Source organism: Streptomyces sp. ALB3 (assembly GCF_044385685.1).
Taxonomy (GTDB): Bacteria; Actinomycetota; Actinomycetes; order Streptomycetales; family Streptomycetaceae; genus Streptomyces.
Genome location: NZ_JBISCE010000026.1, coordinates 225350 through 281728 on the forward strand (window position 1 = coordinate 225350; position 56379 = coordinate 281728).

The 56379-nt window shown below is 70.1% G+C and carries 51 protein-coding genes and 5 pseudogenes; 30 read left to right on the plus strand and 26 right to left on the minus strand.

Going from position 1 to position 56379, the window contains the following annotated elements; translation table 11 throughout:
* Window positions 1–402: 402 nt before the first annotated feature.
* Window positions 403–1146, minus strand: a complete 744-nt coding sequence (gene aztA / locus ACHFIV_RS12930; protein ID WP_398967144.1) for a zinc ABC transporter ATP-binding protein AztA — start codon at window positions 1144–1146, stop codon at window positions 403–405.
* Window positions 1147–1161: 15 nt separating this feature from the next.
* On the opposite strand from aztA, the gene aztB reads away from it, so the two are divergent.
* From aztB to aztD, 4 genes are all read left to right on the plus strand, one after another.
* A complete protein-coding gene (gene aztB, locus ACHFIV_RS12935) occupies window positions 1162–2058 on the plus strand; it encodes a zinc ABC transporter permease AztB (RefSeq protein WP_398967146.1) in 897 nt (298 codons plus the stop codon).
* A gap of 10 nt (window positions 2059–2068) precedes the next feature.
* Window positions 2069–3298: a hypothetical protein gene (locus ACHFIV_RS12940; protein ID WP_398967149.1), complete on the plus strand. Its 1230-nt coding sequence runs from the start codon at window positions 2069–2071 to the stop codon at window positions 3296–3298.
* A complete protein-coding gene (gene aztC, locus ACHFIV_RS12945) occupies window positions 3295–4251 on the plus strand; it encodes a zinc ABC transporter substrate-binding protein AztC (protein ID WP_398967152.1) in 957 nt (318 codons plus the stop codon). The genes ACHFIV_RS12940 and aztC overlap by 4 nt, the downstream gene beginning before the upstream one ends.
* An 88-nt stretch (window positions 4252–4339) precedes the next feature.
* Entirely contained in the window at window positions 4340–5539 is a 1200-nt protein-coding gene (aztD, locus tag ACHFIV_RS12950; protein WP_398967154.1) for a zinc metallochaperone AztD, read from the plus strand.
* A 181-nt stretch (window positions 5540–5720) separates the two neighbouring features.
* On the opposite strand, the gene ACHFIV_RS12955 is transcribed toward aztD, so the two are convergent.
* A complete protein-coding gene (locus ACHFIV_RS12955; RefSeq protein ID WP_398967156.1) occupies window positions 5721–6371 on the minus strand; it encodes an NADPH-dependent F420 reductase in 651 nt (216 codons plus the stop codon).
* A gap of 685 nt (window positions 6372–7056) precedes the next feature.
* Window positions 7057–8388 carry a YncE family protein gene (locus ACHFIV_RS12960; protein WP_398967159.1) on the minus strand — a complete coding sequence of 444 codons (1332 nt, stop codon included), beginning with the start codon at window positions 8386–8388 and terminating at the stop codon, window positions 7057–7059.
* Between the two features lie 513 nt (window positions 8389–8901).
* Here ACHFIV_RS12960 and ACHFIV_RS12965 point away from each other — a divergent pair.
* Window positions 8902–9462 carry a hemerythrin domain-containing protein gene (locus tag ACHFIV_RS12965; RefSeq protein ID WP_398967161.1) on the plus strand — a complete coding sequence of 187 codons (561 nt, stop codon included), beginning with the start codon at window positions 8902–8904 and terminating at the stop codon, window positions 9460–9462.
* Between the two features lie 235 nt (window positions 9463–9697).
* On the opposite strand, the pseudogene ACHFIV_RS12970 reads toward ACHFIV_RS12965, so the two are convergent.
* Window positions 9698–9959, minus strand: a pseudogene (locus ACHFIV_RS12970) (serine hydrolase); the annotation flags it as partial.
* Window positions 9960–10390: 431 nt separating this feature from the next.
* On the opposite strand from ACHFIV_RS12970, the gene ACHFIV_RS12975 reads away from it, so the two are divergent.
* A complete protein-coding gene (locus ACHFIV_RS12975; RefSeq protein WP_398967164.1) occupies window positions 10391–10873 on the plus strand; it encodes a DedA family protein in 483 nt (160 codons plus the stop codon).
* A gap of 441 nt (window positions 10874–11314) precedes the next feature.
* Window positions 11315–11731 (plus strand): hypothetical protein, encoded by a 417-nt coding sequence (locus ACHFIV_RS12980; RefSeq protein ID WP_398967167.1) that lies wholly within the window; start codon window positions 11315–11317, stop codon window positions 11729–11731.
* A gap of 746 nt (window positions 11732–12477) precedes the next feature.
* On the opposite strand, the gene ACHFIV_RS12985 is transcribed toward ACHFIV_RS12980, so the two are convergent.
* Entirely contained in the window at window positions 12478–12858 is a 381-nt protein-coding gene (locus tag ACHFIV_RS12985) for a hypothetical protein (RefSeq protein WP_398967169.1), read from the minus strand.
* 303 nt (window positions 12859–13161) lie between these two features.
* Here ACHFIV_RS12985 and ACHFIV_RS12990 point away from each other — a divergent pair.
* Window positions 13162–13496 (plus strand): annotated as a pseudogene (locus ACHFIV_RS12990) (aminoglycoside phosphotransferase family protein); the annotation flags it as partial.
* Between the two features lie 77 nt (window positions 13497–13573).
* On the opposite strand, the gene ACHFIV_RS12995 reads toward ACHFIV_RS12990, so the two are convergent.
* Entirely contained in the window at window positions 13574–14239 is a 666-nt protein-coding gene (locus ACHFIV_RS12995; protein ID WP_398967172.1) for a hypothetical protein, read from the minus strand.
* A 799-nt stretch (window positions 14240–15038) separates the two neighbouring features.
* On the opposite strand from ACHFIV_RS12995, the gene ACHFIV_RS13000 reads away from it, so the two are divergent.
* From ACHFIV_RS13000 to ACHFIV_RS13010, 3 genes are all read left to right on the plus strand, one after another.
* Window positions 15039–15635 carry a TetR/AcrR family transcriptional regulator gene (locus ACHFIV_RS13000; protein ID WP_398967174.1) on the plus strand — a complete coding sequence of 199 codons (597 nt, stop codon included), beginning with the start codon at window positions 15039–15041 and terminating at the stop codon, window positions 15633–15635.
* Between the two features lie 44 nt (window positions 15636–15679).
* Window positions 15680–16612 (plus strand): DMT family transporter, encoded by a 933-nt coding sequence (locus tag ACHFIV_RS13005; protein ID WP_398967177.1) that lies wholly within the window; start codon window positions 15680–15682, stop codon window positions 16610–16612.
* A gap of 682 nt (window positions 16613–17294) precedes the next feature.
* A complete protein-coding gene (locus tag ACHFIV_RS13010; RefSeq protein ID WP_398968261.1) occupies window positions 17295–17540 on the plus strand; it encodes a hypothetical protein in 246 nt (81 codons plus the stop codon).
* On the opposite strand, the gene ACHFIV_RS13015 is transcribed toward ACHFIV_RS13010, so the two are convergent.
* On the minus strand, window positions 17526–18137 hold the full coding sequence (locus ACHFIV_RS13015) for a hypothetical protein (protein WP_398967179.1): 612 nt from the start codon (window positions 18135–18137) through the stop codon (window positions 17526–17528). The two genes, ACHFIV_RS13010 and ACHFIV_RS13015, sit on opposite strands and share 15 nt — an antisense overlap.
* Before the next feature lie 619 nt (window positions 18138–18756).
* On the opposite strand from ACHFIV_RS13015, the gene ACHFIV_RS13020 reads away from it, so the two are divergent.
* A complete protein-coding gene (locus tag ACHFIV_RS13020) occupies window positions 18757–19152 on the plus strand; it encodes a GNAT family N-acetyltransferase (RefSeq protein WP_398967182.1) in 396 nt (131 codons plus the stop codon).
* 166 nt (window positions 19153–19318) lie between these two features.
* On the opposite strand, the pseudogene ACHFIV_RS13025 reads toward ACHFIV_RS13020, so the two are convergent.
* Together ACHFIV_RS13025 and ACHFIV_RS13030 are read right to left on the minus strand one after the other, a co-directional pair.
* Window positions 19319–19544: pseudogene (locus tag ACHFIV_RS13025) on the minus strand (cold-shock protein).
* Between the two features lie 125 nt (window positions 19545–19669).
* Window positions 19670–20656, minus strand: coding sequence for an alpha/beta fold hydrolase (locus ACHFIV_RS13030; RefSeq protein ID WP_398967184.1), 987 nt, complete (start codon window positions 20654–20656; stop codon window positions 19670–19672).
* Window positions 20657–20833: 177 nt separating this feature from the next.
* On the opposite strand from ACHFIV_RS13030, the gene ACHFIV_RS13035 reads away from it, so the two are divergent.
* Window positions 20834–21481, plus strand: a complete 648-nt coding sequence (locus ACHFIV_RS13035) for a helix-turn-helix domain-containing protein (RefSeq protein WP_398968191.1) — start codon at window positions 20834–20836, stop codon at window positions 21479–21481.
* A 58-nt stretch (window positions 21482–21539) separates the two neighbouring features.
* Here the strand turns inward: ACHFIV_RS13035 and ACHFIV_RS13040 are convergent, their stop codons facing one another.
* From ACHFIV_RS13040 to ACHFIV_RS13055, 4 genes are all read right to left on the minus strand, one after another.
* Complete coding sequence (locus ACHFIV_RS13040; protein ID WP_398967187.1) at window positions 21540–23882, minus strand: Orn/Lys/Arg family decarboxylase; 2343 nt, start codon at window positions 23880–23882, stop codon at window positions 21540–21542.
* Window positions 23883–24229: 347 nt separating this feature from the next.
* Window positions 24230–25492, minus strand: a complete 1263-nt coding sequence (locus ACHFIV_RS13045; RefSeq protein WP_398967189.1) for an MFS transporter — start codon at window positions 25490–25492, stop codon at window positions 24230–24232.
* A 145-nt stretch (window positions 25493–25637) separates the two neighbouring features.
* Window positions 25638–26726 carry an LLM class flavin-dependent oxidoreductase gene (locus ACHFIV_RS13050; RefSeq protein ID WP_398967191.1) on the minus strand — a complete coding sequence of 363 codons (1089 nt, stop codon included), beginning with the start codon at window positions 26724–26726 and terminating at the stop codon, window positions 25638–25640.
* Window positions 26727–26852: 126 nt separating this feature from the next.
* A complete protein-coding gene (locus ACHFIV_RS13055) occupies window positions 26853–27647 on the minus strand; it encodes an MBL fold metallo-hydrolase (RefSeq protein ID WP_398967194.1) in 795 nt (264 codons plus the stop codon).
* An 83-nt stretch (window positions 27648–27730) separates the two neighbouring features.
* Between ACHFIV_RS13055 and ACHFIV_RS13060 the strand changes: the two genes are divergently transcribed.
* The gene (locus ACHFIV_RS13060; protein ID WP_398967196.1) at window positions 27731–28342 is read left to right on the plus strand and encodes a CGNR zinc finger domain-containing protein; all 612 of its coding nucleotides are present in this window, start codon (window positions 27731–27733) and stop codon (window positions 28340–28342) included.
* Between the two features lie 327 nt (window positions 28343–28669).
* Here ACHFIV_RS13060 and ACHFIV_RS13065 read toward each other — a convergent pair whose 3' ends face one another.
* Window positions 28670–29593, minus strand: a complete 924-nt coding sequence (locus tag ACHFIV_RS13065) for an ArsR/SmtB family transcription factor (protein WP_398968192.1) — start codon at window positions 29591–29593, stop codon at window positions 28670–28672.
* Window positions 29594–29729: 136 nt separating this feature from the next.
* On the opposite strand from ACHFIV_RS13065, the pseudogene ACHFIV_RS13070 reads away from it, so the two are divergent.
* Window positions 29730–30637: pseudogene (locus tag ACHFIV_RS13070) on the plus strand (aldo/keto reductase).
* Between the two features lie 294 nt (window positions 30638–30931).
* Here ACHFIV_RS13070 and ACHFIV_RS13075 read toward each other — a convergent pair.
* The 3 genes from ACHFIV_RS13075 to ACHFIV_RS13085 form a co-directional block, all read right to left on the minus strand.
* A complete protein-coding gene (locus ACHFIV_RS13075; RefSeq protein ID WP_398967197.1) occupies window positions 30932–31174 on the minus strand; it encodes a hypothetical protein in 243 nt (80 codons plus the stop codon).
* 328 nt (window positions 31175–31502) lie between these two features.
* Window positions 31503–32477 (minus strand): EamA family transporter, encoded by a 975-nt coding sequence (locus ACHFIV_RS13080; protein WP_398967200.1) that lies wholly within the window; start codon window positions 32475–32477, stop codon window positions 31503–31505.
* The gene (locus ACHFIV_RS13085) at window positions 32474–33292 is read right to left on the minus strand and encodes an SDR family NAD(P)-dependent oxidoreductase (RefSeq protein WP_398967203.1); all 819 of its coding nucleotides are present in this window, start codon (window positions 33290–33292) and stop codon (window positions 32474–32476) included. The genes ACHFIV_RS13080 and ACHFIV_RS13085 overlap by 4 nt, the downstream gene beginning before the upstream one ends.
* 140 nt (window positions 33293–33432) lie before the next feature.
* Between ACHFIV_RS13085 and ACHFIV_RS13090 the strand changes: the two genes are divergently transcribed.
* Complete coding sequence (locus tag ACHFIV_RS13090) at window positions 33433–34014, plus strand: TetR/AcrR family transcriptional regulator (protein WP_398967205.1); 582 nt, start codon at window positions 33433–33435, stop codon at window positions 34012–34014.
* 493 nt (window positions 34015–34507) lie between these two features.
* Complete coding sequence (locus ACHFIV_RS13095) at window positions 34508–34981, plus strand: GNAT family N-acetyltransferase (RefSeq protein ID WP_398967208.1); 474 nt, start codon at window positions 34508–34510, stop codon at window positions 34979–34981.
* A gap of 3 nt (window positions 34982–34984) precedes the next feature.
* Here ACHFIV_RS13095 and ACHFIV_RS13100 read toward each other — a convergent pair whose 3' ends face one another.
* Window positions 34985–35323, minus strand: a complete 339-nt coding sequence (locus ACHFIV_RS13100) for an STAS domain-containing protein (RefSeq protein ID WP_398967211.1) — start codon at window positions 35321–35323, stop codon at window positions 34985–34987.
* A gap of 171 nt (window positions 35324–35494) precedes the next feature.
* Here ACHFIV_RS13100 and ACHFIV_RS13105 point away from each other — a divergent pair, with 171 nt between their 5' ends.
* Window positions 35495–35824 (plus strand): helix-turn-helix transcriptional regulator, encoded by a 330-nt coding sequence (locus ACHFIV_RS13105; protein ID WP_398967214.1) that lies wholly within the window; start codon window positions 35495–35497, stop codon window positions 35822–35824.
* A gap of 481 nt (window positions 35825–36305) precedes the next feature.
* Here the strand turns inward: ACHFIV_RS13105 and ACHFIV_RS13110 are convergent, their stop codons facing one another.
* The gene (locus tag ACHFIV_RS13110; RefSeq protein WP_398967217.1) at window positions 36306–36980 is read right to left on the minus strand and encodes a DNA alkylation repair protein; all 675 of its coding nucleotides are present in this window, start codon (window positions 36978–36980) and stop codon (window positions 36306–36308) included.
* 491 nt (window positions 36981–37471) lie between these two features.
* Here ACHFIV_RS13110 and ACHFIV_RS13115 point away from each other — a divergent pair, with 491 nt between their 5' ends.
* Window positions 37472–38119 (plus strand): LysE family translocator, encoded by a 648-nt coding sequence (locus tag ACHFIV_RS13115; RefSeq protein ID WP_398967219.1) that lies wholly within the window; start codon window positions 37472–37474, stop codon window positions 38117–38119.
* Between the two features lie 177 nt (window positions 38120–38296).
* On the opposite strand, the gene ACHFIV_RS13120 is transcribed toward ACHFIV_RS13115, so the two are convergent.
* On the minus strand, window positions 38297–38896 hold the full coding sequence (locus tag ACHFIV_RS13120) for a TetR/AcrR family transcriptional regulator (RefSeq protein WP_398967222.1): 600 nt from the start codon (window positions 38894–38896) through the stop codon (window positions 38297–38299).
* 114 nt (window positions 38897–39010) lie between these two features.
* Here ACHFIV_RS13120 and ACHFIV_RS13125 point away from each other — a divergent pair, with 114 nt between their 5' ends.
* Together ACHFIV_RS13125 and ACHFIV_RS13130 are read left to right on the plus strand one after the other, a co-directional pair.
* The gene (locus tag ACHFIV_RS13125) at window positions 39011–39832 is read left to right on the plus strand and encodes an SDR family NAD(P)-dependent oxidoreductase (protein WP_398967226.1); all 822 of its coding nucleotides are present in this window, start codon (window positions 39011–39013) and stop codon (window positions 39830–39832) included.
* 474 nt (window positions 39833–40306) lie between these two features.
* Window positions 40307–41590 (plus strand): serine hydrolase domain-containing protein, encoded by a 1284-nt coding sequence (locus ACHFIV_RS13130; protein ID WP_398968195.1) that lies wholly within the window; start codon window positions 40307–40309, stop codon window positions 41588–41590.
* 273 nt (window positions 41591–41863) lie between these two features.
* On the opposite strand, the gene ACHFIV_RS13135 is transcribed toward ACHFIV_RS13130, so the two are convergent.
* On the minus strand, window positions 41864–42520 hold the full coding sequence (locus ACHFIV_RS13135) for a DUF5701 family protein (protein WP_398967228.1): 657 nt from the start codon (window positions 42518–42520) through the stop codon (window positions 41864–41866).
* Between the two features lie 357 nt (window positions 42521–42877).
* Complete coding sequence (locus tag ACHFIV_RS13140; RefSeq protein ID WP_398967231.1) at window positions 42878–43531, minus strand: CatB-related O-acetyltransferase; 654 nt, start codon at window positions 43529–43531, stop codon at window positions 42878–42880.
* Window positions 43532–43631: 100 nt separating this feature from the next.
* On the opposite strand from ACHFIV_RS13140, the gene ACHFIV_RS13145 reads away from it, so the two are divergent.
* Both ACHFIV_RS13145 and ACHFIV_RS13150 read left to right on the plus strand, forming a co-directional pair.
* Entirely contained in the window at window positions 43632–44258 is a 627-nt protein-coding gene (locus tag ACHFIV_RS13145) for a TetR/AcrR family transcriptional regulator (RefSeq protein ID WP_398967233.1), read from the plus strand.
* 128 nt (window positions 44259–44386) lie between these two features.
* Entirely contained in the window at window positions 44387–44911 is a 525-nt protein-coding gene (locus ACHFIV_RS13150; protein ID WP_398967236.1) for an O-acetyl-ADP-ribose deacetylase, read from the plus strand.
* Window positions 44912–45007: 96 nt separating this feature from the next.
* On the opposite strand, the gene ACHFIV_RS13155 is transcribed toward ACHFIV_RS13150, so the two are convergent.
* A complete protein-coding gene (locus ACHFIV_RS13155; RefSeq protein ID WP_398967239.1) occupies window positions 45008–45997 on the minus strand; it encodes an ArsR/SmtB family transcription factor in 990 nt (329 codons plus the stop codon).
* 174 nt (window positions 45998–46171) lie between these two features.
* Window positions 46172–46969, minus strand: coding sequence for a peptidoglycan DD-metalloendopeptidase family protein (locus tag ACHFIV_RS13160; protein ID WP_398967242.1), 798 nt, complete (start codon window positions 46967–46969; stop codon window positions 46172–46174).
* A 354-nt stretch (window positions 46970–47323) separates the two neighbouring features.
* Here ACHFIV_RS13160 and ACHFIV_RS13165 point away from each other — a divergent pair, with 354 nt between their 5' ends.
* The 7 genes and pseudogenes from ACHFIV_RS13165 (at window position 47324) to ACHFIV_RS13195 (ending at window position 54465) form a co-directional block, all read left to right on the plus strand.
* Window positions 47324–48577, plus strand: a complete 1254-nt coding sequence (locus ACHFIV_RS13165) for a hypothetical protein (RefSeq protein WP_398967244.1) — start codon at window positions 47324–47326, stop codon at window positions 48575–48577.
* A gap of 36 nt (window positions 48578–48613) precedes the next feature.
* On the plus strand, window positions 48614–49897 hold the full coding sequence (locus tag ACHFIV_RS13170) for a hypothetical protein (RefSeq protein ID WP_398967247.1): 1284 nt from the start codon (window positions 48614–48616) through the stop codon (window positions 49895–49897).
* Window positions 49898–50328: 431 nt separating this feature from the next.
* Entirely contained in the window at window positions 50329–51042 is a 714-nt protein-coding gene (locus ACHFIV_RS13175) for a S1 family peptidase (protein WP_398967249.1), read from the plus strand.
* A 338-nt stretch (window positions 51043–51380) separates the two neighbouring features.
* Entirely contained in the window at window positions 51381–51707 is a 327-nt protein-coding gene (locus tag ACHFIV_RS13180; RefSeq protein WP_398967252.1) for a hypothetical protein, read from the plus strand.
* Window positions 51708–52470: 763 nt separating this feature from the next.
* On the plus strand, window positions 52471–53091 hold the full coding sequence (locus ACHFIV_RS13185; RefSeq protein ID WP_398967253.1) for a dihydrofolate reductase family protein: 621 nt from the start codon (window positions 52471–52473) through the stop codon (window positions 53089–53091).
* Window positions 53092–53117: 26 nt separating this feature from the next.
* Window positions 53118–53314, plus strand: a pseudogene (locus ACHFIV_RS13190) (hypothetical protein); the annotation flags it as partial.
* A gap of 290 nt (window positions 53315–53604) precedes the next feature.
* Window positions 53605–54465, plus strand: coding sequence for an oxygenase MpaB family protein (locus ACHFIV_RS13195; RefSeq protein WP_398967256.1), 861 nt, complete (start codon window positions 53605–53607; stop codon window positions 54463–54465).
* 93 nt (window positions 54466–54558) lie between these two features.
* On the opposite strand, the gene ACHFIV_RS13200 is transcribed toward ACHFIV_RS13195, so the two are convergent.
* Entirely contained in the window at window positions 54559–55377 is an 819-nt protein-coding gene (locus ACHFIV_RS13200) for an SGNH/GDSL hydrolase family protein (RefSeq protein WP_398967259.1), read from the minus strand.
* Window positions 55364–55933 (minus strand): PadR family transcriptional regulator, encoded by a 570-nt coding sequence (locus tag ACHFIV_RS13205; protein WP_398967262.1) that lies wholly within the window; start codon window positions 55931–55933, stop codon window positions 55364–55366. Before ACHFIV_RS13205 ends, ACHFIV_RS13200 begins: the two co-directional genes overlap by 14 nt.
* Window positions 55934–56379 lie beyond the last annotated feature (446 nt).

Sequence of the window (56379 nt, forward strand, 5' to 3'; positions counted from 1 at the left end):
CGTAGGGGCAGGATCGCGGGAGCGGGCGGCTTCGGGCCAATGGCGGACGAGCACCGAACGCTGTGCCCGGACGCGGCCGGCACGAGCGTCGACGGCCTGTGCGCACCGGTTCTGCCGCGCCGTGCTGTCCGCCCCGGCCTCTCCGGCCGCGCGGCGCCCGTGTACAGAATGACGGCTGGACAGGAACAGGAGCCGCCCCACCGGACGGGCCGTTGTGAGCGGGGACGCGCGTGCCCTGGCGAACGCCGCCGACACGCTGGACTGCGACGAGTTCGTGTTCGGGTCGTCGGGCAACGGTGCCGGCATGTCACCGGCGGTACGCCGAATCCTGTGGTTTCCGCCGAGCTCCACCAGCCCATACGGCGCAAGCGCGCCGGGCGCCACCGGTTCCGTCCGGCTGCTTCACCCCGGCTGCCGGATCCCGGACAGAGCCGCCGGGGTGAGTACCTTCTCGGGCGAGCCCTGCCCTGCCAGTCGTCCGTCGCTGAGGAGCAGGCAGGCGTCGGCCGAGCGGGCGGCCTCCAGGTCGTGCGTGGCCTGGACGACGGTCGTCCCGTCGGCGACCAGGTCAGTCAGCAGCGCCGTGATCCGCTCACGGGCTTCGGGGTCGAGCCCGGTGGTCGGCTCGTCCAGGAGCAGGAGGTCGGACTGCTGGGCGAGGCCCTGGGCGATCAGGACGCGCTGGCGTTGCCCGCCGGACAACTCGCCGAGCTGGCGGGCGCCGAGGTCGGCGATGCCAAGTCGTTCCATGGCTGAGTCGACCACCGTCCGGTCCTGTCGGGTCAGCCGCCGCCACAGCCCCCGCTCGCCCCAGCGGCCCATCTCCACGGTCTGCCGCGCCGTGAGGGGGAGGGTGTCTCCGACGGCGCCGCGCTGCGGGACGAAGGCCGGCGGACGGCCTTCTGCGTAGTGGAGTTGTCCGGATGTGGCGTCGATCACGCCGGCGAGGACGCCGAGCAGGGTGGACTTTCCGCTGCCGTTCGGTCCGACGAGCGCCGTCATGGCCAAGCCCGTTATGGAAGCGGTGAGTTGGTGGAGCACCGGACGGCCGGGGTAGCCCGCGTCCAGGTGACTGAACCAGACGCGCTCATGGCTCGGCCGGTCGGCGGGCAGCAGCAGCGGGTGTTTGTTGAACATGATTGTCATTGTAGGGTCCTCGGCATGGAGTGGTTGACGGCCCCCTTCGAGGTGGCCTTTGTGCAGCGGGCCCTGTGGGCCGGAATTCTGGTGTCGGCGATATGTGCCCTCGCGGGTACGTGGGTGGTGCTGAGAGGGATGGCCTTCCTCGGTGACGCCATGTCCCACGGCCTCCTGCCGGGCGTCGCGGCCGCCGCGCTGCTCGGGGGCAACCTGCTGGTGGGGGCGGTGGTGAGTGCGGCCGTCATGACGGCCGGTGTCACCGCCCTCGGCCGCACACCGAGGCTGACCCAGGACACCGGCATCGGCCTGCTCTTCGTCGGCATGCTCTCGCTCGGCGTCATCATCGTGTCGCGCTCGCAGTCGTTCGCCGTGGACCTCACCGGGTTCCTCTTTGGTGACGTCCTCGCCGTACGCGAGAGCGACCTGGTCCTTCTCGGGGCGGCGCTGCTGCTCGCACTGCTCCTCTCCATGCTCAGTCACCGTGCTTTCCTGGCCCTCGCGTTCGACGAGCGGAAGGCGCGGACGCTCGGCCTGCGTCCCGGACTGGCGCACGCCGTGCTGCTCGGCCTGCTGGCCCTCGCCATCGTCGCCTCCTTCCACATCGTGGGTACGCTGCTCGTCCTCGGCCTGCTCATCGCCCCGCCGGCGGCAGCTCTGCCCTGGGCGCGAAATGTCCCCGGCGTCATGGTCCTTGCTGCGGCCTTCGGCGCGGCCGCCACCTTCGGCGGCCTGCTGCTGTCATGGCATCTGAGCACCGCGGCCGGCGCGACCGTCTCGGCCCTCGCCGTCAGCCTCTTCTTCCTGTCCCGCCTGGCATCCGGGTTCCGGCACCGACGTCACGCACGACGCGCCGGTCTCCACGCTCATGCCGCCGGCTTCCACTCGCATGCCCCCACGACCCGCCCGAACGAGATGTGAGGCGATCTCCTTGTTCGTCCGAAGAAACGTCACACCCCTGGCGTCGGCATTCCTGTCCGTGGTCCTGCTGACCGCTGGCTGCGCGGGCCAGGACCACGCCAAGTCGAGTCCCGGGAAACCCTCTTCCTCCGACACCCCCCACGGCTACGTCGAGGGGGCCACGGAGGCCGCCGAGCAGCAGTCCCGGCTCCTTCTCAACGACCCTGGCACCGGCGACACCCGCGTACTCGACCTGACCACCGGCAGGACGCACGACAGCACACGCAAAACAGGTGTCACCGAACTCACCACGGATGGCCGGTTCGGCTACTTCCACGGCGCGGAGGGCACCCGCATCCTCGACGGCGGTGCGTGGATGGTCGACCACGGAGACCATGTGCACTACTACAGCGCGAGGACCAAGGAGGTGGGTGCACTCCCGGGGGGCACCGGCACGAGCATCCGCAGCGACACGGGCGTGACAGTGGTCACGGGAGCGGACGGCACGGCGCGTCTGCACACCCGTGCGGATCTGGAAAAGGGCACCCTGGGTGCCCCCGACCAGCTTCCGGGCGTGCACGCCGGGGCCGTCGTACCGTACGCGGAGCACCTGATCACCCTCACACGGGAGGACGGCGCTCCCTCGAAGGTCGTCGTGCTCGACCGGTCGGGCAAGCGCGTCGCCACCCCGGAGCTCGAGTGCGAGGACCCTGAGGGTGACGCGGTCACCCGCCGGGGGATCGTCCTCGGCTGCGCCGACGGTGCCCTGCTCGTCCACGAGGACGACGGCTCCTTCACCGCTGAGAGGATCGCGTACGGCGACGATGTACCGAAGGCCGAACGGGCCACGGAGTTCCGGCACCGGCCGGGCAGTACGACGCTCACAGCACCTGCGGGCAAGGACGCCGTCTGGGTCCTGGACGTCACCCGGCGTGCCTGGAACCGGGTGGAGACCGGGTCCGTGGTCGCCGCCAACACCGCCGGTGAGGGCTCGCCGCTCGTGGTCCTGGAGACCGACGGGGCCCTGCACGGCTATGACATAGCCACCGGCGAGGAGACCGCGGTCACCGAACGTCTGCTGACGGACGTCCCCGACACCGCCGCCGCGACACCGGTGATCGAGGTCGACCGGAGCCGGGCCTACCTCAACGATCCCGCAGGCAAGCGCGTGTACGAGATCGACTACAACGACAACCTCCGTGTCGCCCGCACGTTCGACCTGGACGTCCGGCCGTCCCTGATGGTGGAGACGGGCCTGTGAGCGCGGGTGTACGAGCGGCGCGCGGGCGCGCCCTGCTGCTGTCCCTGGTCACCTGTTTCACCGCCGCCGCCGGGGCCGGTTGCGCGGGGGACGACGAACGGCCCCAGGTCGTGGTGACGACCAACATCCTCGGTGACATCACCCGGGAACTTGTCGGGGACCAGGCGGACGTCAGCGTCCTGATGAAGCCCGACGCCGACCCCCACTCATTCGGCCTCTCGGCCGTACAGGCCGCCGAGCTGGAGAATGCGGACCTGGTCGTCTACAACGGCCTGGGGCTGGAGGAGAACGTACTGCGGCACGTGGCGGCGGCCCGCGAATCGGGCGTGGCCACCTTCGCAGCCGGCGAGGCGGCCGATCCCCTCACCTTCCATCCCGGCGACGAGGGCGGACCCGACGACGGGGCCGGCGAGCCGGACCCGCACTTCTGGACCGACCCCGATCGGGTGCGCAAGGCGGCCGGCTTGATCGCCGCCCGGGTCGTGGAACACGTCGACGGCGTGAACGAGAAGGTGATCCGGGACAACGCCGCACGGTACGACGATCAACTCGCCGACCTCGCCACCTGGATGGAACAGTCCTTCGCGGACATCCCCAAGGCCCGCCGCGCCCTGGTGACCAATCACCATGTATTCGGGTACCTGGCCGACCGCTTCGACTTCCGCGTGATCGGCGCGGTCATACCCAGCGGCACCACACTCGCCTCCCCCAGCTCCTCCGACCTGCGCTCCCTCACCCAGGCCATGGAGAAGGCCGACGTGCGCACCGTCTTCGCCGACACATCTCAGCCCACCCGGCTGGCCGAGGTCCTGCGCCAGGAGATGGGCGGCGACGTGGACGTCGTCCCGCTGTACTCCGAGTCGCTGACCGAGAAGGGCCAGGGGGCCGGCACCTACCTGGAAATGATGCGTGCCAACACCTCGGCGACGACCGAGGCCCTGACGGGTGACTGACCAGCTTCCCTCGATGGCCGGCGCGCCGATCGCCGGCCGCTCCATCACACAACCCCGTGCCCCCAGGGCCGGAGAGGACGAACACACGATGAACAGGTCGACACGCGCCAGAACGCTCACAGGCACTGCCCTCGCCCTGACGGCGTCGATGGCACTGACCGCCTGCGGCAACAGCGACGACGGCGCTTCCGCTGCCGGGCCGAGGCAAGCGAAGAGCAGTGAGGCCACCGCGGTGAAGAACCCGCTGGTCGCCTCCTACGACGGGGGTCTGTACGTCCTCGACGGCGAGACACTGAAGCTGGCGAAAACCGTCGAGCTGCCCGGGTTCAACCGGGTCAACCCGGCGGGCGACGAGGATCACGTCATCATCTCGACCGACCAGGGATTCCGCGTGTTCGACGCGGCCCGGCAGACTTTCACGAACGTCGAGTTCAAGGGTTCGAAGCCCGGTCACGTCGTGCGGCACGGCGACCGGACGGTCCTGTTCACCGACGGTACGGGCGAGGTGAACGCCTTCGACCCCGAAGACCTGGCCGGCGGGAAGCAGCCGCAAGGCCGGAGCTACACCTCCGCCGAGCCCCACCACGGCGTCGCCATCGAACTGGCCGGCCGTGAACTCGTCAGCACCCTGGGCACGGAGGAGAAGCGCACCGGCGCCCTCGTCCTGGACAAGAACAACAAGGAGATCGCACGCGCCGAGAACTGCCCAGGTGTCCACGGCGAGGCCGCTGCCAAGGGCGAGGTGGTCGGTTTCGGCTGTGAAGACGGTGTACTGCTCTACAAGGACGGCGCGTTCGTCAAGGTCGACGCCCCCGACGACTACGCCCGGACCGGCAATCAGGCCGGCAGCGACGCCTCCCCGATCCTCCTGGGTGACTACAAGACCGACCCGGACGCGGAACTGGAGCGGCCGACCCGCATATCGCTGATCGACACCCGCACGGCGAAGATGAAACTGGTCGACCTCGGCACCAGTTACTCCTTCCGCTCACTCGCCCGTGGCCCGCACGGCGAAGCCCTCGTGCTCGGCACCAACGGTGTTCTCCATGTCATCGACCCGGAGACCGGAAAAGTGCAGCGGAAGATCGAAGCGGTGGGCGACTGGACGGAACCCCTGGACTGGCAGCAGCCCAGGCCCACCCTGTTCGTCCGTGACCACACGGCGTACGTCTCCGAACCGGGCAAGCGCCAACTGCACGCCTTCGACCTTGACTCGGGTGAGAAGCTGACCTCCGCGACGCTGCCGAAGAGCACCAACGAACTGTCCGGGACTGTTGACGGTCACTGACCGGTCCCCTGCCTGCACTCACCGCGGGGCGCCCGCCGGTCCAGGACCGGCGGGCGCCCCGTGCTGCCGTCACCCGGCGCTACCTGGGGGCCGCTTCCTCGATGGGATCCAGGTGCGGGAGTACCACTCCCCCCGCCGCGTCCGCCAGCCCATCAGGACCCATCACGCGATGGTCCATCAGTCAAGGTCGTGCGGACGGCACGCTCCGGTCCGAAGGACGGGTGACCACCTTGATGTTGAACATGTGACCTCCCACGCCGCCCGCGATGCCCATGAAGAGCAGGGCGAAGTGCTCCTGTCCACGAGCGGTCGTGATGCCACCGATGTCGAGCTGGGATGACGGAGGCCAGCCGAGGTCGGTGAGCAGTCGACCGGTGGTCCGTTTGGCATCGGCGTCGTCGCCGGAGAGGAAGACGGTACTCGGACCGTCGAGACCGTCCGGGGCGGTCATCACGGTGGAGTCCATGGTGCAGAGCGTCTTGACGACCGGGGTCAGGGGGAAGGCCTCCTGGATCTGTTCACTCAGACTGCTGTTGGGATGCGAGAGCTCGGTGAAGTCGTCGGACAGGCCGACCCCGATGTCGATCAACAGGGTGCCGGCCAGCGCCGGCGCCCCGATGGAACGCAGCAGTTCCACGGAGACGGCCCCCGGGGTGGCGTTGACCAGTACCTCGGCGTGGGCGGCTGTCTCGCTCAGCCCTGCCACGGGGAGTCCGAGATCCGTTCGATCCTCAGGTCGGCGTGAGCCGAGGAGCACGTCGTGTCCTGCCGTACTCCAGCCCCGGGCCAGTGCTCGGGCGACGTTTCCGGTACCAAGAAGTCCTATGCGCATGGTGTGACGCTAGCCGTGGTCAGGACTCGGCGAATCGGACCGTAGACCCGGGTGCACCGGTACCAACGACGTAAGCCTGTGGCCGCCCACCGGCTACGACCGGCCGAGTTCTCCCTGTGCGGCCGTCACGCTCGCCCCGTCGGATCGGTTTCGCGGTATGCCGCCCGGGACGGTGAGGCCGGCGGCACCCCTGGCCCGGTCCAGTTGACCGAGACGACAGCGACGGCCGACCAGGGCGCCGAAGGGAGGAAGCCGGCTCTTGCCCCGCTCCGGGGGGCTGTGGGGACGCGCCGCAGCGGGACCTCGAGGTCCTGTTCTTCGCCGGGCCGGGCAGGAGTTCCCCGCGGGGAGCACGGTTCTGCTCGACCCGCACGGGCACAACCACGATGCGCAGTTGTGGCTCAAGCTCTTCCTTGCTCCGGAAGCCACTCGGCTCGGTCACGTCACCCGGCAGACCGGCCGACGGCGGCAGGAAGGCGCCGCCGGGCCGAGGGACCGTGCAGGGGCACAGACGTCAGGGGGCGCAATTGCCTTCCCCCGAGGCAGGCGCGTGATCGCTCGCCGACGGGGCGTGTGCGGCGCTCGGATCGGTGCGCAGGTGTGGAGCGGCTGCCGACGAGGAACCCTGCCGCCGGTACCGCGCGGGAGATGGTCTCTGTCCTCATCCCCCGCGCGGTACCGCCCGTCAACCGACCTGGACTTCCGTGCTGCTGCCGGACGGCAGGTGCAGTGCGTCACCGTCGAAGGTGGCGGTGTACGTGGCATGGCCCTGCCCCACCGGTCTGTCGGTGAAGGTGAAGACGCCCTCCCCGTCGATGGTGACGGAAGGCAGGGCGGTCGCCTTGGCCGCTCCCGGATCGAGACGACTGATCCTGATGACCGTGCCTGCCTTGAGCGGCAGGTCGGAGCGGAGCCGCCCGCTGAAGGACAGTACCCCCGGCCCCGACCAGGAGGGGATGTACAGGGCCAGCTCGCTGGCCGCCTTGCCCGGCGTCGTCAGCACGCGCAGGCTGATGGGCGCGCCCTCGTGACCTTCCTGGGTGACCGCAAAGACACGGCTGGCGTCCGGAGCCCAGCCGAGGCCTCCGGGCAGGAGCAGCGGGGACGAAGCACCCGACGCGAACTCGAAGACTCCGTGCGAGACGCGGGTGCCGGGCTTGTACATGAACACGTCTGAGCCGTAGACACTGTCCACCCCTGCGGCGACCGCCCCGTCGGACGCGATGGCGACCGAGGTGGGGTAGGGGGCCGACGGGTACTGTCCGGCGTCGGCGAGGTCCGCGGTGCGGAGCACCTGGTGATAGTACGGAGATCCGCTGGCCAGGACGATGTTCTTCCCGTCCGGCGTGAAGGCCAGGTCCGACAGCGTGTCCGTGTAACCACTGGGGTTCCAGCGGTGGGCCTTCTGCCGTGCTGTTCCTGTGCGGACGTCGTACACCACGATCGGGGTGGGGCTACCGATCTCCTGTCCCGCCACCACCGTGCCGTCGTCAGCGGGGGACACATGGAGCGAGGGCGCGGAGTACCAGAGGTTGAGGGCGGCATGGCCGAGCTTGACGGTCGGCTTCGCCGTCGCCAGATCGATGGAGCCGATGTTGCCGGCGCCCAGGCCGCCGTAACCGAACCAGAGCCGTTTTCCGCTGACGACGACGGAGCTCGGACCCGTCCCTGCACCTGTCGCGTACCGCGTGGTGACCCTGTGGGTCGTGGTGCTGATGGCGGCGACGGCGTCCGCACCGGGGAGCGCCGCGTACAGGGTGGTGGCGTCGGGTGTCAGGGCGAGCTTCGCCGCCCCCGGCAGGCCGGTGATCTGCTGAAGCACCTTGCCCTGGAAGTCGGTGACGACGACCGCGCCGCGTCCGGGATCGCTGAGGAAGAGCTTTCCGTGTGTCCCGTCCACCACGAGGTCGTCGTAGTCCTTCAGCGGCAGCGTCACCGCCTTGGGTTGCGCGGTGGCGGTGAGGACGCTCGCCCCGGGTGAGTCCACCGGCTCGGCTGCGACGGCCGACGGCGCCATGAGAGTCACCGCGAGAGCCGGCAGGACAAGAGGCGTTATGCGCCTGCACGTCCGGCGCGCACGTCTGACCACCGAACGTAACGGCATCGATCGATGCGTGAGCATGAATCCCCCAAGCGTGTGAGTACGTGCCCCTCCGAAGTTTTCAGGTCGCGGAGGTGGCAGCGGCGGGGTGCCGAGGGGCAACCCTGGCGCCTTCTACCCCCCTCGATCTCACTGATTCCTCGCGAAGCCTGTCGGCCCGGCCCGGGCAGCCGGCCCGCGGAGGCATCCGCGGGTTCAGTCAGTTCTGCCAGGTGCGCAGTTGTTGAGTGACGCTCGTGTCAGCGCGCGCCCATCACCCTCGGACTCTGATCGACCCCTGTCCGGCTGCGGCCGGACTGACCTGCCCGGGAACACCGAGCCACGCTCACGGCCCAGCCCGCGCGCGTGTTGCCGGGGTATCGAGGTCGGCCTGTGGAACGGTGAGCTGGCTTCAGCCCACACACCCACACAGGCGGAGGTGCTCCCTTCATGGGACACGGCGGAAACGTGATCGCGGAACTCACTACCGACCACCGCGAGGTCGACGAGCTGTTCGGAAGGATCGAGGCCCAGCCGGTGGGTGATCAGGAACGGCGGAAACTGGCCGACGAACTGACCATCGAGTTGGTGCGCCACTCCGTCGCCGAGGAGATGCACCTGTACCCGGCGGTGCGCGAGTACGTCGAAGGCGGGGACGGAATCGCCGACAAGGAGCTCTCCGACCACGCGGCGGTGGAGCGGCACCTCAAGGACCTGGAGGGCGTGGCGGCGGACGACCCGCAGTTCAACGACCTGGTGGCGAAGCTGAAGTTCGAGGTGAGCGAGCACGTCCGCGACGAGGAGGGACGCCTTTTCCCCCTGCTCGCGGCGGCCTGCACCCCGGAGGCACTGGACGAGTTGGGGGACAAGGTCCGCGCGGCGAAGAAGTCGGCTCCCACCAGGCCACACCCCTCCTCACCCGACACCCCGCCCGGCAACAAGCTGCTGGGCCCGGGCGCCGGACTCGTGGACAGAGCCCGCGACCTGCTGACCGGTCGTGGGAAGAGCTGAGTGACAGTCGAAGACCCCGTCGAACGACTACCGTCGCCAACCCCCACACCGGCTGTGAGGTGGGCTGCCCCACTCCTTCGCCCGCTTCACCGGGCGACAGCTCATTCGGTCCGCCGGGAGTGGGGCGAGGCCGTGCGCAGTACGCGCAAGATCAGAACGGCCCCCGGCTCGACGCACCCGCTCAGTCACTTCGATAGGTGTGTACCGCCATCGCGAAGCCCCAGCCGCCGCGCTACCCCTGGCCGTGTGAGAGGTGGACGACGTTGCGAACCCAGGCTTCCCGGGTGGCCAGCTGCTCGGTTGTGAGGCGGTCGGTTGGTCATGAGCTCGACGGCGGGCCGGGACAGGATCCGCTCCGTGCCGTGCATTCCGTGGTTGAGCAGCATCCGGAAGTAGGCGCGGTAGTCGTCGGCAGTCGAGTCGAACCCGCCGCCGCCCGACTGGAACACCGGAGGTCGGCTTTGATGTCCCTGTGCGGCAGGGCCCTCCACCGTGAACCCTGGGTACGCGCCGATCATCGGGGAGTCCAACGCAGTCGTGTACAGCCCGAGCCCGCTGATGGAGGGGAGAAGCAGCGAGACGGGGTGATCGGCCAGGGCGAGGACGCTGCCGCACCGGCAGGTGACCACCCCCTGCTGGTGCACCGTCCGGATCCCTGACCGCGCCGACTGTTCCTCGGGTGACCAGGTGCCCTGTATCCGCCCTGTGCTCATACGGTTAGGCTGGCCTTGCCTGGCGCGTGGACCCGGGCGTGTGGGTTCGCATTCCGATGCCACAGGCAGGGACCCGGCGGACGGAACAGACAAGGGCAGGGTGCAGGTGAAAGACGGTGACCGTGCTCGTGCGCGTCGTGCGCCCTGTGGGGCGGGAGCGCTCACGAGGGTGACGGGAAGCGCGGGTCATGGGCCGACACGCAGGGCGGGGCGACGTGGATAGGGTCGCGGTCGCGGCCGGAGCGCTGTACGCCATCGTCCTGCTCCGAGCCGGAGGGACGTTCGCCGTCGGGTGGCTTGCCGGAGCGGGTGCCCGGCGCAGCAGGTTCGCCGGGCGGATCTCCTCGGCGAAGTTCCGGCGTGCCGAGCGGGCGATCCAGCGGTGGGGCGCGCCTGTCGTGGCCGTCTCGTTCTTGACCGTCGGTTTCCAGACCGCCGCCAACTTCCTCGCGGGCAGCATGCGCATGCCGCTGCCGCGTTACCTTCCCGCCCTGTTCGTGGGCGGAGCGGCCTGGGCGCTGATCTACGCGACTGTGGGGCTCGGCGTACTCGAGGTTCTGGGAAAGCTCTTCGCCGAGTGGACGGCCTTCGGGGTCTCCGCCGTGGTCGTCCTCGTCCTCGGCGTGTGCGGGGTGGTGGTGTACCGCAGAGCGAAGGCGGCCCCGTCCTCCGGGGACACTGCCACCGACAGGTCGTGAGCTTGCCCGTGCTCACGGACAACGGGCCGAGGCCGAAGCGGGCCGTGACCGTGTAGGACCGGTGGTATATCCACATGGGAGAATTGGTGCCTGACGCGGGACCACGCGGCGTCGGAGCGGCGTTGGACGGCTCACCAGGTGCGTGAGCTGGAGCGTTGAAGCGTCCATGAGTGCTTCGTCCTCACCTGTTCCGCCGCCGCCTCTCCTCCTGCTCCTGCCTACACCTCGTGCAGGAAGCGCGCGTGGTCTCGGCGGCTACGGGTTCCCCTTCCTCCTCTCGTCCCCGCACCGGGTACACGCGGACGCGCCCTCGCTCGCGCGCCAGCACGGCGAGCCGATCGCTCCCACACGTCCGGATCACGTCACGACTACAGCACCACCGCGGGCCCGGCGCCGCACATGCCGCACCATGTTCCTACTCGTGTCCAGCCAGGGGGGACCATGCGCATCCGCACCATGACCGCGGCCACCGCGGCGATACTTACCGTCACCATCGTCGGCTGCGGCAGCGGTAAGAGCGGCGAGAGCAAAGCCGACACCGCCAACAGCACCGTAGCCGCGGGGCCGAACGCCTCGGACGGCACCGGCGCCGAGAAGGCCGGCATCCCGCCGGAGCCCACCGGCGCCGAGCGCGACGCCGTCCTCGCGGCCATCCGTGACGTCAACGCGCATCTCACCCGTGACGAGGACAAGGCCCTCGACGCGGCCCGCAACCAGTGCTCGTCCCTTGACGGCGGCGCGACGAATCCAGACCGGACTGCCGCACAACGGTTCTCCTACGACGGCGTCACGCTGACCGATGACGACGGAAGCCACCTCAACACCGGGCTGCGCAGGACGCTCTGCCCCGAGTCCTGATCGGACAGCTACTCCGGCCCGGCCGCGACCGAACGCGGCCGGGCCGCACCATGCCGGGGGCGGGGACGACACCGCCGTGCGGCCAAGTCACCGGCCCTGAATCCCGGTGTTCACCAGTCGGCCCCGGCCGCTACCGGGAGATGATCGCTGCCGGTCTCCGGCGGGAGCCACGAGCTCTTCGGCTCCACCTGCCCGAGTAGGGCACCGTGTGGGTCCTCTCCAGCGTTCGCCCCGAGAGTGTGCTGATCACGGTCGAAAATACCGGCGAGCAGCTCACCTCGCAGTTGGTCTCGACGCTCGCCGAGCCCTTCCAGCGCGGCACCGAGCGCCTTCACACCGTGCGTCGAACACGCGCGGCGACATCATCAGCCCGATGCTCCGTCGCCAGGACGCAACCCCGGCCGCCCGGAGTGCGCGGCGACCTCATCAGCCGCCGCACCCGGTCCGCCGGCGCGGACCGGCTCCCTGGCATCAAGGGGGCCGCTGCTCCCGCTCGCGCAGACCTCCACGTGGGAGCCTTCGAAGTCCAGCACCACCGGGCTTTCGGCGCACCAGTCTCCGCCCGCGGCGAAGCGCACCAGCGCGCACTCCGTCGCCCGCCTACCGGCTGGCGTCACCAGACGCGTCTCGTGAGCCCGCCGCACCACCTCGATCCCGACCAGAACCACTCCGTCCCGGCCGTCAGGTCCGGACTTGCACGAACCTGTACCGGCCGGGGAGGCCACCCGTACCGGACGTGGCGGTGGTCACCAGCAAGGGGTGCCGTCGTCCTCGCGCCAGGACACGTCCGTGACGGACATGGGCACGGTGAAGTAACTGCCCTGACCCCGGCTGACGCACGTCGTGTGGACGGTCCCGTGCCCCGCGTCCTGGGCGACGAAGTACGTCATCGTGACGTCCCGGGAGGTGTTGTTGTAGAAGATGTGGCCGCGAGCGCTGCCGGACCATTCGCCCTCGGTCGCCAGCGACGGAGGCGTATCGGTGTCTCCGTACCAGAATTCGGGCCAGACACAGAACGTGTTCTGGGGGCAGTTGCCGGGAGCCCATGCCGAAGCGCTGGGCGCCGCGACCATGACTCCGAGGAAGGCCGCGGGTACTGCGGCAAGGGCTATGGTCCTCAGGCGCATAGAGAGTCCATTCGTGAGACGTCACGGTCACGCTAACCGGGACGATGTTGAAAGATCAAGTGTCAGGTCTCCGACATGTTGCTGCCCCCGCAGGGGAAGGGAGGGCGGGTGCGTCGCGCACTGTGCGACCTGACCGGAGGTCAGGTGGAGGCGGCCCGGTTACCACGGGCCCTGACGGTGGTGCCGCTGCGGATGCCGGCCGGCCGACTACGCAAGCTCGCCGGGTGGCGGTGCCCGGCAGCTGGAGCGCGGCACGCGACAACCCGGTGACGTCGGCTATCACCCCCGGAATACTGGATGCCCATGGATGAGGTCGCAGTCGTCGTCGCCCAGCCGAGCGTGCGACTCTCCGCGTCGGAGACGTGTTCTTGGAGGTGGACGCCGATCAGGCGCGCATGGACGTCGAGATCGAGGCGATGTCCCTCGCACCGATCCCGACCCCGGAGGTCCTGTGGCGCAAGCCGCCGGTACTGGCGATCGCCGCGCTTCCGGGGACGTCGCTCGGGCGCCTCGGCGGGCCGCCGACCGGGTCACCTGGGGCGTGGGCAGCGGCGGGTGCTGCCATCCGGAAGCTGCACGAAGCTCCCCTGCCACCCCTGCCCGGCCGGGCAGGCCGGAGCGTCGTCGCGCTGACGGCCCCCGGCGCTTCGTAGCGCGGCGTGCGCACCGCGGGGGCAGCGTCGCGTCAGAGCCTGTCTCACGGTGGGGGTGCGGGTCAGACGATGGCGAGCGTGCTCACGCCATCCAACTGCGTCAGGCCTGCTGAAGTGAGGCAGGGGGTGAGGTTGGTCAGGTCCGGGATGATGGCGACGGTTACGTTGACCAGATGACCGGCGTAGCGACCGCTTTGCACCGTGCCTACGGACGTGTATATCTGGGTCAGCCCTGCGGCGCTGATGTCGATGCCCGTGACCCTGACGGTGGACTGCTGCGTACTGCCGTCGACGAGGCGCCAGACCAGCGTGGCGGTTGCGGTGCTCGGGAACGCAATGCACGTTGCGTTGGGAACGGTGCTGCCCTCGCTGTAGGTTACCGAGGTGACACCGTCGTTCACCGGGCAGGAGCCGTAGGAGCCGGTCGCCGTGTACGTAACGGTCTGCGGAACGAGCTGCTTCAACCCGGGGCTGTACGTGGTGAGTTGCTGACCCACGCAGGTGATCGGAGGAGCGGCTGATGCCGTCCCGGCCCACAGAGGTATGGAGAGCAGGGCCGCGAGGGCGGCAACGGCTAATCTGCTGAACCGGTTTTTCATAGGGTCTTCCTTCCGCCGTTCTGGTGGGCGCAGGAGCGCCCACACCGTGTCGGCCGGCAGTACCGGCTTCACCAGCCAGCCGGACGGCACTGAGTGCAATGCATGGCAGTCGCAGAACGCGCCGGCCACACCCGGGATGTGAGCGCGTGTCACCGTCTGCCCGGGGCAGGTTCCGCTGCCGCTGTGGCGCCCGCCTTGCAGCTGCAGTCCTCGCTATCGACGAGCGGACCACCGAGACAAGATCTCCTGTAGCTGGTGGAATGGCTCGATGGTGGCCCTTGCAGGTACGTTTGACCACCCCCCGTTCAGGCCAGCGCACTAATGCCCCCTGTGAGTACGCCGGGTCGCGTACTTCAGGCGCCCCGGCGCGCTCAGAACGCGGCGACACCATCGCCACTGATTTACCAACAGTGCATGACGCCCTGATCACCGCACATCGGAGCCGTGGGCTGTACGCCTGTAGGCGCCCTACAAGCGGCCGGACCTCGGCGAAGGCACGGGGCGGACTCACGGGCTCACGTTCCGTGGACCGGAGGCCGAGCCGGGTCCCGGGACGCACGTCCTGCGGGACGCGACGCGGACGGGCGAACACCCACGACAGCCAAGTGCTGGGGCCGTGAGCACACCCTGGTCGAAGCTGCTGCTGCAAGCCCCGGCGCCTGCATGCGAACAAGGCTTACGGCGTCGTCCTGCCTATGCGGAAACGGCTCTGCGGTAGGCACATCGGTGTGCGCGTTTCCCGCAAGAGGGTCGAGACCCGAGAACGGCTGGGACGCCGAAGTGGAGTAGTCACGTCCTGACTGAACGGCTGCCGGCGGCTCACCATCGCTCGTTCGGTGCCCCGGTCCGAGTGCGGAGTCACACGGCTCGTCGGGCACTAGGACCTCTGTCTACACTAGGTAGACCTACCTACCCAGTTTGGATTGTGATGAGCGAGACCACTGTGAGTGAGGGGCGTCGGCGGCCGGCCCGCGAGCGGCTTCTGAGAGCGGCTGCCCGGCGCTTCTATGCCGACGGCGTGGCTGCCACGGGCATCGACACGATCACGGCTGAGGCCGGCGTGGCCAAGATGAGCCTGTACAACAACTTCTCCTCCAAGGCCGACCTGGTCCGGGCCTACCTGGAGGCGCGGCATGACGAGTGGCTCGGCTTGTACCGGGCCCGCTTCGACCAGGCCGACGGCCCCCGTGAGGGTGTGCTGGCCGTCTTCGATGCCTACGCCGATCACGCGGCGTTCGCTTACGAGCACGGCTTTCGCGGGTGCGGGCTGCTGAACGCCGCTGCTGAACTCCCGGCCGGCGACGAGGGCCGGGCTGTGGTGCGCGCTCACAAGGAGGAGGTCGAGCGGCTGCTCGGCGGCCACTTGGAGCAGCTGCTGCCCGGCCGGCTCGACGAGGCCCACGCGGCAGCCGAGCACCTGTCGTTCCTACTGGAGGGCGCGATGGCCCGGGCCGGCCTGGAGGGCGACGGCGAGCGTGTCCGGCACGCCCGCTCGATGGCCGCCGCGCTGCTGGACCGGCTGTGACCGGCCTCGGCCCTGCCCGGCCCGCGGGGATCGGGGCCCTGTGCGTGCTCGCAGCCTCCGTGCTGTGGGGAACCACCGGCACGGCCGCCACCTTCGCTCCGGACGTGGGGCCGCTCGCTGTCGGCGCTGCGGCCATGGGATTGGGCGGGCTCCTCCAGGCACTGATCGCCGCCCCGCAGATCGCTCGACACAGCGCCGGTCTGCGTGAGCAGCGCGGCACGGTCCTGCTCGGCGCCGCCTCGGTGGCCATCTACCCCCTGGCGTTCTACAGCTCCATGCATCTGGCCGGGGTCGCCGTCGGCACGGTTGTCTCGATCGGCACGGCGCCGCTCGCCTCCGCGCTGATCGAGCGCGTCGTGGACGGCCGCCGACTCACCCGTCGCTGGATGCTCGCCGCCACCCTGGGCCTGGTGGGCACCGTCCTGCTCTGCCTCGCCGAAGCCACCGGCGCCTCCATGGCCCGTACCCTGCTCGGCATGGCACTCGGGGGCATCGCCGCAGCCACCTACGCCCTGTACTCCTGGGCAGCCCACCGGCTCATCAGCCGCGGAATCCCCTCCCGCGCGACGATGGGAGCCGTCTTCGGAACCGGCGGGCTCGTCCTCCTGCCGGTCCTGGCCATCACGGGCACCCCGCTGGTCGCATCCTGGTCCAACGCCGCCGTCGGCGCGTACATGGCGCTCATCCCGATGTTCGCCGGCTATGTCCTCTTCGGCTGGGGCCTCGCCCACGTGCCGGCCAGCACCGCCACCACCCTGTCCCTGCTCGAACCCGTCGTCGCCGCTGTCCTCGCCGTCCTGGTCGTCGGCGAACGCCTCCCCGTGACTGGCTGGGCAGGCATCGCCCTCGTCATCACCTGCCTAGCCGTCCTCACTACGCCCGCCCCCAGCCGCCCCTCACTCAACCGCCTACGGAACCCGGCAGACCACGACAACGACTGGCCCACCGAGGCCGCTTGCGCCGCCCAGGAGCAGTGAGAATCCGACACGGCACGGCTGCAACGCCTCCCGAAGTCGGGTTCTGGCTCCCTTTCCGTGGAGCATGCACGCTGAGTGACGGGGCTCGGGCGGGTCGGTCTTGGGGAAGTTGCCCGGAATTGGCCCGTATCGGGTGCGGTGTGGCCGACAGTGCGGCCCGTGGAAGAAGTGGAGCTCCGGCTGGCGGAGTTGCTGTTCCCCTCGACTGTCGACGTGGCGGTGCTGTCGGTCGCCGTGAACGACGAGGTGGTACGCATAGAGGCTCGAAAAGCACGGTGGCTGAGGCCATCTGTTCCGGATGCGGGAGCTTCTCGGACCTTCGCGGAGCAGCTGCCAGGGCTGACCCGTCCGGTACGGTCGGCGGACCGAGCGCCTGCGGTCGACGCTGGCCGCGGTCGGGCTCGCGCTCGCCGGCCGGGCCGGTGCCCGCATGGCGAGCGTGATCGGCGTGTCGGTGAGCCGCGGCACGGTGCTGCGGCTGGTCGAAGCGTTGCCTTTCCGGGAGAAGCCACTCTCGCCTGGCCCCGTCACGGCTCGGCCACCGTGACACCGAGTCGCCGCCGGCTGGATCCTGCGCCGGCCGGAGACCCTCACCGAGACCGAGCAGCTTCGGCTCAAAGCCGTTCTGGTTCACTGCCCCGAACTCGACGTCCTCACCGGCCACGTCCGCTCCTTCGGCCAGATGCTCAGTGAGCGCCAGGGCGAACGGCTGCCGCAGTGGTTCGATGCCGTCCGGCGAGACGATCTCCCCGGCCTCCATACCCTCGCCGCAGGCATCGACCGCGACGCCGTGATCGCCGGCCTCACCCTGCCCTGGAACTCAGGCGTGGTCGAAGATCACGTCGACCGGATCAAGATGCTCAAGCGCCAGATGTTCGGCCGTGCCGGCTTCGACCTGCTGCGAAAACGAGTCCTACTCGCCGAGTGACTCCTCAGCCTCCGCGCGAAGATCGTGAATCGGAAACCTCGCGGGTGAGGGATGTTCCTTGCACGCTTCTCCGTGCAGTTCTTCGGGTCGCAGCGCCCAGCCGATGGCCTCGCCCGGACCGCAGAACGACGGATCGAGGTGGAACGTGGTCCGTGTCCCGAAGGGTTTCGGCGCCATGCACTCTTCCCTGGGACCGGTCGGGTCCATCCCGACGAGCTCCTGGCGATAGCCGTGGCCATCCAGCCACACCTCGATGACCGTGCGGACACTGAGTGCGGCAGCTGCGGAGGGAGCCCATCGCTGCACGTCGAACATGTCGAGCAGCGAACCGAACAATTCCGGAAGGAGCCTCTCCCGTTCATCGGCACTGGGGCGCTGATCACTCTCCACCGTGAAGCTGAGATCAGATCCGATCTCGACACTGATCTGTCCATGCCTGCCGTCGCGACGGTGCAGCGCGTCCCAGGCCACCGCTCGCAGGACCTCGGTGGGAAGTTCGGGGCTGTCCTGATCGACCAGGAAATACCCCGATGGGCGGCACCGCACGTACTCCACGAAGTCGACCATCCGAAGCGGCTCGACGGTGACCTTCTCCACTCACCCTCCCCGTCCCTGCGTTTCTCAGTCAGCCACAGCCGATCATGACACCCGGCACCGGCAAGCACCACGCTCCCCGCTCATCGATAGCCGTGACGGATTGTCACCAACCAGAGAAGGTGAGCCAGAACGCCAGGTAAGTTGCCTCATAATGAGCAGTGGCATGCATGGCCGGCTCAATAGTTCGTGGCTGTGCATGACATCTTGTTCCGGCTGGAGGAGCTGTTGTTCCCGTCGATCGCGGACGTCGCGGTGCTGTCGGTAGACGTGAGCACCGCGATAGTGCGTGTTGATGTGCGGTGCACCGCAGCTGGTGCCTCGCGACCATGCTCACCGAGCGCCAGGGCGAGCTCCTGCCGGACTCGCTGACCGCCGTGAGACAAGACGATCTCCCCAGCCCCCACGCCCTCGCCGCGGGCATCGACCGCGACCGTGACGCCGTGTCGCCGGACTGGCCCTCCCCTATAGCTCGGGTGTCGTCGAAGGCCATGTCAACCGGATCAAGATGCTCAAGCGCCAGATGTTCGGCCGTGCCGGCTTCCACCTCCTCCGGAGGCGGGGATCTCCTCGCTCAGTAGTCGATGCGGACCAAGTACCCACTGGGCACTAGCATCTGGACGTGGCGATCACATATGAGTGGCAAGGCGACTTCGACAACGCGTCCCTCAACAGATTGCACGCCGACGGTTTCGGCTCCCCGGTCGCTCAGACCGACTGGCAAGCACGGCTTGAGCGCCACAGCCTTGGCTGGGTCTGCGCGAAGGAAAACGGCGACCTGATCGGGTTCGTCAACGTTGTCTGGGACGGTGGAGCACACGCCTTCATTCTGGACACGGTGGTCGCCCGGCATTTTCGGTCGAGAGGGGTTGGCGCCGCGCTTGTCGCAGTCGCGGCCGAAGAAGCCCGTGCCGCGAAGTGCGAGTGGCTCCACGTCGACTTCGAGGAACATCTGCGCTCGTTCTATTTCGACGCCTGCGGCTTCCGGGAGACAACAGCAGGGCTGATCGCCCTGTGACACCACGGCCCCACCACCTCGGCCCCGGTGCACACCGCCCCACTCACTTCCAGCTGTCACTCACCGTATCGGCATCACAAAATGTGAGCCAGAACCCGACCTCGTGAATCCAGCCATCCCCCGACGCGAGTCAGCCGATCGTTCTGGAGGTGGCGGCGTCGGGTACTCACGCAGGCAGAGGCACGATGCTCACCGCCCGGTAGTCGTAGCCGTCTTGTTTGAAGCCGGGGGCTTCCCACGTGAGGTTCACCTGCTGGCCGAGCGACAAGGCACGGAAGCCTGCCATCTGGATATCGGAGTAGTGGCCGAAACAACCGCCGGGAGTCTCGGGCGAGTCGAGCACCCCCCCACCCCTCCTCATCGCTCCACCACCGGACAGTCGCAATCACCATGACCGGCACCTTACGAGCTCGGAGGGCACAGCGCAGGGGAGAAGGGAACTCCTCAGGATCCCGACTGCGTCAGCTCGTTTCCGCACCGCGTCCGGGTCGGCCGGTTAGGGCCTCGGCGCTGCCTGTCAGTCCTGGACAGTCGCGAGCCAGTCCGTCAGCAGGCTGTTCACCTCGTCGGGGCGCTCCTGCTGGATCCAGTGGCCGCAGCCGTCCAGGAGGTGGGAGGCAGACAGGGCCGGGAGGGTCGTGGGAAAGGCTTCGATGGCGTCGGCCATCCAGGTGGTGGAGGCATCCAGCGCACCGCCGATGAACAGCGAGGGCTGGGTGACCGGGGCTCCGCGGTGGCAGGCGAGGTCTTCCCAGTCGCGGTCCATGTTGCGGTAGCGGTTGAGTGCGCCGGTCAGGCCGGTGCGCTCGAACTCCCCGGCGTAGACGTCGAGGTCGTCCTCGCTCAGCCAGGCGGGGAGGGAGCCGGTGGGAAAGCGGTCGCGCAGTCGGCCGCCGCGGGCGACGAAATGCGGGTCGGGCTCGTCCTGGGCGGGCATGGTGTCGGCGGACAGGGCCGTGTAGAAGCCGGCGAGCCAGCCCCGGACGTCGGGTTCCATCTCCGACTCAGCGCGGCCGGGCACCTGGAAGTAGGAGACGTAGAACTCCTGCTCAGGGCCGCCGAGCCGACCGAAGATGTCGGTGGGGCGGGGACCACCGGGTGGTGCGTACGGGACGCTCAGCAAGCCGACGGCACGAAAGACCTCGGGGCGGAGCAGGGCGGAGGTGGCGGCGATGTCGGAGCCCCAGTCGTGACCGATGATCGCCGCGCGCGCCTCGCCGAGTGCGCGTACGACGGCGACGTTGTCCTCCACCAGGTCGAGCATCCGGTAGGCATCGGTCGCGGTGGGCCTGGAGGAGCGGCCGTAGCCGCGTACGTCGATTGCCACCGCCCGGTACCCGGCCGCGGCGAGGACCGGGAGTTGGTGGCGCCAGGAGTACCAGGACTCGGGGAAGCCGTGCACGAGCAGGACCAGCGGGCCGGTGCCCTGCTCGACCAGGTGCAGGCGCCCGGCGGGAGCCTCGATGATGCGGTGACGAAGTGCTGCGGACGGCTTGCCGCTCATGGACGTGTCTCCTCAGTTCGCGTACCGACGCAGGTACTCGTCGATCATGCGGCGCGGCGGCCACCCGGCGCGATCGGCGTTGCCGTTCTGGCAAGCTTGCAGGACAGGACGCTGGAGTGGGACGGCGGAAGGACAGGTACGGTGGGAAGCGGGGACGTGACCCGGGCGCTGACTGCGATGGGGCCCCGGCTGCGGGCCGTGCGGGAACGGCGAGGCGTCACACTCACCGATGTCAGTCGCGCGACGGACATCTCGCCCAGCACGCTGTCGAGAATCGAGACCGGCCGCCGCAAGCCCACCCTGGAGGTGGTCATGCGGCTGGCGAAGGACTACGGAATCTCCCTGGACGAGTTGGCCGGCACCACACCCGCCCCCGCGTCCGAGCCCCGCAGGACGGCGCCGCTCAGCTTCGGGGACGACAAGGCAGTGCTGCCGCTGACCCGCTATGTCGGTGGCCTGCACGCCCACAAACACGTCCTGCCCGCCGTCGAGGAGCCTCCCGCGCGGCCGGGACAGGTGTCACACGACGGGTACGAATGGCTGTGCGTCCTGTACGGGCGGCTGTGGCTCGCACTCGGCGACCAGGACCTCTTCCTGACCGCCGGAGACGTCGCCGAGTTCGACACCCGCACGCTTCACGGAATGGCGAACCCCGGATCCGGCGGACCGGTCGAGTACTTGATCATGTTCGGGCCGCAAGGAGAGCGTCTGCGGACGCGCACGTCACCAGCCGCCTCCCGCGGGGGCCGCCTGCCGGGCACAGCAACAGCAACCAACCCTTGTTCGCACGATGCGGCGAAAGCACGCCCTGCACACGGAGGTTGAGGACGAGACGCTGTCCGGATGCGCTTCCGGCATGGCTGCAGGCGGCCCGACGTGAGCCTTACACGCCTGCGTCCGGCGTATCGTCCCAGCGCACGCACTCGATGAGGTAGTCACCCGTGTCCGGGTCGATGGTGACGCCGTGGGCCTCGCTGTGGAAGCCGGGGAAGGCCCGGTCGAAGGCTTCCAGAGCGCTGAGGTAGCGCAGGACCGGCCCCTCAGGGGCGCCCAGCGCCTCTCCGGGCATGAGGACGGGGATGCCCGGTGGGGTGACGGTGACCATCGCTGCGGCGATCCTCCCCGAGGCCTGGGCGAGCGGCAGGCGTTCGGTGCCGCCCCTGATCAGTCGCTGATAGCAGTGCTGTGGCGGATGGACCGGCTCGGGAAGCTGTTGGAAGGCGGTGTCCAGCGCGGTGACGAGTTCGGCCCGGGTGAGGTGTTCGTGCATGTCCTGGCACAGGCCGCGCAAGGTGACGTGACCGTACCGCTGCGGGTACTGCTCGGTCAGCTGGGGCAGGACCTGCCGCAGTGGGGCATCGGCGTCGTGCAGCGATTTGAAGTCCATCAGGGCGTCCATCAACGTCCCCCATTTCCCCTTGGTGATGCCCATGGAGAACAGGACGAGCGTGCTGTAGGTGTCGGTCTTCTCCACCACGATGCCGCGGCGGGCGAGGTAGGACGTGAGGACTCGGGCGGGGATGCCCCACGACTCGGTCTCACCCGTTGCGGTGACCCCGGGGCAGGTCAGAGTCACTTTGATGGGGTCCAGCATGCACTGGCCCTCGCTCAGTCCGGGGAATCCGTGCCACTGGGCGTCGGGTTCGAGCAGCCAGCAGTCCGGGTCCGAGGCCAGCACCGCCGGTGAGACGTCCGCGAAGCCCGTGCGGGTGCCGGAAACCGGATCGGTGACCGTGTCGGGCTGCCAGACACCGAAGAACCACGGCAGCCGGTCGCCGGCGTCCGCGATCCTGCGCCCGGTCCGCACGACCGCCTGCCGGAACCTGATCGCCTCGGTAATCGCCTCGTTGACCAGCCATTCGCCCTGTGGCCCGTCCATCATCGCGCCGGCCACGTCGAGGGAGGCGATGGCCGGGTACAGGGCGGAGGTGGTGCCGTGCATCATGAACGCCTCGTTGAACCGCTCGTGCTCGACCGGCGCCCTCGGGGAGGACTTCACGTGCACCATGGCGGTCTGGGAGAGCGCGGCCAGCAGCTTGTGCGTGGACTGGGTGGCGAAGACGGTAGGCCGGTCGTCCTCACCGAACGTGTCAGGCCCCACAGCCATGCCGTACCGGCCGGCATAGAGCGGATGGAAGCGCGCGTAGGCGAACCACGCCTCGTCGAAGTGCAGTCGTGGAGTGCTGGGTGAGAGGGCACGGGTGGTCTGGACGGTGTCGTAACACAGACCGTCGTAGGTCGAGTTGGTGATCACGGCGTACTGTGGTCGGGGCGACACGGCACCCGGGGCCAGCGGATGCGAGGCGATCCGGGCGGCCACCGCCTGCGCTGTGATCTCACTCGCCGGCAACGGGCCCGCCAGCCCGTATCCGTTGCGCGTGGGAACCAGGTAGACCGGGCGGGCGCCGGAGATCACCAGCCCGTGGAGGACCGACTTGTGACAGTTGCGGTCCACCAGGGCGATCTCGTCGGTGGTCACGCAGTAGTGGCCCACCATGCGGTCCGCGGTGGAGTCTCCGTGCAGGACGAAGTACGTGCGGTCGGCGCCGAAGATCCGGGCGGCGTTGCGCTCGGCCTCTCCGATCGGGCCGCTGTGCTCGAAGAGGGAGCCGAGCTCCCCCACCGAGATCGACAGATCGGTCCGGAAGAGCCGCTCACCGTAGTAGTCGAAGAAGGCCCGGCCCACGGGCGACTTGAGGAAGGCGACCCCTCCCGAGTGTGCCGGGGTGTGCCAGGAGTACTCGTGAGCGTCGTCGAATCGTCGCAACGCCTTGAAGAACGGCGGCAGGACGGCGTCGCCGTAGGCCCGCGCCGCGCCGGCCACACGCCCCGCGATGAAGGACGGGGTGTCCTCCAGGGGCCAGATGTACCCGACGGCGATCTCGGCCACCCACAGCGGGAGCCGGTCCAGGCCGTGGTCGGACTCCTCGGTCATCACGATGAAGGTGGGCAGGTCCTTGAAACGCCGGGAGATCTGCCGCAGTACAGCGGCACCGCCGCCCTCGCTGCTCCCGGCGGCTTCGGACGGAAGATCCCAGCCCACCACGGCCGCGGTCAGCCCGGCCTCCGTGCGCAACACCGCGCAGGAGCCCTCGGACGTCCCGGCCCACCGGACCTCCAGGCCTCGGTTCTCCAGCTCCTTGCCGATACGGCGAAGTTGCTCACCACCCACCCCGCCGCCCAGCGGGTTCTCGCGCAAGGCCAGCAGGACAGTTCCGTTCGGCATGCCACTCTCCATCGGTCGCGCGGGGGTTCGCTTCGCCACCCAGTGTTCCGGCCGGCATCCGGATGTTCGGCGAGTACCGCGCGGATCACTCGAAAGAGAAGCGGAGGCACGGGGCAGAGGCGCTATGGCCGGTGAGGCCTCATTCGGGACCCGCAGGGGACGCGCCAGCCACTCGAGCTCCTCCGTCGCGTCCGGTGACGTGTGTTGTCCGCTTGTCCGCGCACGCGCGCGACGAGCCCGCGGAAGCGCTCCCCCAGCCTCGATTTCTGCCTCCAGGCTGCGCGGCACGGCGGCACCGGTCGGCGCCGCTCGGGGGATGCCGGCGACTTCTGATGTTCGAGACGGGCTTACCAGGAGCGCGCGGAACCTTTGCGGGCTGCGCCGATGGCCGCGGGCGCAGCCACGATGGCGAGGACGCCGCACAGGACGGCGAGGATCGGGTAGCTGGTGATGGCTACGACGATGCCGGAGGCCAGGCCGCCGACGGCTCCCGCGACGGCGATGGCGACGTCGACCAGTCCCTGGACCTTGGCGCGGGTGGCGAGGCGCGTGCTGTTGGTGACGATCGCGGTGCCGGTGACCAATCCGAAGCTCCAGCCGACGCCGAGCAGGACGAGGGCGAGGGCGATCGAAGTGACCGAGTGGCTGGGCGCGAGGGCGGCGGCCACTCCCGCGGAGAACAGCGTGCCGGCCGTCACCACGCTCATCGTCGTGGCGCCGAATCGGTCGACGAGGCGGCCGGCGAGTGGCGACGGCAGGTACATGGAACCCGTGTGCAAGGCGATGACCAGACCGGACGCGGCTGTGCCGAAGCCGTGGGCGTGCATGTGGATGGGCGTCATCGTCATCACGGCGACCATGACGAGCTGGCTGACGACGAGGACGACGACGCCGACGAGCAGGCCGGGGCCGGGCCGGGAGGAGGCGGGCGCGGGTGTGTCCTCGTCCGAGGTCGCGGGCAGGTCGCGGGCCAGCACCAGGGGGTCCGGGCGCAGACGAAGAAGAAGAGTGAGCGCCGCCAGCGTGAACGCGACCGTGGAGAGGAGGAACAGGCCGGTCAGCTCGGGCAGGTGGAACGCGGTCGCGAGGTGCCCGGCGGGGGTGGCGAGCAGAGGTCCGGCGATGCCGCCGGCGGTGGTGGCGACGATGACCGTGGAGGTGGCGCGGGCGCGCTGGTGGGGTGCGGCGAGGTCGGCTCCCGCGTACCGGGCCTGGAGGTTGGAGGCGGTGCCGGCCCCGTAGAGGAAAAGGGAGACGAACAGCAGGACGGGACTGCCGAGGGCGGCCGCGGCGACGACACCGGCGCCGCCGAGGGCGCCGGTGAGATATCCGGCGGCCAGTCCGGGGCGGCGGCCGAGGCGCTGGGAGACGCGCCCGATGACGACGGCGGCGCCGGCGGAGCCCGCGGTGAGCAGGGCGATGGGCAGTCCGGACAGTGAGGTGTCATGGAGCATCTGCCCGGCCAGCAGCCCGGCGACGGTGACACCGGCGGCGAGGCCGAGGCCGCTGAGGACCTGGGAGACGAGCAGCACGGTGAGGGTGCGCTTCTGCACCGCGGATATCGAGGGCCCGTCGGTGGGCGGGGAGGGGGTGAGGGCCGGATGGGTCATGTGGTGCGTGCTTTCGGGTGCGGGAGGCCGGGGTTGCGGGATACCGGCCGGGGTTCGATGGCCCTGGGAACGCCTCGGCGACGTCTGAGAGTCGAGACGGACCCGTCGGCGAAGGCATGGTGGGCGGCTGTCTGTGCGTCCCGCGTCAGCTGGGGTTGTCGGGCATGCCGTAGGCGTCGGCGATCAGCTCGGTGGAGCGCAACCGGGCCTGGACGGAGTGGCCGACGCTGCCGATCATGAGCTCGTCGGCGCCGGAGTCCCGCTGGACCTGGTTCAGGTGGGCGATGACCTGCTCGGGTGTGCCGTGCGGGACATGGTTGAGCCAGCTGTCGACGGTCCGGCGTTCCTGGGCGTCGTAGGTGTAGGCGTCCACCTCTTCGGGGGACGGCAACAGGTACGACTTGTGCTGGAACATGCGGAGCATGGCGTGGGCGAGGGTGCCCGCCTGGCGGCGCGCGTCACGTTCGTCGTCGGACGCCACGACGGTGAAGCTGACGAGGGCGTACGGCTCGGTCAGTGTGCCGGAGGGAGTGAACCGTTCGCGGTACAGGCGCAGGGCGGCCGCGGCATCGCGCGGATTGAAGTGTGCGGCGAAGGCGAACGGGAGGCCGAGCCGGGCGGCGAGCTGCGCCGAGTAACCCGACGAGCCGAGCAGCCACACCGGCAGACGGCCTCTGGGACCGGTGACGCGGTTGAGCCGGTCCTGGGCGGGGCCCGGCACTGCGTAGACGCGGTCGGCGTACGGGTGCCCGGCAGGGAAGTCGTCACCGAGGAAGTGCAGCAGTTCGAGCACCTGTCGGGGGAAGTCCTCAGCACCGCTCGCGGCGTTTCGTCGCAGGGCGGCGGCGGTGGCGTGATCGGTGCCCGGGGCGCGGCCCAGGCCCAGGTCGACGCGGCCGGGGGCGAGTGCGTCCAGCATGCCGAACTGCTCGGCGACGACCAGCGGCGGATGGTTGGGCAGCATGATCCCGCCCGCGCCGAGCCGCAGTCTGCTCGTCTCCGCGGTGAGCCGGGACAGCAGGACGGCGGGACTCGATGTGGAGACGCCGGGCATGGCGTGGTGCTCGTTCGTCCAGTAGCGGGTGAAGCCGCGCCGGTCGGCGAGCCGGGCGAGTCCGATACTGCCGGCCAGCGCTTCTGCGGCGGTCCGGCCGGTGCCGGTCATGGCGGAGTCCAGTACGGACAGGGCGGCGGGGGCGGAGCCGTGGCGGGTGCCGCGGATCGGGTCGGACATGCTGGTTCAGTCCTTCGGTTCAGGTGTGCGGCCCGCAGAGGGCCGGGCACCGGCCGACAGTCGCGGGCGGGTATCTGTCGGCCGGCGCCCGGCCGTGTCCGGGGAGCGGGGCGGACGTCGCAGGAATCAGCGGCGGACGCCGAAGTCCACGCGGTCGGCGAGACCGGCGGCGGCGAACGCGGCGACGAGTTCGTCGTGGCCCTCGGTGAAGTGGGCCCAGCTGTCGTAGTGGACGGGAACCACCCGGTCGGCGTCGAGGATCTTCGCGGCCTGGGCGGCCTGGGCGCTGTCCAGGACGATCACCTCGCCGTCGAAGACGTCCGTGAAGCGGGGCGCTCCGGCGAAGAGGAGGGCCGTGTCGACCGGGGCGAAGCGCTCGGCGATCGACTTGACCGCGTCGAGAGAGGCGTTGTCTCCGCTGACGTAGACGGTGGGCAGGCCCTCGCCGGTCAGGACGAACCCGACCACCTCGCCGCATATCGGCTCAACTTCCTCGCGTGGGCCGGGGCCGTGGATGGCGGGTACGCCGGTCACGGTGACGGCGCCGGGCCCACCGTCCCGGCGTGCGAGCTCGACCGACTGCCAGTCGGCGAGGCCGGTGGCCGCCTCCCCGAGACGCTTCCCTCCGCCGGGGGTGGTGAGCGTCAGCGGGACGTCGGCGAGCAGGGCCCGGCCGGAGATGTCGAGGTTGTCGGCGTGCTCATCGTGCGAGAGCAGGACCACGTCGACCCGGCCGAGATCGGCCGGACTGCCGTCAGCCGCCGCCGTCTTGGTCAGCATGACGGCAGGTGCCTGGTGGTCGCCGGGACCGTCGAAGGTCGGGTCGGTGACGAAGCGCAGGCCGCCGTACTCGAAGAGGGCGGTCGGGCCGCCGAAGACCCGGACGGGGAACGACGCGGACTGCGGGGTCGGGGAAGACATGAAGGGAAGTTCCTCACGGATAGACATCACATTAACCGTGAGCCGACTGTACGCACGCCTCACGGATGAATGCAACCCGTACCATGAGAGGTATGGACGAGTTCGTGAGGCAGGAGGCCGCCCCGCCGTCGGCGCCGGGCGAGGCGGAGCACCCTTCCCTGGCGCTGGCCAACAGCGCCGTCACGGTGCCCGGCGGACATACGACCGATCTCCTGGGGACCCCGGCGCAGGCCGAGCAGTGGCTGGCTCGGCGCGACCTCGCCCCTGACGGCGCCGGCCTGGCGGAGGTGTGCGCGACGCAACTGCGCTCTTTGCGTGAACAGGTCAGGTCGCTGCTGGCCTCCCGTGTCGCCGGGCAGCCGGCCCTGCCCGCCGCCGTCGCTGCGGTCAACGACGCGATGACCCGCGTCCCCACGGCGTCCCTTCTCCGGTGGGACGAGAAGACCGGGCCCCATCGCGTCACACCCCACCCCACCACCGCGATCGTCGAGCACGCCCTCGCGGCCATCGCCGCCGACGCCGCAGACCTGCTCACCTCCCCCGACGCCGCCCGCCTCACCGCCTGCGCCTCCCCACCCTGCAACCGCTTCCTGCTCAAGCACGGCCGCCGCCAGTGGTGCTCCACCCGCTGCGGCGACCGCGCCCGCGCCGCCCGCGCCTACGCCCGCCGGACCACGATGGACGACGCCACGTGAGCGGCCCGGCAGGTCACTGCGGACCGAACGGCACCGAACACGTGACACCGGACATGGCACCGCGCCGTCGACACGAGGACCGATGCGCGGGCCGTACGGGCCATGTGCGGATCGGTCGGAGCTCTGCGTGACGCGGTGTCCTTCGCTCAATTCACGCCGCTGAATACGCGGAGGGTGCGCTCCCCCGGCGTCGCACAGGCGTGACCGCGCTGCCTCCGGGTTCCTGATCTCCTGGGCGGAGGACGTCCGCGCCCCCGCCCCTGAACCCCCCGCTCACCTCGACGACCACGGGCGAGGTCGGTCATTGAGTGGTCGGTTCCCGAAGCCCTACGTGGCGGCGATGAGGAGGGTTTCGGCTGCGGTGGTGCGGGCGTAGAGGACGGAGCGGCCGACGCGGTGGGCACTGACCAGGCCCGCGTCGCGTAGTGCGGTGAGGCATTGGGACACGCCTCCGGGGGACAGGCCGGTGCGGTGAGCCAGTTGCGTGGTGGAGGCCGGATTCTCCAGTTCCTTCAGGAGCAGGGCTCGCGAGCGGCCGAGCACGGCGGAGAGGGTGTCGGCGCGGGCGGGCCGGATCTGCCAGAGCGAGCCGGCACCGCGCGCGGGATAGACGAGTTGCGGTGGATCCGGCAGCGTCGTCCGGGTGCGCACTCCCGGGCCGGTGAAGACCGAGGGGATCAGCAGCAGTCCCGAGCCTGCCGTCGTACGGGTCAGCGGCTGCTTCCGGCGGGACATCCGCAGCGCGTTGTCGTCCCAGCTGACGGACGTGTGCAGGTCGTTGAGGAGGTGACTCGCACCGTACTCCGCGACCATGCGCGCCCGGTACAGGATGTCCGCGTCCAGTACGGCCCTGATGCGCGCCCAGAAGGGGGCTAGCGCAAGCTCCCAGTACGCTTCGATCTCCTGCGTGACCTCGGCCAGGAGTGCCTGCGGATCGTCGTGCAGGGCGCGCAGCCGTGGGCCGAGGCTCCCCTGGTGGCGGGCCAGGTGTTCGAGGTCCCCGCGTACCCGGTCGGCGGGTGCCGTCCGGATCGCGTCCCACTCTGCCTCCGGGGCGGGGGCCGGCCCCCCGGGAGCCGGGTTGAGGAAGTCGGGCACATAGCCGGCGGTGGGCGGGATCAGCTCGCGGAGCCATCCTCGGTCCAGCCCGGCGGCCACCAGGCGGGGGCGCACCCGGTCGGCCCACGGCTGGTGGATCGGGTGCGCGGCGGCTGACCCCAGGAGCCGGAAGCTGGGCGCCACCTCCCACATCGGTGAGACGGCGAACCGCACCTGTGCCAGGTCACTCGCCGAGAACGCCAACGCCGCCAGACCGACCACTCCTCGGTGGATTCAGGCATGTGTGAATCAATGGCGGGCAAGCCTGCCGTGCGGACATCATCCCACCATGACCTCACAGACGATCACTGCGGCGGCCTCGGGCACCTGGAAACTCGGCTACCGCACGGTCCACCGGGTCGGTTTCGGCGCGATGCGGCTGCCTCAGTACGGCGCGGCCTTCACACCCGACGCCGTCCCCCCGTGACCGGGGCCAAGCCATCCGTGTGCTTCGCCGCGCGGTGGAGCTCGGGGTGAACCACATCGACACCGCCGCGTTCTACTTCTCGCCTCTCCGCTCGGCCAACGAGCTGATCAACCGCGCACTGACCCCCTACCCGGACGACCTTGTCATCACCACCAAGGTCGGGCCGGGCCGCGATCCCTCGGGCCGGTGGCTCGCGCATGCCGCTCCCGGACAACTACGCGGCCAGGTCGAGGAGAACCTGCGCCAGCTCGGCCGCGACCACCTCGACGTGGTGAACCTGCGCATCGTCGGGACCGACTCGATCGCCGAACGCTTCGGCGCACTCGCCGACCTGCGCACCGCCGGTCTCATCCGTCACCTGGGCCTGTCCAATGTCCACGCCCACCACCTCGCCGAGGCCCGGTCCATCGCACCGGTGGTCTGTGTCCAGAACATGTACGGCATCGGCGCACCCTCCGAGCAGAGGAAGCTCCTGGACGTCTGCGGTGAACAACGCATCGCTTTCGTGCCGTTCTACTCGATCGCCGGCACCGGACGCGAGGCCGGCGCGACCACCGACACCAGCCGGGAGGTGCGCACCGTCGCGCGCCCACGGCGTGAGCGCCGCCCAGGTCCGGCTCGCGTGGACCTTGCACCAGGGCCCCCACGTCCTGGCCATTCCCGGAACCGGCGATCCCGGTCACCTCGACCAGAACGTAGCGGCCGGCGCCCTGCGCCTGTCGGAGCGAGAACTTACCGCCCTGGACCCCCTCCACCCCGAGACGGCATGATCGAGACCCACCGCAGCGTGCTCCGGCCTCTGCTCATCAGCCCGTCCTCCTCCTGCTTCCGCCGCCCGCCGCCCGCTCCAGAGCCCTGACAGCCGCTGAGCGGCAGGCAGACCGCGCCATGTGCAGAGGGTCTTCAGCTGAGCATGTGACAGGGCAGGGGCACCCCAGCGCAGTACGAGTGGCCGCGTCGATGAGTCGGTGCAGTCGCTGGAGCGGAGGCGGACCGTGCTCAAGTGTGAGCGACACCGCAGTCATACTCGTGACGACCGACTGGTTCGAGCCGAGGTCGTCGGATCAGGGGATCAGGACGCAGTGGTTCTCGATGACCCTCCCGCTGCGGTCCAAGCCCCCGCAGACGGCCAGCCGTCCGGATCCAGGCACCCCCAGTTCGCGGTTGACGACGAACCGGTGGCTGTCGTCGTTGAGCCTCTGCTGCGCCCAACTGCCCGCGAAGCCACGGAGTGTCCCCGGCAGTCCGTCCCTGGTCCAGACAGTGATGTCCTGGACGTACCGGGTGCCCTGATAGGCGGTGGCCACGCAGATGTGAGTACCGCACGTGGACTTCACCGCAGCGCTGGCCGGTGTTGCGGTCACCAGCCCCGCGGCGAGGATCGCGGCGAGGCCGACCGCCGTCGCCGCCAGCCGTCGCCGCGCAGAGGATGCCGACCGAAACTCCTGACGCGTGGACATCATGAGACCTCCCTGATCGCCTGCATGCACCGAAAAACACCCGAAGCGACCACACTGTCACGTTCAGCTACCGATCGGGCCAGGAGTCCGGCGCCGACACCCCAATGAGTGACCGGACCGATGCCGCCCGGATCGAGGCGCTTGACGCAGACGAAGGGTTCTGTGTGCCGAGCACTCACCTGGCGCCTGTGCCTGCGCTCCTGACACCGGATGACATGGACGCCCGCTGCTCACCTTCGGCCTGCGACCGACGGGCAGGGCGGCCGTCACGCGGCGTCGCTCCTGCGGGCCCAGGCTGCCGCAGACCGATCATGACGCCGACGGCGACGAGCAGGGCACCGGCGACATCCGCGGGACCCGCCCCGCCGAGCCCGAGTGCGACTGTGGTGACGAGTGAACCGACCGGGACCAGGCCGGCGAAGAGTCCGGCACGCGCGGCGCCGAGTCGGCGCAGCGCGTCGTACCAGAGGAAGAAGGCAGTGGCTGTGACGAGTATCCCGAGGTAGCCGAAGGCGGCCGCTTCGGTGATGGTGGGCAGGCGAAGGGAGTTCGTACCGTCCAGGACGATGCTCGCGGCCAGCAGCATGGGCACGGCCAGCGCCGCGGGATAGGCGGCGACCCTCAGTGGGCCGAGCTTGGACAGAAGAGGGAGAGCGAGCAGCGAGAAGGCGACCTCTCCGGCGAGGGCTCCCAGCGACAGCAGCACACCGCGCAGGCTGCCGCCGCCCATCCCCGCGGCGACGGCAGCGCCCAGAGTCACGACCACCGCTGCGGCAACGGTGCGCGCCGCCGGCCGGCGGCGTTCCGTCAAGGGTCCGACGAGTGCGAGGACGATCGGGATCGCTCCGACCACCGTGCCGATCATGGCGGGGTTCGCGTGCCGTGTGGCTTCGACCAGAAAGACGTTGAAGCCCGCCAGGCCGGTCGCGGCCAGCGCCAGAAGGAGCAGCACGTCACGGGGAGTCAGTCCTGCGCGCGGTAAACGGCGGTGACGGACCACGGCGAGGAGGACAGCCGCGGCGAGCGCGTAGCGCAGGGCCTGACCACTGAGGACGGGGTAGTCGGAGATCGTCGCGGAGACGGCCGTCGAGGTACCGACGAGCAGCATCGCGGCCGCGGCACCCGCGGCCGGAGCAGTGGAGGAACTCATGCCGCGTACTCCCTCGGCCGGGGGGTGGTGCCCACGGGGTCGAGGACCTTACGGGTGACGCGTTCGGCGATGGCGGCGACCAGGGTGCGCGGTCGGCGTGGCAGCAGATGTGCGGCCAGGGCGTTGCCCGGTCCGGGGGTGACGTAGCCGCGGTCGCGGTCGAGCGCGCGCAGAGCGGCACGCACGACCGGCTCCGGCGTCGTCATCGAACCGTTGACGGCCGCCTTGCGGGTGCCGATGGCCTCGAAGAAGGGGGTGTCGACGGGACCGGGGCACAGAGTGAGCACGCGGATACCGCGCCTGCGGTACTCCTGGCGCAGAGCCAGCCCGAAGTTCAGCACGAAGCCTTTGGCCGCGCCGTAGACGGCGAAGTACGGAGAGGGCTGGAAGCCCGCGGTGGAGGCGACGTTGACGACTGCACCCGTGCCGCGCTCGAGCATGTCGGGCAGCAGTGCGTGAGTGAGGTCGACGAGCGCGACGACGTTCACCATCAGCTGGTCGTGGTCACGGGCCGCATCGATGTCCTCGAAGCGACCGCACGTGCCGAAGCCGGCATTGTTGACCAGCAGGTCGACGCTCAGGCCCCGGGCGGCGAGACGGTCCACGATCTGCCGAGCCGCGTCGGGCTCGGCGAGGTCCTGCACCAGAACATGCGCGCTGATGCCGTGCTGGGCGGCCAGGCGCTCGGCGAGGGTGGTGAGCCTGTTCTCCGAACGCGCCACCAGGATCAGATCGTGTCCACGAGCGGCGAGTTGTGCGGCGAACTCCGCCCCCAGTCCGGATGAGGCACCGGTGACAAGCGCTGTGCTGTGCATGGGGATCTCCTTGGCTCGACGAGGAACTAAGACAGAAGAGTACCTACATTCCATCTAACTGCAACAGTAATGACGCAGATACGCGCTGCTTGGCGCATCGATGTATCCTTTTTCGGTCCAGCAAATGAGCGGGAGGCGCCATGGGTGAGACAGCGGCACGGCCGTTGCGGGCGGACGCGGAGCGCAGTGTGCGAGCGATCCTGGAGGCAGCCGAACGCGTGCTCTCCACGGATCCGGGCGCGTCGATGGAGCAGATCGCGACTGCGGCGGGAGTGGCGAGGACAACCATCCACCGACGGTTCGCCCATCGGCAGGCACTGATCGACGCCCTGGCTTCTTCGGCCGCCCGCCGGCTCGTCCAAGCCGTGGAGGACGGCCGGCCGGACACCGCCCCTCCCATGGTGGCGCTGCACCGGATCACGGCCAACGTGCTCGAGGTGAAGGGCGCCTGGGCGTTCGCCCTGGAACTGCCGGCCGAGCCGGACAGTGAAGCAGCCGCCCTCCACGAGGACATCGGCCGACGTTGCATCACCGTGCTGGAACGGGCCCGGGCGGACCGGCTCATCGACGATGCGGCCGACCTCCTCTGGGTGCGGCGGGTGTACTACGCGCTCCTCGGGGAGTCCTTGCGCGGCAACCCGGACGATGAGGGCATCGACACCGACACCCTTGCCGTCCGCATCATCGACACGCTGCTCCGTGGGGCGGGTCCACGCTCCTGACCTCGCCGCAGACCGAGCGACCACCCCAGGACACCGGACCGCCACCCGGACCCGACAGCCGGCACCACCCCACCCCGCGCCGACCTGGACGACTCCTCCGCCACCGCACCGATGAGGCGGACCGGCTCGCCCGGACCGTCGGTCTCCAGCATGCCGGTCGGCGACCCCCGGGGGCCGCGCATCTCACCCCACGCAGGTGACAGCCGCGGTCCCCTCGCTCGAGTGTCGGCGTCGACAAGGACGAGGGGGTCGCCGCCTTCACCGGCCCGGCGGAGAAGTGCCCCGAGCCGCCTTCCGACACCTGCTCCTGGGCCGAGGCGGCGGCATGTCCCGGAGGGCGCCCGGGACCGATCCGCACCCGACCCGCCCGGCGGGTCCGGCTATTGGTCCTCGACATGCGGGCGGCCCAGGAGACACCGGGAAACCGCTACCCGGGCCCTTGCGTGACTGACTACTCTCACCTTCCTCTGACGAGCACTGATATGGGGAGCGCATGACGCAGCAGTTCACCGACCGCCAGGGCCGGGCCGTGGTGCTCGAGGAGATCACGGAGGACAACTGGCGTGATGTCGCCGACGTGGCGCCCACCGACGAGCAGCGCCGGTACGTGGCCGCCCTCGCGGCGCGCTATCTCCTGCTCTCCCAGCGTGGCGAGGTATGGACGTCCCTCGGTGTCCGCGCCGGTGACGACATCGTGGGCCACGTCATGTGGGCGTACGACGACGAGGACGGCACCCACTGGATCGGCGGCATGGTGGTGAGCGCGGGCGAGCAGGGCAAAGGAGTGGGCCACGCCACTCTGGGCAGCGTGATCGAGCGCCTGTCGGCGCTGCCGGAGTGCCGGGAGATCCGCCTCTCGTACCACCCGGACAATGCTTCCGCCGGCCGCCTCTACTCCTCGTCCGGCTTCCGGCCGACTGGGGACTTCGAGGACGAGGAGATCGTGGTGGCTCTGCCAGTCACCTAGCTATCAGGAGGCGACGGCTTCCTCGACCGTGGCGCGAACCTCCAGGAAGAAATCCACTCCACTGACCTCGAGGAGTCGCCGCAGTTGGGGCCCCGGCGCGACAAGCCGCAGGGTGGTGGTCCGGTGGGCGAGGATCAACAGGTTGAGGAACGAGGAATCCGCGAAGGTGACGTCAGAGGTGTCCAGGACCACCTTCGGGTGTTCCCTGGCCGCGGCACTCAGCGCGTCGGCCAGAGGAGCGATCGTGCCCATGTCGTACTCGCCATGCGCGACGACCACCCAGGCCTCGCCGCAGTCGTACTGCTCCACCACACCGTGCGCCGGTTCCGGCTCAAGCGTCACGGCAAGCCGTCGGGCACTCTGCTCGTCGGAACCCTTCGCACGACTTGGCGTGCCATCCTCGCACCACGACACCTCGGAAACTCCCTGCGTCTCGCACCTGCCAGCAAATACGCGAAAAGTATGTCACGCATCCGGGTTCCGGTGAGACCCTGCCTCTATAGAATGTGTCGCATGCTCGGAGCCTCCACATCTCATACCGGTTGGACCTTCATCACCAACCACGCACGCGTGCTGGCCGCCATCGCCGATGACCCGAACGTCCGCATCCGCGACATAGCCGCTCACTGCCGGCTCACCGAACGCGCCGTCCAGCGGATCATCTCGGACCTTGAGCAGGACGGTTACCTTTCCCACACCAGGGAAGGACGTACCAACACCTATCGCATCAAGGTGGACAAGCTGCTGCGGCATCCCGCAGAAGCCAACCTCTCCGTGGCATCCCTGCTCTCTCTCCTCGTGCAGGACGAAACCGACCGCGCCAGGAAACCCGCCGGCCAGTAGCGCCCCCGGGCACGTACATCCCCCACCTGGTGCACTGCAGCGTCGAGGGGCCGACGTGCTGGTGGGTCGGGGGGGGGGGGACGGCGCCCCGACGCGCTCGAAGTGCCGGAGAGGCGCGACCGTGGCCCGGAGCCGCACCCGTCATCGGCCGACGCGATCTTGTGAAGCGGGCTTCGGCGGTGTCATCACCGATCATCAGGTGCCGATGCGTGCCCGGCTGAGGTCAGGCACCGTCGGCCGCTTAGGCGGTGCGCGCCCCGCGATAGTGCCTTCGGTGCCGGTCGTGGAGGACAACTGCGTCGGGATGCGCTACGCCGTGGACAGTGAGGGCCCTCCCGGGTGCACGGCGAGTTCGGGGCGGGTCGGCTACCGGGGGCCGAGCCGTCACTGCCGCCCACCGAGCTTCCGGACGGCGGGCGCTGACGATTCGGCGCTCATTCCTCCGCAGAGGACGGCCCTTCGGATCGGGGCGCGCGTGTTCCTACATGTCGTGCCGGCGGCGCACCATCTCGGTGATCCAGGTGGGCGCGAACGGAGACGTGCAGCCCGGGGAAGTCGGGTAGTCCTTGAGCACCTCCAGACGCTTTCCGATGTCGATCGCTCGAGCACGGTGCTCGGTGTGCGTGATGCCGATCTGGGCCAGGCAGTGGTTCATCGCCCACTGCAGGCGGTCCGGGGCGTCCTTCATCTCCGTCTCGATGACGTCGAGCAGTCCGGGGAGGTCCAGACCCTCAGGCTTCTTCGTCACCCGTTCCGTGGTCAGCGCCCATCCGGCACTCGCGACCACCGGATCCGGATCGGCGGACCAGGCCACACGCAGTTCTTCGGTGTGCGTGCTCCTCTTCACCACGTAGTTCACGAGCCAGTCGTGCACCTTGGGTGCGCGCGCCTCGCGCAGCATGACGTCCAACTCGTGGCGCTCGAATGCCTTCGGTCGGCAGATCAGGATCGCCAGCAGTCGCGCCGCGGTGTCATCGGTCTCCCAGAGCCGGCACGCGAGTTCATGCTGCGTCTTCAGCCGCTTCGCGAGCGCGCGCAGCTTGCTGAGGTGCACGCCGTGATCGTCGCCGTGTTTCTCGTTCACCGCACGCGCCTTCGGCTCCTCGAGCGCTGACAGCTCGGCCATCACCTCGGCCACCGTCGTCTCGGCCACCATCGGCCTCCTGTCGTCACGTGAGGGACTCAGCCTACGACGGCGACCTGCCTTTCAGCTGGTGTCCGAACCCCCTGCTGAGGGTGGAGCAAGGTTCGAGAGCCGTGGTGCTCGGTCCGTCGCCGGCTGCCCGGGGTGGCGGCCCCGGCAACCGGTCGGCGCCGCGGTCGCCCTGCGTGCCGTCCTCCCTCGGACCACCCCGCTGGCCGCGGGTGGGAGCCGGCTGCTCGCGGAGTGGCTCGACCGCATCGCCGGAAACTGGTCCAACTCCTCGCCCGTCGGGGTCAGCACAGCGATCCGGCGCCGGTGACCGGCCGGCGTGTTCGCCTGACGAGCCTGCTGGCAACGGGGACGGGGCTGCATGAAGAGGCCGAGCGGCCAGGCCGTATGCTGCGGCGGGCGAGCAAGCGCTGCTCAGGCGTCGGGCCCGTCCGTGGCAGCCGAGTCGGCCCACTTGACGTCAGACGACCGACGCACGACCTGGAGGTCCACCGGTGATCACTCTGACCGCAGCCGGAGGAGTCGCCCTGGTCGAGCTGGGCATGGCGCTGACTCCGGGACCGAACATGATTCACCTCGCCTCCCGCGCCATCACTCAGGGCCGCAGGGCGGGCCTGGTCAGTCTTGGCGGGACCGCCGTGGGATTCGTGTGCTATCTCCTGGCAGCGGCTGCGGGCCTGTCTGCCTTGTTCGCCGCAGTGCCCGTGGCATTCACCGTGGTCAAGCTTGCCGGGGCCGCCTACCTCGCTTACCTCGCCTGGGGCATGCTCAAGCCCGGCGGCCGCTCTCCCTTCGACCCGGCCCAGGACCTGCCTCCGGTTTCCGACGCCCGCCTGTTCTCGATGGGGCTTCTGACCAACCTGCTCAACCCCAAGATCGCGCTGATGTACGCCGCCCTCCTGCCCCAGTTCCTGGACCCGCAGGCAGGACCGGCCTGGGCGCAGTTGCTGCAGCTCGGTGGTGTGCAGATCCTCGTAGGAATCTCCGTGAACGGCCTGATCATGCTGGGCGCGGCGCGGGTGTCGGGCTTCCTGACCGCCCGGCCCCGCGCCATGACCGCCCAGCGGCTCACGGCAGGTGGCCTGCTCGGTGTCTTCGCGCTGCGCACCGCTCTGTCCCGCACCGCCGTCCCCGCCCCTTGAGTCAGGCTGTCCGGACGCAGTCGTCCGCGCGACGACTTGCCTCTCTCCCCCAGTCGCCCTGGCCGGCCTCGTCCGACGTCGTGAGGTCGGGGGCGGCTGAGCGCTTGCCGCCCCGGCCGCGGGCTTGACGGCCCGAACTGGGCTCAGCACCCGACCGGGCCCACCCACGGGCTTTGTTCAGGGGCCGAAGGCTCTGAGAGTCACGTCGACAAGCGAGTCGGCGTACGCGGTGGTCAGTGGACCGCTACGGTGCAGCCACCGCTGGAAGAGCGGGGCGTAGAGCACTTCCAGGGCCAGGTCGAGGTCGGCGTCGGGGGCCAGCTGGCCCGCCTCCTGGGCACTGCGCAGGCGCGCCTTCTTGGCCTCTTCCAGCGGCTGGGCCAGCTTTTCGCGGTACTCGGCCGCCAGCGCGGCATCGTTGGCGATCTCGGTGTTGAGTGCGCGGATCAGCTTGTCGAAGGACGGGTCGGCGAACTCCTCCACCGTCGCTCGCATGACGAGCTTGAGGTCGGCCTCGAGATCGCCCGTGTCGGGCAAGGTGACCGACTGCCCGTCGGTATCCTCGCTCAGGGCCAGAAGAGCCGCGAAGATCACGGCGCTCTTCGACGGCCACCGGCGATAGATCGTCTGCTTGCCGACGCCGGCACGGGCCGCGATGGCCTCGACCGTGACCTTCTCGTACGCCTCCTCCGTGACCAGGGCGCGGGCGGCCTCGAGGATCGCCTGCCGGGACCGTTCCTTGCGCCGGGAGTGATCCGGCCCCTTCTCGTTGGACATGTGCCAAGACTACCCCGCCGCGAAACGAGACGATCCGTCTTGATGGCAGTAGGGAGATGCCCTACACTCGTAACGAACCGAGACGGACCGTTTTCTTTGCAGGAATGAGGCATCATGACGGACGCAAGAGTCTGGTTCATCACCGGAGCGTCCCGCGGCCTGGGCAAGGCGTTCGCCGAGGCCGCCCTGGCAACCGGCGACCGGGTGGTGGCTGCCGCCCGCAACGTCGGGCCGCTGGAGGAACTGAGCGAGAAGTACCCCGGCCACCTGGTGCCGCTTCCGCTGGATGTCACCGACCGGCAGGCGGTGTTCGACGGGGTGGAGCGGGCGGCAGCCGCGTTCGGCAGGCTGGACGTCGTCGTCAACAATGCCGGAGCCATGCTCTACGGCATGGTGGAGGAAGCCACGGAGGCGCAGATCCGGGCGCATATGGATGTGAACTTCTTCGGCGCCGTATGGGTCGCCCAGGCGGTCCTTCCCCACTTGCGCGCCCAGGGCGGGGGACGACTCCTCCAGGTCACTTCGATGGGCAGCGGCGGCGGCATGGCCACCGTCGGCTTCTACGGCGCGGGCAAGGCGGCGCTGGACTCGGTCAGCGAGGCACTGGCGATGGAGGTCGAACGGTTCGGCGTCAAGGTCACCATCGTGCAGATGGGCGGCTACAACACCGGCCTGTTCACCGTCGGCACGACGACCACCGAACCTCTGGCGCGGTATCAGCACCTGCGCGCCGAGATGGAGGCGATGTGGGGCGACGCCGTGGCCCCGGAGCCGGCAACCGCGGCCCCGGTCATCGTCCAGCTGGCCGAACTGCCGGACCCGCCCCGGCGGCTGATCGTCGGCAGCCAGTCCTTCGATCACGTCCTGGAGATGGACCAGGCCCAAGCCGGTCTGTACCGGTCCTGGGAGCACCTCAGCCGTGTCGCGCCGGGCTGACCGTGTCCACGCCGGTACCGGCTGAGGCTGCCTGGCTTGCCTGCGCGAGGTCGGCAGGCGGCACCGGACACTGCCGCGCCGGGGCTGATCCGCGGCCGGAGACCAGGGCGGACTGCACCCGGTCACCGATCGGCTCGTCCAGCTTTCGAGGTGGAAGCGGACCCGGCCCGGTCGGCCGCGCACGGGAGGCAGGGGCAGAGGTGTCCCCCGAGCCGCGTCGGCTCCGTCGGGGCGCGCGCGGCCCGGGTGTCGACGGCGCGGCCGTACAACTGTTCCGCGCCGTCCGGAGACCCGACTCGTGCGCGGCCTGATACCTGACAAACGTCATCTCTTTCTGTGCACAAGGTCGTTCTCAGGGAGGATGGATGGCCGGTGTGGCGCGCAGAGGATGGGGAGCTCTGCCACGCACACCCGATGAGTTGGGATCCGCCGATGCATCACACTCCCCCGAGTCCTCGCTCCGCCCACCGGAAGATGCGCCTGGCCGCCGTTGCGTCGGCGGTCCTGCTGTCACTCGCGGTCGGGGCTGTTCCGGCCGGGGCCACGGCTCCCCTGCCGGCCACCGACAGCGTGACTGCCGCCTCGGCCATGTCCGGCCTCGACCGGTCCGCGCTGCGCGCCTCGCTCCAGGCGTTCCACCAGGCGGGAATGTACGGGGCCTATTCGGCGGTCAGGGACGGCGCCGAGCACTGGCGCGGAGCGGTGGGCGTCGCCGACATGGACAGCGGGCGGGCGATGCGCCCGGACTACGAGCACCGGGTGGGCAGTATCACCAAGACCTTCACCTCGGTCGCCGTTCTCCAGCAGGTGGCCAGGGGCCGCGTGGATCTGGACGCACCCGTCGGCGACTACCTCCCGGAGTTGGTACCGGGCGAGCGGGGCCGGAAGGTGACGGTGCGGATGCTCCTCAACCACACGAGCGGTATCGCGGACTACATACTGCCCGCCTTCCCCGGACTGGCGACGGACCCGGGGAAGGCCCTGGACGAGGGCCGCTTCCGCAAGCTGGATCCCGAGGAACTGGTCCGGCTCGGGCTGGCGGCCGAGCCACCGGCGCCGCGTGGCACGCACTCGTACGCCAACACCAACTACCTGATCGCCGGTCTGCTCTTGGAGAAGGTCACGGGCCAGGACGCGGAGTCGTACATCACCAGGAACGTCATCCGTAAGGCCGGACTGCGCCATACGTACTTCCCGCGCTCCGCCCGCATATCAGGGCCGCACGCCAAGATGTACGAGTCGTTCTACGGAACCATAGAACCGGCACGCGACTACAGCGTCTACGACATGTCCTGGGCGGGCACGGCCGGTGCGCTGGTCTCCACGATGAACGACCTCAACGACTTCTACCGCCTGCTCCTGAGCGGGAGACTGCTGGGTGCGGCGGAGTTGCGGGAGATGAAGACGACGGTTCCCGCGTACGAGCCGGCTCCGGGGCAGGAGGTGGCGCTGCGGTACGGCCTCGGCCTGTACACCCTCAAGATGCCCAGCAGCGGCTGGTACTGGGGTCACGACGGCGGCGTGTTCGGGGCCGGGACCTGGGCGCTGTCCACGGAGGACGGACGCCGCCAGGCCGCGATCGGCTACAACCTGATGAAGTACGAACGGTTCGGCGAGGACGGCCGGCCGCTGCCGGACCCGATCGGTACCGCGTTGTTCGGCTACATGGACGGAGCACTGAGCGGCGCCCCCGTCGGCGAGGTCGACGCCACGTCGCCCGTGCCCCGACGACTGGTCGCGCCCGAGCAGTTGCGGTGAGTGCCAACCCTGGGCGGCAGCCGGTGACGGCGGGAGGCCGGTCGATCGGCCCCCGCTCCGGGTGGGTGCTCCTGCCGTTGTGCGTGTGAGCTCCATGATGCCCACCATGAGCGGGAAGGGGACGCCGACCGCGCTCTGCGTCCGGCCGGTCGGCGAGCGCCGTCCCCCCGTGAGCCCCGAGGCCACTGCTGTCGGGCCCGCGGGGCTCCCAGGAGTCACGGCTCCAGCCTGAGGAGGCGGGCGTCCGAGCACGTCGGCAACGACGACGCCCTGCTAGGCCGTGCGGCCGGCAGCGGAGGCGAAGCCCAGCCAGGTGTGACGGTTACCCCACCAGCACCAGCCGACCTTCGGGGCGTTGCGTCGCTCGCCACCGTCCCGTCCTGTGCCGTTGCTGATCCAGATCGCCGGGGTGCGGGCGTCCAGGGCTCCGCCGGTCTTCCGCAGCCGGGAGCCGATCGTCATGAAGCAGCGGTTGCGCTCGAGGACCGCCGGCTGCTGGAGCACCCATTGGATGCCCTCGGTGAGCAGGAGCGGAGTGCGGTCCTTCCCGGTGAGGGCGGGCAGGGCCTCGTCGGGACTCCAGTTCGCCATGTGGTCGCCGCGGTCGAGGCCGGTGACGAGGTAGAGCGGAGCGTCGGGCAGTTGGACGGAGCAGGGGGCGAACCGGTCGACGTCGGCCATGTCGGTCACGACGAATCCGGGCTTGCCGTCGCGGCGCAGCAGCGGGGTGAGTGCGGAGGCCGGGGCGCGGTCCGGGTGGACTGCGAGCAGGGTGTGGCCGTCTCCACGGCCGGCGCTCTCAGCGAAGTCGCGCAGCTCGTCGGCAGGGATTCGTGCGAGCTCGTGCACGCCGAGCGTGATCAGGCGTTCCGCTTGGGTGGCGAGCGGCGGCAGGGCGGACGCGGTGACGGTGGGCGAGGTGTCGGTCAAGGCGTGTCCTCGGTTCATGGTCCGGAGTGGTGGGCTCGAGGTGAACGAGACTGACCCACGGAGCGTTCCCGGCGCGGCCGCGCCCCAGCGGCTGACGTCCCGCCGCTGATGCCAGCCGATTGCGCTGTATCAGCAGTGGTCGGTGCCGGCCGCGGGTGCGGGGCCTCCGGCACCGTTCCGCGGGGTCGGGGCAGAGCGCTCTGGCGCGACAGCGCGAGCCCGGCCTGCGGACGCTCGCGAGGTCTGGCAGGCATGGCGGTCGGGGCCACGCGGACCACCCTCGCCCCATGGTCGCGCGGCGGGGCATGGCCGACCACTCGTGTCCGAGGTGGGTGAGAGGATGACGCGCGCGCGGGGTCAAGGCCGCCTGATCTGTGCGGCGGCCGCCTCCAGTTCCGCGATCGATCCCGACATGACCGTCCGTACGTGCTGGGTCAAATGCTGGACGGGCCAGTCCCACCACGCCACGGCGAGGAGGCGAGCGACGTCTTCGGCGCTGTAGCGGGTGCGGATGAGCCGGGCGGGGTTGCCACCGACGATGCTGTAGTCGGTTACGTCCCCGGTGACCACGGCGCCGGAGGCGATGATCGCGCCGTGACCGATGCGCACGCCCGGCATGACCGTGGCACCGTGACCGAACCACACGTCGTTGCCGACGACGGTGTCCCCCCTGCCGGGCAGATCGGTGATGAGGTCGAAGTGCTCGGCCCACGAGCCGCCCATGGTGGGGAACGGGAACGTGGACGGGCCGTCCATACGGTGGTTGGCACCGTTCATGATGAAGCGAGTGCCTGTGCCGAGTGCGCAGTACTTCCCGATGACGAGGCGCTCGGGCCCGTAGTGGTAGAGGACGTTCCGCGTCTCGAACGCGGTCGGATCGTCCGGATCGTCGTAGTAGGAGTAGTCACCGACGTCGATCAGCGGTGACGTCACCAGTGGTTTGAGCAGGACGACGCGCGGGTGCTCGGGCATCGGGTGGAGCACGGTGGGGTCGGCGGGAGCGGGCGGCATCGTGAAGGCGGTTCCTCTCGGAGTACGTCCTATTGCAACATGTGTCGCGTTAAGATGCTGGCATACACCTGCCACGCTGACCACCCGATAGGGATCCCTGATGACAGACCCGTCGGCCACGACCTCGGAGCGCCGTCCGGGCGGCCGCTCCGCCCGCATCCGCGCCCAGGTGCTCGAGGCGGTGCGAGCCGAGCTCACCGAGAGCGGTCACGAAGGGCTCACGATGGAAGGTGTCGCGGCGCGCGCGGGAGTGCACCGCACGACGGTCTACCGGCGCTGGCGCGACGTGGGCGGTCTGCTCGTCGACGTCGTCGATGCCGCCGGTGAGATCGACTGGCAGCCGCCGGACACCGGCACCCTGCGTGGCGACCTGACGGCCCTCAACCAGCAGATCCAGGACTCCCTGGTCGTGCGGCCGTCGTTCGCCGTCGCACTGATGGCCGCCTCGTTCCACTCCGCGCAGGCCGCGCAGGCGCAGAAGAGGCTCTGGGCGGACCAGTACGCCCAGTGTGAGGTCCTCGTCGACCGTGCGGTCGAGCGGGGCGAACTCCCCTCGCGGCACACGGACGCCCGAAGTCTGCTGATCGCTGCGACGTCGCCGCTCTACCACCAGTTGGTACTCCTGCGCGACGATCCCGACCCGCAGCTCCCGGAACGGGCCGCGGCGACCACAGTCCTGGCGGCTGCCGCAGGGGCGTTCTCCGTCCGCCGGGACGAGAAGACGTGATCGAGGGATCCGGTGCGCGACCACCCGGTCCGGGGTCCTGGCCGACTCCCGCGTCCGAGCGGGCGGGAGTAGCCGGACCGGTGAGGGCTGCGCCGCAACCTACGCCTGCCGGGCGGCAGTATGGTCGCATGACGACAAGGCCGACGATCACCCTGGTCCACGGAGACATCACCGAACAGCACGCCGACGTCCTGGTCAACGCAGCCAACTCCTCGCTCCTGGGCGGTGGCGGGGTGGACGGCGCGATCCATCGGCGTGGCGGGCCCCTGATCCTCGCCGCCTGCCGCGACCTGCGGGCCTCACACCACGGCAAAGGGCTGCCGACCGGGCAGGCGGTGGCGACGACGGCCGGCCGGCTGCACGCGGAGCATGTCGTCCACACGGTCGGTCCGGTCTGGTCGCGCACGGAGGACCGTTCCGCGTTGCTGGCCTCCTGCTACCGCGAGTCCCTGCGCGTGGCGTCGGACTTGGGTGCCCGGACGGTCGCGTTCCCCGCGATCTCGACGGGCGTCTACGGCTGGCCACTCGACGACGGAGCCCGGATCGCCGTACGTACGGTCCGCGAGGAGGCGCGCCCCCCGGTCACCGAGGTCCGGTTCGTGCTCTTCGACGAGGAGGCGTACGCCTGCTTCCGCGAGGCGCTGGCGGCGTGAAGAGGGGCCCTGGACACCCGCGAGCCGCGCACCGGTCCCGGGCAGGGTGCCGCCTCCGTGACGCCCGGCATCTGAGCTGCTGCCGGGCGGCGGGGCTCACTTCAGGGTGCCGTCCAGCACCGCTCTGCCGAGCCGGGTTCTGTGGTGGAGCACCCGCACTCCCTGGCGCTGGGAGAGGAGCAGGCCGGCCTCCCGCAGCACGGTGGCGTGCCGACTGGCCGTCGAGGGTGCGAGCCGCAGCGCCGCCGCGATGTCCATCGTGCTCATGGGGCGGTCCAGCATGCGCAGCAGTTCGGCGCGCGAGGCACCGATGAGCTGCGCCGCCGGCGCGTCCCCGCCGTGGCGCCGGCGTTCGAGCCAGCCGGGCGCGGGCGAGAGCGGATGGACGAGGACCGGAGGCAGTTCCTCGTCGACCAGGGCGAGCGGAGCGCGCACGCAGAAGAACGCCGGGACGAGTGTCAGCGTCCTTCCTCGCAGCGCGAGTTCGCGGTCCAGGGGGTAGGGGGCACACAGCCTCCGGTCTCGGTAGCGCCATCCGGGCAGGCAGTCGTACCCGGTCAGCAGGCCCTCGGCACCGTGGGTGAGGACGGCCTCCGCGCGCACGGCCCGGTCGGCCGCCGCCTGGGCGCGAAGTGCGGACAGGTAGGGCTCGACAGCCACCCGGTAGTAGGCGCGCAGGGCCGAACCCAGGCGGCGCAGCGCCTTCGGGCAGCCGTCGGCGAGCGGGCGCACACTCGCCGGGACGGCACGGCCGGTGTGGAGGTGCAGCCGGGTGAGTTCGGAGCGCAGGCGGTGCCGCGGAGTGGCCAGCAGCCGGTCCAGTCCGGCTTCGAGATCGGCGTCCCCACGGCCTGGCGTCAGGAAGTCGGGGAAGTAGGAGCCGTCCGGGCACAGTCGCGTCAGGGCACGCGTCATCGCTACGAGACCGGCCCGCCGCAGTGCCGCTCCCACCTCCCGGCGCCAGGCGCAGAACGCGAGTGGTACCTGGCGGTTCTGGAGCAGGTGCAGACTCAGCGCGGTCTCCCAGAGCGGATCCACGCCGGATGCCACACGCAGACGGGCCAGCTCGTGGCTCGTGAATTCCACCAGTAGCACAGCGCACCCCCGGGAATCACAGGCGCTCGCCGGCACCCGTCCACCGGAACTCTACGCGCAGCAGGCAGTTGACGCATTCATGCCATCATCTGCACGCCTGCTTCGGCGGCTCGTGGTGGACCGGCGGACACCCGCCCGCAGGCCACCACGAGCCGTCGGCACAGCTCAGCAGAGCGGGACGCCGGGCAGCACCGCGTCCGGGTGGTCGATGTAGATGTTGCTGATGAAACCACCTTGATCGCGGAGCTTGCTCCACCAGTTGTTCGTGTAGCCCTCGGCGTTGACCGTGTCCCCCTGCTTCTGGCACAGCACCCGCACGGCTGTCGGACCGCCGAGGGTGGTGACGACGGGCGCGCTGACACGGGCGTCGGCACGGACGTTGACTCCGCTGCCCCAGGTGGTGAACGGAGAGCCGCTTCCGCCGCAGCCGTTGTCACTGGTGAGGTACGCCTGGTGGTAACTGCCGGGGTAGGACAGGCCGACGCCGTTGATGACGATGTTCTGGCCCACACCGTTGTACAGCTGCTCGTAGTGGATGTGTGCCCCGGAGGAGTTCCCTGTGCTGCCGGTGACGCCGATCTGCTGCCCCTGGGCGACCGACGCGCCGCTCGCGACGGAGTACGCCGCGAGGTGGAAGTAGTACGTCTTCCAGCCGCCGCCGTGGTCGATGGCTATGTAGTTGCCGGCCCCGGTCGGCTGGGAGTACCGGGTGGCCGTGCCGGCGGCCGAGGCGAGGACCGGAGTGCCGGCCGTCGCACCGCCGTCGGAGCGCACGAAGTCCAGAGCACGGCGTACCTCCGCCGAATGGTGGCTGTACGTCCATTGCTGCCCGCAGGGGTAGGGCGCCTTGAAGGCGGGCCCGGCCGTCGGACCGGTCTCCCCGGCCTGCGCCGGGGTGACCAGTCCGGCCAGCGCCAGAAGGGCTCCGGCGATCAGGGCCGGAAGACGTCTGTGAAACCTCACGGTTGCTCCTAGAGGGGGGAAGCGACCCGGACGGAACACCGGGCCGAGGCACGGTGAGACGTCGGGAACGTATCCGCGGCGTGTACCCCTGGACAAGCAGGCGACGGCCTCCTTCGCCCAGGAACGAATGGCTTGCGCGAGGTTCCTGCCCGTCATCACTCTGGCGTCCACGCGCCCCAGCCCCACACCTGGCCGTCCGGCCGCGTGCTTCCGTGTCCGAAGGAGCCCCCCTCGATGCCTTCGCTCCGTCCCACCCGTAGACGGCCGCTGCCCGGTACCTCTCTTCGACGGCGGTTGATCCGCCGCTCGCGTCACAGCCCGCGGCCCCTTCCGGCCCGTCGCGAGCGTCTGTGCGTGACCGCTCTCACTGCGGCGGGGCTGCTGATGTCCCTGTGCACCGGTTTCGCGGAGGCCCGTTCCACGTCCCCGGCATCAGCCATGAGGGCCGACCCGTCCACCGCCCGCTCCGTGGCCCTCCGACACACCGGGGACCCGGAACCGGGCGTCGTGCCGGAGACCCCGACCCGGAGCAGGGAGACCCGCACCCCCGTGGACATCCCTGCTGACGTCACCGCCGGCATCGCCGTGTTCGACCGGCTCACCGGCGACTTCACCGAGCTCCACCAGGCGGACCGCCCGTTCCGCGCCGCGTCGGTGGTCAAACTGCTGCTCGCCCTGGACTTCCTGTGGAGCCGCGGGCCCTCCTACGAAGTACCGCAGGCGGACCGGGTCCGGATCGGGGCGATGCTGAGCAGCAGCGACGACGCCGCGGCGAGCCACTACTGGGCAACCGGTGGTGGCAGTGCCATGATCACCCGCATGGTGTCCCGTCTGGGTCTCACCGGCACGGCCCCGCCGCCGGCTGCTCACCCCGGTCACTGGGGCTACTCGGCGACCACCGCCGCGGACACCGTCCGGGTCTACCGCTATCTGCTCGACGAAGCGGCACCGCCGGTCCGGGACCTGGTCCTGGGGTCGCTGCGCCGGTCCACTCGCTGCGCCGCCGACGGCTTCGACCAGTACTTCGGTCTCCCATCCGCGTTCGAGGCACCGGGGACGGTCAAGCAGGGCTGGTCGGGATTCACTTCCGGAGGCTGTGCCGGTTCCGCAGTGAGCCCGGCGCACACTTCTGGCGGCGCAGCGCGGACAGGCCCGGGGCATGCCGGCCTTGCGGACGGCACCCTGCTCGATCTGACGTCCGACGCACTGCACACCACGGGCACCGTCGGTCCCGACGACCGGGCCGTGGTCGCCGTCCTCACCCTGCATCCGGACGGCACGCCGTACGGGACGGCCTACAGCAGGATCACGACACTGACCGGTTCCCTCGACGTGCCCGGAGCCGTCAGCCCGTCCGGCACCCGGTTCGCGACCTGGGGCAGCGGCGTCCGTGTCCGCGCCGCCGCGACCACCTCCGCCGCCGCGCTCACCACCCTGCCCGCCGGTGTGCACGTTCTCGTCGGGTGCCAGCAGCAGGGCGGAATCGTGTCGGTTCCGCCCTACGTCAACGACTGGTGGGCCTATCTGCCGCAGTACGGCGGATGGATCACCAACGTCTACATCAACTCACCCGGCAACACCCTCCCGAACGTTCCGCGATGCCCGTAAGGCCTTCCCAGCCCCCACCGAGAAGGAGACGCCCCCGTGCGCAGCAATCAGCGACCGGACGTCCATGCAGCCCCTGCCACCGGCCGACGCGGTCAGGCGGCCACCGTGTCCCTGCTGGCCTTCGCCGCTCTCTCACTCGCCTCGGGCCCGGCCGACGCCGGCGGGACCGCGCCCGACGACGTGCCGCCCCGGAGCGTCAGCTGGCGGGCGGACCTGTCCTCGCCCACCGGGGACGAGATCAACGTGAGCCGTGCCGACGGCACGTTGCGCCTACGGGACCTCGGTCTGCGCCCCGCCTCCTCCCGTTCCACCCGGGGGCAGGGCATGGTCGTCCTTCCCGTGCGTGATCTCGGGCGCGCCGTCGACACGGTCAGCCGGGACCTCGAAGCAACAACGCCCACTGGATCCCAGGTCGTGGTCGACGTACGGGGGCAGGACGGACTGGGTCGCTGGACCGAGTGGCGCGAAGCGCGCGGTGGCGCGCCCGCCCGGCTGCCCAGGGCCGTCATCCGCGTGCAGGCCCGGCTCACCCTGATCTCCGGGCCGAGCGGCAGGGCGCCGACGGTCGAATCCCTGCGTCTGCGTGCCGAACTCGGCGACGCACCCCGGTCCGTCGCCGCCGAGCCCTTCACAGCCCGCGTCTACGCCACCCGCGAGGGGCTGGTCGGCGGCACCACCGCGAACGGGCACGTGATCGTCCCCAGTGATCATTTCGTGGCGCTCCCCTCCCGGCGCGGCCTCTCCCCCAAGGGAAGCGGGCAGTACTCGGTCCGCGTCTGCGGTCCTGCACGTTGCGAGACCGCCCCGGTATGGGACGTCGGCCCGTGGAACACCCATGACGACCACTGGAACCCCTCCTCGGTGCGCGAGACCTTCAAGGACCTGCCGCATGGCAGGCCCGAGGCGCAGGCCGCCTACGAGGACGGCTACAACGGCGGGCGGGACGAATCCGGCCGCCAGGTGCTCAATCCCGCCGGGATCGACCTCGCCGACGGCACCTTCTACAACGTCGGCCTCGACGACAACGGCTGGGTCACCGTCACGTACCTGTGGACCGGAGACGGCGCCGCGGCGAAGTCATTCCCCACCTGGGGCACCTCGGTCAACATTCGTCGGCAGCCCACCAGTACGTCCTCCCAGGTGGCCCAGCTCCCCGGTCCCACGACGGTGCGAGTGCAGTGCCAGGTGCACGGCCAGCTCGTCCAGGCCGACGGCCACAGCAACGACGCCTGGTCCTACCTGCCGGACTACGGCGGCTACCTCTCCAACATCTTCATCGACGTCGCCGACAGCTGGCTCCCCGGCGTCCCTGACTGCTGAACGACACAGCTGGCCCCGGAGGTCGTCGGTCGCACACACTTCGCAGCGGCCGACGACGAGGCGGCGTCAGCGTAGTTGGTCACCCACGACGGGTACCGGTCCACTTCATAGCAGCCGGACGGTCTATGCCCTCACCACCATGGACGATCAGCACACCTTCGGCCGGGTACGCGGAACCTGAAATCGTCAGGGCCAGCGCTGCGGCGGCCGCGAACGCCCCCAGGGCGTCGTTTCACGCGCGTCGTTCCTTTCCGATGCCGCGAGCCGCTTGGGCGCGGCCCGCCGTCATCACTCGACGTGTCGATGGCTCGACGTCCGGTGAACATCGCGCCTCGCCATTCAGCGCCCTGGGGCCGTGGTTGGCGGCTTTCGGCCTGACCCTTCGGGTTCGGAAGGCCGACAATGGCAGGCCCATGCCATAGGAGGCCACCGTGAGCCGCACGCGTCGTGAGAGACCACTTCGAACCGTCGTCCGGGCCGTCGTCGTACTGGTCCTGCTGTTCGCCGGGTCCGCCACCATGGGAACGGCCGCCCACGCCGGAGAACGCACGGGTCAGCGGGCGGCCGTCGCGGTACGCGGGGGTGACAGCCTCTACAGCGCAGGCACCCGCTGCACCGTGGGCTTCAACGCCCGTTCCGGGTCCACGCTGTACGCACTCGTATCGGGCCGGTGCGCCCAGGGCGCCCGTACCTGGTATGCCGACGCCGCCCTGACCGTAGCTGTGGGCGTCACCGCAGGAGTCAGTTTTCCGGGCAACGACTACGCGAGCGTGCGCTACACCAACACGTCGATCGCCTACCCCGGCGAGGTGTCACTGGGCCCGGACACCGGCACCCGCGACATCACTCACGCGGCGAATCCCGTCGTCGGCCAGTCGGTCTGCCACGTCGGACGGGTCACCGGCTACCACTGCGGGACCGTCCAGGCCGTGAACGTCACCATCAACTACGGCGGGGGCGCCGTGTACGGACTGTTCCGGTCCACCATCTGCTCCGAGCCCGGAGACGCCGGTGGCCCGGCCTTCTCGGGTGGCACGGCCCTCGGCATCATCGTCGGCAGCAGCGGGAACTGCAGCTCGGGAGGTCATACCTACTACCAGCCGGTGACCGAGTTGTTGTCGGCGTACGGCCTGAGCGTCTACTGAGACGGCCGCCCCGGTCAGGCACGCCACGAACGTCCGACCGGGCGGCGCAGCGGCTGCCGGGTGCGCCGGCATCGATGACGCCGACACCTCGTGGGGCTCGTGGGGCTCGTGGTCGCCACGGTGGACGCGGATCGCGGAGGGCCGGCCTCCTCCGGTTGACCGACGGCGCCGTCCCGGTGACGTCCCGGGCCCCGGTGGCGGTGCTGCTACGGGCCATCAGGTGTGTGCGACACCGCTCGCCGGGACATGCTTCTGTCGAAGTGCGTTGCCCGGTCACAGACTTGGCGTGCGTGCGGTGTACGACGCCGACCGCATCGTCTCAGGGAAGGTGGCTTCACATGCTCGCCGTCCGTCGTGCGTTCACCCGCCTGCGCAAGGTCTTCGCCGCCCATCCGCCCGTCCCCGTTCCACCGCGGGATCCGGCCCGGCCGCGGCACAACGTCTTCGAAGCAGCCGCGGCTTTCGTGACCGCGAGTGCCGAGGACGACGCGGACCGCCTCGACGAGGCGGCGGGCTGGGTCGCGCCCGACGCCTTGGCCTTCGGTATCAACGAGCTCGCCTGCCGAGCGGTGATCGCGCTGGCCAGGGAGCGCGACGAGCCCGTGGAGGCCGTGGCACGCGGTCTCCTCGGCTTGCCCCGATCGGAACCGTCCCGGCCCGTGTGACGGCACCCAGGCCTTCCGCACCTCGACGCGCCGGCGGTCCCGGCGTGGTCCGGGCCGGTGACGGAGTGTCGCAGCAACTGAACACCGACATGGACGGCCTCGCGCTCATGGTGGGACCGTCCGTGCCGGACGTACCCCCTTGATCGCGTGGGCAGGGGGCCCGTGCGCGGTGTGAAGCGGAAGAGCGCATGCGCGGGGCGAGTGGGACGGCCGCTGCTGTGGGCGTGGTGGTACTGACCACGGGATGCAGCAGCGCGAACGACGAGGGGCCCGGGAGGACGCACCCGGCTTCGTCCGCCGCTCCGGCGACAGAGGGTGAGGCTCTGGACGTGGCCGCGGCGACCAAGGAGGTCGCGGACGCGGCCACGACGGCGGGCTTCGCCGAAGAGCCTTCGGAGGACCTCCCGGCTTCCGCCAGAGGGTGCGCGGTCTCCTGGCAGGCTGACGTCAAGAAGGCCGCCGCCCCCCGGAGGTCCTACGACGAGGCGTTGGCGGCCCTGAAGGAGAACGGCTGGAAGAGGGAGCGGCAACTCAGGCGCTCGACGCCGAGCTGGTGCGCAGACAGTCGTGTGAGCGCGGTCGAGCAGATGTGTTGCAGGACGCGCCGGGAAGGCCCCGCCTTCACGTCCTCCGGAACCCGCCTCGAGGGAGCCGATCGGCCGAGCGATGAGTCGGGGCAACCGGAACGGTCTACCCATGGAGTGACCGGACCGGGCGACACACCGCTGAGGCGACGGAAGGTCGCCGCCAGGAGGACGGCACAGTGAACACACGAAGCAGCAGGGTGACCTGCGACCTCTCGGTCTCCGTCGACGGGTACTCCGCCGGGCTCCACCAGACCGAGCAGCGCCCGTTCGGCGACGACGCCGGTGACGGCTGGGGCAGCAGACTGCACGCCTGGATGTTCGAAACGCCGGAGCAGCGGCAGAGCGAACTCGACCGGCTCGCGACGACCGGCGCCTTCATCATGGGACGCAACATGTTCGGCCCCGTACGCGGCGGGTGGGACAGGCAGTGGAAGGGCTGGTGGGGAGACGATCCGCCCTACCACGCGCCGGTCTACGTCCTCACCCACCACCCGCGCGACCCACAACCGATGGAGGGCGGTACCACCTTCCACTTCGTCACCGACGGCATCGAATCGGCCCTGCGGCAGGCTCTCGAAGCGGCCGGGGACCGCAACGTGTCGATCCACGGGGGCGCGACCACCATCAACCAGTACCTCGCCGCACAGTTGATCGACGAGCTGCGGCTGCACATCGTTCCGTGCACGCTCGGGGCCGGCACTCGGTTGTTCGACGGTGTGCCGCCACTCAATCTCGAACAGGTGGAGTCGCGGGCAACGCACTCGGTCACTCACGTGACCTATCGCGTGCTGCCCTGAGAGAGGGGGATGGTGCCAGGCACCGCATCCCTACCGCCCGATCATCGGTAACTCGCTCACTCGTGCTCCGCGAGTCCGGGACCCGGGACCGTGCGGCGTTCATCAAGTTGTTCGCTTCGCCGGAGGTGGGCACCTACATCGGTGGCCCCCGGCCGCGCGACGAGCTCGAGCGCGCGGTGCCCGGGTGCCCGGGCGTCGCCCCGGCGTCTTCGTGATGGATCTCCCGGTGAAGCCGGGCATCACCGGGGCCGAGTGGTTCGAGGTGTACGGCGCCGAGCAGTGGTCCGGCGTGTTGTCCCCGGCCATGCCGTCCGGTTGAGGTCGTAGGCGGGCTGAGCGACGGACCCTCGAACCGCGTGGTCGGCCCGCCTGTCACGGCAGGTCGAGCGACCCGTGGAGCACGGGGGCGCCTGCCTGCAAGGACGGCAGGAGGGCGGCGCCGCGCCCGTGCTGGACGAGGCGGGTCTCGGCGCGCCGCCCGCCGGGGCGCATACTGGCCTTATGGCCTCGTCCATGCGTCCCGCAGCCCGACTGCGTGAGCGGCTCGGCAGCGCGGTCTTCGCCCGGGTCGCCGGTCCCGCAGGGCCGCAGAACCGTGCACGCATCCATGAAACGCCCGGCCCGCGCTGGTTCGGCCCGGACCGGCCCATCCGTGTCGTCCACGGCGACGCGTCCATGTTCATCGGCGGACTGCGGGCACTGCTGCTCCAGTCGCTGCACCCGTTGGCGATGGCTGCCGTGGAGGCCCACTCCGGTTACCGCGGAGATCCCTGGGGACGACTCCAGCGCACCAGCACGTTCCTCGCCGTGACCACCTACGGAACAGCCGACCACGCACAGCAGGCGGTCGACCAGGTGCGCTCGGTCCACAGCCGGGTGCGCGGGACCACACCGTCCGGAGAGCCCTACCACGCAGCCGACCCGCGCCTTCTCGGCTGGGTGCACGTGGCTGAGGTCGACAGTTTCCTGCGCGCCCACCGGCGCTACGGAGCCGAACCGCTCGACGGCTCCGGGTACGACGGCTACATCGCCGATACCGCACGAGTGGCGGAAGCACTCGGCGTCCTGGACCCTCCGCGCAACCGCACCGAACTCGCCGCCCGGCTCGGGGCCTACCGCGGTGAACTGCGCCCGACGGAGGAGGCGCGCGCGGCAGCACGCTTCATCCTGCTCCACCCGCCTCTGCCCTGGCCCGCCCGGGTGCCCTACGCAGTCCTCGCCGCCAACGCGGTAGCAGCCCTCCCCCGCTGGGCACGGACATCGCTGGACCTGCCCCGGCTGTCCGGCCTGGCCGAAGCCTGCGTCACTCCGACCGGAGACGTCCTGACCGCCGCGATTCGCTGGGCCATGACTCCGCCGCGTGAGCAGCGGTGACGACGCGGCCCGTTCGATCCCCTGGCCGCTCCGGCGTCCACACACCATCCGAATGACGGCGTCCCTGCTCCAGCGGGGCCCGTGACCCCGGCTCTAGGGAGAGTGCGTGGCATCGGCGCCTGCCGGGGAGTCCGGTGCGGCGCCCAGAGGCAGCAGCTGGGGCCGTTTGGGGGTGCGGCCGTCGCCGGAGGACCGACCGCGCAGACGGCGTCCGAGCCAGGGACCGAGGAATGAGGCCGCCCACCGCAGTTCGGCTGCCGCGGCATGCCGAAGGGCGGGAGTCGCCTGCGGCGCCAGGGGTGTCGTCCAGGCGTCACTGCTTCCTGGCAGGTGGATCGCGTGCGCGACCGCTGCGGCAATCCGCTCATGGCCCAGCGGGCTGGCGTGGAGTCGGTCCGCACTCCACAGCCGTGGATCGGTGGCGACCGCGTGCCGGGCGGTTTCGGCAACCGTGACGCCATGACGGCCGGCTGCCGCACGGATACGGGCGTTGAGATCGAACACGCGGGACCTGACGGGTCGTGCGAGGGGCGCTATCTTGCCGACATCAGGGAAGGTCAGGGTGACCACGTGGGCGCCGGTGGACGTGAGCGCGGCGAACATCTCCTCCAGGTGACCGGCCACCTCCGCGGCGTCGAACCGTGGTCGCAGCAGATCGTTGACACCGGCGACGACGGTGGCCAGGTCGGGCCGCAGAGCGAGGGCAGGGCCCAGTTGCTCGGCTCGGACCTGGCCGGCGGCACGCCCCCTCACGGCCAGATTGGCGTACCTGAACTCCGGGTCGAGAGCCGCGAGGTGCTCGGCGAGCCGGTCGGCCCACCCCCGCAGACCGGTGCTGTCCTCGCCGTCGCCGAGCCCTTCCGTCTGGCTGTCCCCCAGGGCTACGTAACGCAGGTATTCACTGTTCGGCATGCGCGGTCTGCCTTCTCTCGAGGACGGCTGCGATCCGCAGGCACCAGTCCCGGTGCTCCTGCTCGAAGGCCACACCGCGCAGGCAGGTCAGGTACGGCCCGATCCGTTCACCTGAAAGCAGGAACTGCTCCTCGTCCGCGTCGCCGCGCAGCTTCCGCAGCACTGTGCTGAGCAGCTCGATCTTTGCCTCAGCCGCGGTCGCGCGCTGCTCGAGCTCCCGGATCACCGGCACGGTGCCGATACGGTCTGCGACCTGGACCTTGACGAGTAGGTCGTCGCGGATGAACGAGGGCTTCGACTCCGACACGGCGAACTTCTCCAGCACCGCACGACCGGCGTCCGTGACCCGGAAGAGACGCTTGTTGGGACGCGTCACCTGAATCACCTGGCGACCCGCGACGAGTCCTTCCGACTCCAGCTTGGCCAGCTCGGCGTACAGCTGCTGAGGCAGGGCGTGCCAGAAGTTCGCGACGCCGACGTCGAACGCCTTCGCCAGTTGGTACCCGCTGTACTCGCCGTCCAGGAGCGCCGCGAGCACTGCGTGCCGCAAGGCCATCCAGCCCGTCCCTTCGTCGTCCGTCGTCGCAGCATACTCAAGAAAATGACTATGCACATTCTTGAGTAAGGGCCGTGGCAAGCAGTGGGCTCATCTGCGCTTCGGCATGTGCTCCGGATCGGGAGCTCTGCCGCCTCCGGACGACGCTGTCCCGATGCCGCCGTGCACCTTCACCGTGTGCGAACCAGGCTCATCGCGAGCCCGGCGAGCAGCCGGGAGGCAGGTGTTGGGGGCCTTCGGACACCGGTGCGGGGCACCCTGCGCCTCGGCGCCGTACCGACGGGCCGAGGAGAGCCTCGGCCCGGAAACAGCGTGCGGGCCGGCCCATGCCGAAAGACTGCCCGGTAGGACGAGGGAGTGCGAAGACTGACTCCACCGACAAGGGAGAGTCGCTGCGGCGAAGGGGCGAACCGCTGCCCGGCAGTGGCTGCGACCACATCCCAGGC

Coding starts and splice junctions, on each gene's coding strand:
- ACHFIV_RS13145 (WP_398967233.1), top strand. CDS start 43,632: ATGACAGACCCGTCGGCCACGACCTCGGAGCGCCGTCCGGGCGGCCGC.
- ACHFIV_RS13060 (WP_398967196.1), top strand. CDS start 27,731: ATGAGAGGTATGGACGAGTTCGTGAGGCAGGAGGCCGCCCCGCCGTCG.
- aztD (WP_398967154.1), top strand. CDS start 4,340: ATGAACAGGTCGACACGCGCCAGAACGCTCACAGGCACTGCCCTCGCC.
- ACHFIV_RS13055 (WP_398967194.1), bottom strand. CDS start 27,647: ATGTCTTCCCCGACCCCGCAGTCCGCGTCGTTCCCCGTCCGGGTCTTC.
- ACHFIV_RS13080 (WP_398967200.1), bottom strand. CDS start 32,477: ATGAGTTCCTCCACTGCTCCGGCCGCGGGTGCCGCGGCCGCGATGCTG.
- ACHFIV_RS13090 (WP_398967205.1), top strand. CDS start 33,433: ATGGGTGAGACAGCGGCACGGCCGTTGCGGGCGGACGCGGAGCGCAGT.
- ACHFIV_RS12960 (WP_398967159.1), bottom strand. CDS start 8,388: ATGGCGCCGTCGGCCGTCGCAGCCGAGCCGGTGGACTCACCCGGGGCG.
- ACHFIV_RS13195 (WP_398967256.1), top strand. CDS start 53,605: ATGCGTCCCGCAGCCCGACTGCGTGAGCGGCTCGGCAGCGCGGTCTTC.
- ACHFIV_RS13200 (WP_398967259.1), bottom strand. CDS start 55,377: ATGCCGAACAGTGAATACCTGCGTTACGTAGCCCTGGGGGACAGCCAG.
- ACHFIV_RS13085 (WP_398967203.1), bottom strand. CDS start 33,292: ATGCACAGCACAGCGCTTGTCACCGGTGCCTCATCCGGACTGGGGGCG.
- ACHFIV_RS13045 (WP_398967189.1), bottom strand. CDS start 25,492: ATGACCCATCCGGCCCTCACCCCCTCCCCGCCCACCGACGGGCCCTCG.
- ACHFIV_RS13095 (WP_398967208.1), top strand. CDS start 34,508: ATGACGCAGCAGTTCACCGACCGCCAGGGCCGGGCCGTGGTGCTCGAG.
- ACHFIV_RS13180 (WP_398967252.1), top strand. CDS start 51,381: ATGCTCGCCGTCCGTCGTGCGTTCACCCGCCTGCGCAAGGTCTTCGCC.
- ACHFIV_RS13000 (WP_398967174.1), top strand. CDS start 15,039: ATGAGCGAGACCACTGTGAGTGAGGGGCGTCGGCGGCCGGCCCGCGAG.
- ACHFIV_RS13035 (WP_398968191.1), top strand. CDS start 20,834: ATGGGGCCCCGGCTGCGGGCCGTGCGGGAACGGCGAGGCGTCACACTC.
- ACHFIV_RS13130 (WP_398968195.1), top strand. CDS start 40,307: ATGCGCCTGGCCGCCGTTGCGTCGGCGGTCCTGCTGTCACTCGCGGTC.
- ACHFIV_RS12985 (WP_398967169.1), bottom strand. CDS start 12,858: ATGCGCCTGAGGACCATAGCCCTTGCCGCAGTACCCGCGGCCTTCCTC.
- ACHFIV_RS13120 (WP_398967222.1), bottom strand. CDS start 38,896: ATGTCCAACGAGAAGGGGCCGGATCACTCCCGGCGCAAGGAACGGTCC.
- ACHFIV_RS13065 (WP_398968192.1), bottom strand. CDS start 29,593: ATGTGGGAGGTGGCGCCCAGCTTCCGGCTCCTGGGGTCAGCCGCCGCG.
- ACHFIV_RS12980 (WP_398967167.1), top strand. CDS start 11,315: ATGCGCATCCGCACCATGACCGCGGCCACCGCGGCGATACTTACCGTC.
- ACHFIV_RS13205 (WP_398967262.1), bottom strand. CDS start 55,933: ATGGCCTTGCGGCACGCAGTGCTCGCGGCGCTCCTGGACGGCGAGTAC.
- ACHFIV_RS13030 (WP_398967184.1), bottom strand. CDS start 20,656: ATGAGCGGCAAGCCGTCCGCAGCACTTCGTCACCGCATCATCGAGGCT.
- ACHFIV_RS13010 (WP_398968261.1), top strand. CDS start 17,295: ATGCTCAGTGAGCGCCAGGGCGAACGGCTGCCGCAGTGGTTCGATGCC.
- aztA (WP_398967144.1), bottom strand. CDS start 1,146: ATGACAATCATGTTCAACAAACACCCGCTGCTGCTGCCCGCCGACCGG.
- ACHFIV_RS12955 (WP_398967156.1), bottom strand. CDS start 6,371: ATGCGCATAGGACTTCTTGGTACCGGAAACGTCGCCCGAGCACTGGCC.
- ACHFIV_RS12965 (WP_398967161.1), top strand. CDS start 8,902: ATGGGACACGGCGGAAACGTGATCGCGGAACTCACTACCGACCACCGC.
- ACHFIV_RS13140 (WP_398967231.1), bottom strand. CDS start 43,531: ATGCCGCCCGCTCCCGCCGACCCCACCGTGCTCCACCCGATGCCCGAG.
- ACHFIV_RS13110 (WP_398967217.1), bottom strand. CDS start 36,980: ATGGTGGCCGAGACGACGGTGGCCGAGGTGATGGCCGAGCTGTCAGCG.
- aztB (WP_398967146.1), top strand. CDS start 1,162: ATGGAGTGGTTGACGGCCCCCTTCGAGGTGGCCTTTGTGCAGCGGGCC.
- ACHFIV_RS13040 (WP_398967187.1), bottom strand. CDS start 23,882: ATGCCGAACGGAACTGTCCTGCTGGCCTTGCGCGAGAACCCGCTGGGC.
- ACHFIV_RS13125 (WP_398967226.1), top strand. CDS start 39,011: ATGACGGACGCAAGAGTCTGGTTCATCACCGGAGCGTCCCGCGGCCTG.
- ACHFIV_RS13150 (WP_398967236.1), top strand. CDS start 44,387: ATGACGACAAGGCCGACGATCACCCTGGTCCACGGAGACATCACCGAA.
- ACHFIV_RS13050 (WP_398967191.1), bottom strand. CDS start 26,726: ATGTCCGACCCGATCCGCGGCACCCGCCACGGCTCCGCCCCCGCCGCC.
- ACHFIV_RS13105 (WP_398967214.1), top strand. CDS start 35,495: ATGCTCGGAGCCTCCACATCTCATACCGGTTGGACCTTCATCACCAAC.